We start from the raw sequence: 53,373 nt of genomic DNA on the forward strand, positions 1-53,373 counted from the left end.
CCGCGGAGACCTCGGCCGGTCCGCCCGTGCACGCTGCGGCGTCCTCCGCGGTCCAGATGGCGCCGTGCCGCGCGGCGAGCGCCGCCATGCGCTCGGCCCAGATCGGCTCGGAGTCGATGAGGGTGCCGTCCATGTCGAACAGCAGGGCGGGCGCGCTCACCCCTGCAGCTCGCCGATCGCGAAGCGCGAGAGCGTCTCGGTGGGCGCCGCCTGCCCGCCGTGCTGGCCCTGGAAGGTCTCGGTGGCGTCGGTGCCGCAGATGCTGAGGATGCGGTCGGAGCCGCCCGGGTGCTGCGCGACCCACTCGGTGAGGTCGTACACCTCGCCCTCGATCGCGGCCCAGCAGGAGGCGGAGTCGTCGTGCTGCGCCACGACCGCGAGGGTCAGCGGCTCGTCGGCGGTCGCGGAGGCCGCAGGCGTCGCGGGCTCGCCCGTGGGGGCGCCGGCGTCGCCGCCGAGCCGGTCGCCCCAGACCGCCTCCGCGCCCGAGTGGCCCGTGAGCACCGCGACGACGATCGCGCCGATCGCGAGCGCCCCGAGCACGAGGGCCGCGAGCACGCCCACGACGCCCGTGGGGCGCCGCCGGGCGATCGCGCGCCGCTCCCACAGCCACCAGGCCACGGCCACGAGCAGCAGGACCGAGGAGAGGATGAGCAGCCAGTTGCCGAGCTCCTCGTGCTCCTCGGGCACGCCGACCTGCGCCGCGAGCGCCTCGCCCGAGAGCTTCGCGACGAGCGCGCCGACCGTGGCGATCGCGAGCACCGCGAGCACGGGCCACGCGAGGGCGGCGCGCCAGCGCGGCACGGCGAGGACGAGGATGAGGCCGAGCGCCCCCAGCGGCAGCAGCACGACCGGCACGTGCACCGCGAGCGGGTGGAGGGGCAGGCCGGAGACCGTGGCGGCGAGCGCGTTCTGCATGCGGCAACGGTAGCCGCCGGAGCCATGGGGCCGCTCTGGGCGGGCCGGATGCCTGGGTGGGCCGGACGCGAGGCGGGACGGATGCCTGCGCGGCCCGGATGCGCGCGCGCGTCGTGGCGGGTAGCATGGTGGACGGCTCCCCGCGTGGCGCCATCCAGGCCAAATCCCCCAGGTCGGAGACGAAGCAAGGGCAACCGGGCTCTGGCGGGTGCGCGGGGAGTCCTTCGTGTTCCGGGGCGTCGATGGTCGCCTCGGGCTGGCGCCGCGACGCGATGCGTCGCGGGTGCGCGGGGAGTCCTTCGCATCCCGGAGCATCGTCGGTGGCCCTGCGCGCCGGATCGCGGCAGGGCAGCCGCCGCGGCATCGGCGCGTCAGCGGCGGGAAGTAGCCTGGTGCGCATGGTCGCCGCCCTCTACCGCCGCTATCGGCCGGAGTCGTTCGCCGAGCTCATCGGGCAGGCGCACGTCACCGACCCGCTGCGCACGGCGCTGCGGGCCGACCGCGTCAACCACGCCTACCTCTTCTCCGGCCCGCGCGGCTGCGGCAAGACGACGAGCGCGCGCATCCTCGCCCGCTGCCTCAACTGCGCCGAGGGGCCGACCCCGGAGCCCTGCGGCGTGTGCGACTCGTGCGTCGAGCTCGGCCGCGACGGCGGCGGCTCGCTCGACGTCGTCGAGATCGACGCGGCGAGCCACGGCGGCGTCGACGACGCCCGCGACCTGCGCGAGCGCGCCACCTTCGCGCCGAGCCGGGACCGCTACAAGGTCTTCATCATCGACGAGGCGCACATGGTCACCTCGGGCGGCTTCAACGCGCTGCTGAAGATCGTCGAGGAGCCGCCGGAGCACATCAAGTTCATCTTCGCGACCACGGAGCCCGAGAAGGTCATCGGCACCATCCGCTCGCGCACGCACCACTACCCGTTCCGCCTCATCGCGCCAGCCCCGATGCTCGAGCACGTGCAGGGCGTCTGCGAGGCCGAGGGCGTCCAGGTCGAGCCGGGCGTGCTGCCGCTCGTGGTGCGCGCCGGCGGCGGCTCCGCGCGCGACACCCTGAGCCTGCTCGACCAGCTCATCGCGGGCTCGGAGGGCACCGTCACGTACGGCAGCGCGGTCGCGCTGCTCGGCTTCACGCACGGCGAGCTGCTCGACGCCATCGTGCACGCGCTGCAGGCGCAGGATGCCGCTGGCCTGTTCGCCTCGATCGACCGCGTCGTGCAGTCGGGCCAGGACCCGCGACGCTTCGTCGAGGACCTCCTCGAGCGCCTGCGCGACCTCATCGTCGCGCAGGCCGCGAGCGACCCCGCCGCCATCCTCCACGGCGTGCCGGAGGACGAGCTCGCGACGCTCGTCTCGCAGGCACGGGGCTTCGGCCACGCGGAGCTCTCGCGCGCCGCCGACATCGTCGCCCGCGCGCTCACCGACATGGCGGGCGCCACGAGCCCGCGCCTGCACCTCGAGCTCATGGCGGCGCGCCTGCTCGTGCCGGAGTCCGGCGACCCGCAGGTGGGCACGATCGCGCGCGTCGAGCGCCTGGAGCACCGGCTCGAGCAGGGCGTGGTGATCGGCTCGATCCAGGCGCCGGAGGCCGCGGCGGTCGTGGCGGCGGCGCAGCCGGTCGAGCCGGCGCCCGAGCCCGCCGCGCGGCAGGCCGAGCCGGCGCCCGAGCCCGCACCGCGGCAGGCCGAGCCGGCGCCCGCCGCAGGACCCGCTGCCGCGCCGCCCAGCGCGACGGCTGAGGCAGCGGATGTCGAGGCGGCGCCGCCGGCGCGCACGCCCGCCGCATCGTCGGCCGCCGCGCCCGCGGGCGAGCGCGAGGTCTGGACGTCGACCGGCCCCGCGACCGTGCCCGCGGAGGCCGCGCCGTCCGTCTCCGCCGAGCCCGCCCGTGCGGAGCCGGCGCGCACCGAGCCGGCGGCGGAGCCCGCGCAGGAGGTCGTCGTCGCGGCGCCCGCCGCCGCGGTCGAGTTCGCGCAGCTGCGCGACGCGTGGGACGAGGTGCTGCAGCACCTGGGCACGCAGGACCGGGGCGCGTTCATGCTCGTCTCCAACGTCACGCCCATCGACCTGCGCGACGGCGACGTGCTCGTGGTCGGGTTCACGTCCGACGCCGAGGTCGAGCGGTTCAAGGACCACAAGCCGGGCAGGCCCAGCGCTGCCGAGCTGCTGCGCGGCACCATCAAGGCGCTGCTCGGCATCGAGGTCCGCTACGTCCCCCGCACGCGCCAGGGCGGCTCGCGCCGGGCCGAGCAGGCGGCCTCGCCCGAGCCGGAGGGCTCCCGAGCGGCCGCCGCGCCGGCCGAGCCCGCCCCAGCCCGAGCCTGCCGCCGCAGCGGCGCGCGCGCCGGAGGCGGCCCGCACCGGGGCGCCCGCCGCGGCCGAGGCCGCGCCCGTCGTCGGCTGGGCCGTGGCCAGCATCCCCACCGACGCCGAGGCGCCGCCCGAGGACCTGCCCGAGCAGGCGCTCCCCGACGTGCCCGAGCCCGACCCCTTCTCCTTCGTCTCCGCGCCCGAGGCGCCGGTGATCGAGGCCCGGGCGTCGTCGGCCGCGCCGGAGCCCGAGGCCGCGCCCCAGCCCTCGCCGATGGCGGAGGCGCTCCGCAGCGCCCCGGCGCCCGTCGAGCGGCTCTCGGCCGCGCAGGCGGCGCGCTACGGCGAAGCGGTCGTGCGCGAGGAGCTGGGCGCCGAGCTGATCGAGGAGCGCCCGCGGGTGCGAGGGGAGCGCTGAGCGCGTGTACGACGGCATCGTCCAGGACCTCATCGACGAGCTCGGCCGCCTCCCCGGCGTCGGGCCGAAGTCGGCGCAGCGCATCGCCTTCCACATCATCCAGACCGAGACCTTCGACGTCGAGCGACTCGCGACGATCCTGCAGACCGTGCGCGAGAAGGTGCGCTTCTGCATCGTCTGCGGCAACATCGGCGAGGAGGAGCGGTGCGCCATCTGCCGCGACCCCCGCCGCGTGCCCACCACGATCTGCGTCGTCGAGGAGGCGAAGGACGTCGTGGCGATCGAGCGCACGCGCGAGTACCGCGGGCTCTACCACGTGCTCGGCGGCGCGCTGAACCCCATGCAGGGCATCGGCCCCGACCAGCTCCGCGTCGCGCAGCTCATGACGCGCCTGCAGGACGCCGCGGTCGAGGAGGTCATCATCGCCACCGACCCCAACGTCGAGGGCGAGGCGACCGCCACCTACCTCATCCGCTCGCTGCTCCCGCTCGGCGTCCGCGTCTCGCGCCTCGCGAGCGGCCTGCCCGTCGGCGGCGACCTCGAGTTCGCCGACGAGATGACGCTCGGTCGTGCCTTCGAGGGCCGCAGGCTCATCGAGCGCTGAGCACGGCCGCCGCGTCGCGCGGCGTCGCACGGGCGGCCCGGCATGCGCGCGCCGCCTAGACTGGGCCTCTCCGGGACTCCGAGGAGCGGTGTGAGCCTCATCGTGCAGAAGTTCGGCGGGTCGAGCGTGGCCGACGCCGAGAGCATCAAGCGCGTCGCGAAGCGCATCGTCGAGACGCGCAAGCGCGGCGACGACGTGGTCGTGGTCGTCTCGGCCATGGGCGACACCACCGACGAGCTCCTCGACCTCGCCCGCGCCGTCGTGCCCGGCCTGCCCGCCGGCGGCCGCGAGCTCGACATGCTGCTCACCGCGGGGGAGCGCATCTCGATGGCGCTGCTCGCGATGGCGATCAAGTCGCAGGGCGCCGAGGCCGTCTCGTTCACGGGCAGCCAGGCCGGCATGCTCACCGACGACCGCCACGGCTCGGCCCGCATCGTCTCGGTGACCCCCGGCCGAGTGCGCCAGGCGCTCGACGAGGGCCAGATCGCGATCGTGCAGGGCTTCGCGGGCTTCAACAAGGTCACGGGCGACATCACGACGCTCGGCCGCGGCGGCTCCGACACCTCGGCCGTCGCGCTCGCCGCGGCGCTCGATAGGCCGACGTCTGCGAGATCTACACCGACGTCGACGGAGTCTTCAGCGCCGACCCGCGCATCGTGCCGCGCGCCCGCAAGGTGGGGCGCATCACGAGCGAGGAGATGCTCGAGCTGGCCGCCGCGGGCGCGAAGGTGCTCCACATCCGCAGCGTCGAGTACGCGCGCCGCCACGGCGTGACCCTCCACGTGCGCTCGTCGTTCACGAACGACGAGGGCACGATCGTCTACGACCCAGAGAGAGCGGGAGCCGCGATGGAAGAGCCGATGATCGTGGGCGTGGCCCACGACCTCTCCGAGGCGAAGGTCACGATCGTCGGCGTGCCCGACGTGCCCGGCACGGCCGCGCGCATCTTCACGATCGTCGCCGAGACCGGTGCGAACCTCGACATGATCGTGCAGAACGTCTCGGCGGCGGCGACCGGTCGCACCGACATCTCCTTCACGCTGCCGAAGGAGGAGGCGGGCGCTGTGCTGCAGGCGCTCGAGGCCCACCGCGAGGAGGTCGGCTACCAGCACCTCCAGCACGACGACCAGATCGGCAAGCTCGCGCTCGTGGGCGCGGGGATGCGCACGAACGCGGGCGTCTCGGCGCGGCTGTTCCGCGCGCTCTCGGAGGCCGGCATCAACATCGAGATGATCTCGACCTCCGAGATCCGGATCTCGGTCGTCACGAGCGCCGACCAGCTCGTCGACGCTGTGCGGGTCGTGCATTCGGCCTTCGAGCTCGATGCCGAGCAGGACGCCGTCGTGCACGCAGGGACGGGCCGATGATCCGCCGGCTGGCGGAGGAGGCGGGCGAGCCCCGCGCGCTGCGCCTCGGCGTCGTGGGCGCCACGGGCCAGGTCGGCGGCGTCGTGCTGCGCCTGCTCGCCGAGCGCGGCGTGCCGCTCGAGGAGCTGCGGCTGTTCGCCTCCGCGCGCTCGGCCGGCTCGACGATCGGCTTCCAGGGCCGCGAGATCGTGGTCGAGGACGCCGAGGCGGCCGACCCGACGGGCCTCGACGTCGCCATCTTCTCCGCCGGCGGCGCCACCTCGAGGGCGCTCGCACCCCGGTTCGCCGAGGCCGGCGTCGTCGTCATCGACAACTCCTCTGCCTGGCGCATGGATCCGGAGGTGCCGCTCGTGGTCTCCGAGGTCAACCCGCACGCCATCGCGGGCGCGGTCAAGGGCATCATCGCGAACCCCAACTGCACGACGATGGCCGCCATGCCGGTGCTGAAGCCGCTCGACCGCGAGGCAGGTCTCGTGCGCCTCGTCGTCGCGACCTACCAGGCGGTGTCGGGCTCCGGCCTCAAGGGCGTCGAGGAGCTGCGCGGGCAGCTCGAGCGCACCGCGGACCAGCAGCCGGAGCGCCTCGCGCACGACGGCGCGGCGGTCGACCCGGGCGAGCCGGGCGTCTACGCGCAGCCCATCGCGCACAACGTGCTGCCGCTCGCGGGCTCGATCGTCGACGACGGCTCCGCCGAGACCGACGAGGAGCAGAAGCTGCGCAACGAGTCGCGCAAGATCCTCGAGCGCCCCGAGCTGCGCGTCGCGGGCACGTGCGTGCGCGTGCCCGTGTTCACGGGCCACTCGCTCGCGATCCACGCCGAGTTCGAGCGCGAGCTGAGCCCCGAGGACGCCCGCGCGCTGCTCGAGCACGCGCCCGGCGTCGCGCTCGTCGACGTGCCGACGCCGCTGCGGGCGGCCGGCGCCGACCCCTCGCTCGTGGGCCGCATCCGCGCCGATCAGTCGGCGGAGCCCGGGCACGGCCTCGTGCTCTTCGTCGCCAACGACAACCTCCGGAAGGGCGCGGCGCTCAACGCGGTGCAGCTCGCGGAGCTCGTGGCGCACCGCCTGGGCTGAGCCTGTCGGAGCGCGCAGGCGCGCGCTCCACGTCGATCGTCGTCGGGCTCAGCGCCCCGTCCCCGTCGGCCCCTCGTCCGGGCCCTCCTCCGGTCCGAGCGGCGAGGCCGGATCGGTCGCCCGCGCCGCTTCGGCCTCGAGCCGGGCGCTCGGAGCCCACCACTCGCTGACGACGGAGCTGCCGTCGACCGTCCGCTCCGGCCCCTGCGCGGCGCGGCGACGGCGGTCGGCCAGCCGGTGGCGCAGCGTGGCGGCGGCCTCTCCGAGGGCGATGCCGGCGCGCTCCGAGCCGGCAGCCGCTCGGCCGGCGGCGGCGCGGAGCTTTCGGGCGGCGTCGGTCAGTCGTCTGCGCGCGGCGTCCTGGATGCCCATGGTGCAGCGGCCCCCTTCATGCGGGTCGGCGGAGCCATCATGCTAGGCCCGGACCCTGCGAGTCGCCAGTCGGCTGTCAGACCGTTCGATCGTGGAAGCGTAGGATCGACTGCGTGACCAAGACCATCGACGTGGCCCTGATCGGCGGAGGCATCATGAGCGCGACGCTCGGCGCCCTCCTCAACCGCCTGGAGCCGTCGTGGTCGATCGAAGTCTTCGAGCGCCTGCCCGAGGTGGGGCAGGAGTCGTCGAACCCCTGGAACAACGCGGGCACGGGCCACGCGGCGCTGTGCGAGCTCAACTACATGCCCGAGGGCCCCGAGGGGCAGCTGTCGACCGCGAAGGCCGTCGACATCAACGAGCAGTTCCAGCTCTCGCGCCAGCTCTGGGCCTCGTTCGTCGAGGACGGCACCCTGCCCGACCCGACCGCCTTCATCTCGGCCACGCCGCACATGACGTTCGTGTGGGGCGAGGCGAACGTCGACTACCTGCGCCGTCGCTGGGAGCTCCTCAAGGAGGAGCCGCTCTTCGAGGGCATGGAGTTCTCGGAGGACGCCGAGGTCATCCGCGGCTGGGCGCCGACGCTCATCCCGGGCCGCGCGAAGTCGCAGCCCATCGCGGCGACGCGGGCCACCGAGGGCACCGACGTCGACTTCGGCGCGCTCACGCGCCTGCTGCTGGGACGCATCCAGGAGGCCGGCGCGAAGGTGCACACGAGCGTCGCGGTCACGGGCCTGCGCCGCCAGCAGGACGGCACCTGGCGCCTGAAGCTCAAGCGCGAGATCGGCCAGTCGCGCGCCGAGATCCGCGCGCGCTTCGTCTTCGTGGGCGCCGGCGGCGGCGCGCTCAAGCTGCTGCAGCAGTCGCGCATCCCCGAGGCCAAGGGCTTCGCGGGCTTCCCGATCACGGGCGCGTTCCTGCGCACCGACAACCCCGAGGTCGTGGCGCGCCACACCGCGAAGGTCTACGGCAAGGCGAGCGTCGGCGCCCCGCCCATGTCGGTGCCGCACCTCGACACGCGCGTCGTGGACGGCGAGACGAGCCTGCTCTTCGGCCCCTACGCGGGCTTCAGCCCCAAGTACCTGAAGACCGGCAGCTACACCGACATGTTCGAGACGATCAAGGGGCACAACCTGTACCCGATGATCCGCGCGGGGCTCGCGAACCTCCCGCTCGTCTCGTACCTGGCCGGCGAGGTCTTCGCCTCCCGGCAGCAGCGGCTCGACGCGCTGCGCGAGTTCATGCCCAACGCGCGCGACGAGGACTGGCGCCTCATCACCGCGGGCCAGCGCGTGCAGGTGATGAAGCGCGACGCCGAGAAGGGCGGCGTGCTGCAGTTCGGCACCGAGGTCGTCACGGGCGGCGAGGGCACGATCGCTGGCCTCCTCGGCGCCTCGCCCGGCGCCTCGACCGCCGTCCACATCATGCTCACGATCCTCGAGCGCTGCTTCCCCGAGCACATGCCGCGGTGGCAGGGCACGATCCGCGAGCTGATCCCCAGCTATGGCACGAAGCTCAACGAGGACCGCGCAGCGGCCCGCGAGAGCCTCGCGCGAACCGCCCGAACGCTCCGCCTCAGCGATGAGTCGGCGCCTGAGCTCCACCCTGCGGCTGCGGGCGCCGCGTCCCCCTAGCCCCAGGACCCACCATGTCTGCCACGGAAGCTCCATCGGACCGTGCACCACGCAGCGTCACCGCCGTCGCCACCGGCGCGGTGGGCGATGCCCTCCGCGCCGCCATCGCGGAGGATCCGGGCCTGAGGCTCGACTCGATCGAGGCGCGATTCACCGACCTCGTGACCGCCTCTGGCTTCCCCGGCGACGCCGTCGTGCTCGCGGAGGAGCCGGGTGCCGCGCTCCTCGCGCACGCGCGCACCGCCCTCGCGGCGGGTGCCGTCGTCGTCGTCCACGCCGAGGTCGACGATCAGCTCGCGGCCGAGCTCGACGATGCCGGCGCCGTCGTGGTCGGCTCCGGCGCACCGGTCGCGGAGGTCGTCGCCCAGCCTGGCGAGCGCCCGCAGGCCCGTGCCCTCGCGCGGCCCGCACCCGCCCTCCGAGCCCCGCCGCCCGCGGCTCTCGCCCCGCGAGCGCCGCGCGCTCGCGTACTACGTGCAGGGCCGCACGACCGTGCAGGTGGCGGCCGAGATGCAGGTCGGGTACGAGACGGCGAAGACCTTCCTGCGGCGCGTGCGCGCGAAGTACGCGGCGCTCGACCGGCCCGCGGGCAAGCGCGCCGAGCTCATCGTGCGCGCCGAGGAGGACGGCATCCTCTAGCGTCGCCGCCGTGGACGCTCGCAGCCGCGCGAGCGGGCAGGATGGACGCGTGGCGAAGCTGTACTTCCGATACGGGGCGATGAACTCCGGCAAGTCGACGGGCCTGCTCCAGGCGGCCTTCAACTACGAGGAGCGCGGTCAGCGCGTGCTGCTGGCGAAGCCTGCGACCGACACCAAGGGCGAGCGGGACGTCGTCTCGCGCCTCGGCGTCACCCGCGAGGTCGACGTGCTCATCGGCGCCGGGGACTCCGTGGAGGCGCTGTTCGAGGAGGCCGCGGCGACGGCGCCGGAGCCCGTGGCGTGCCTCCTCGTCGACGAGGCGCAGTTCCTGCAGCCGCTGCAGGTCGACGAGCTGCTGCGGCTCGCGGTCGAGCACGGCGTGCCGGTGCTCGCGTACGGCATCCGCACCGACTTCCGCACCCACGCGTTCCCGGGCTCGCGCCGCCTGCTCGAGATCGCGCACTCGCTCGAGGAGCTGAAGACCATCTGCCGGTGCGGGAGGAAGGCGCTCTTCAACGGCCGGCGCATCGGCGACACCTTCGTCTTCGACGGCGACCAGGTCGCGATCGACGGCGTCGAGGTGCACTACGAGTCGCTGTGCGCCGCGTGCTACCTGCAGGAGTCGGGCGGGCGGCTCGCCTGAGCTGGCTCGCCTGGGCCGACTCGCCTGAGCCGCATCAGCGCGCGGGGCCGATGGGCCCGGACGCGGGGCCCGGACATGGAAGAGGCCCCCGCCGGATGGCGGGGGCCTCTGCGGTCGGGGTGACAGGATTTGAACCTGCGACCTCGTCGTCCCGAACGACGCGCGCTACCAAGCTGCGCCACACCCCGTCGCACCTGTCGGGGCGGGCCCCGTCCGTGCAACCTGGCCAGTCTACCCGATCGCGCGGGGCACGAGCGACACGACCACGGCCTCCGGGGGCGTGCCCAGCCGGAACGGCGCGAAGATCGACGCGCCGATGCCCTGCGACACCGTGAGCGGCGCCGAGCGGCCCTCGTGCGACCAGCGCGAGAGGCCGGATGCCTGGGCGCGCGGGACGTCGCAGTTCGTGACGATCGCGTGCCCACCCGGCACCCGCACCTGGCCGCCGTGCGTGTGGCCGGCGAGGATCGCGTCGGCGCCGAGGTCGACGAACGCGTCGAGGATGCGGCGGTAGGGGGAGTGCGTGACGCCGAGCGTCACCCGCGGCGCGTCGCCGAGCGACTTGCGCATCCGCGAGAGCGCGGCCTCGGTCTCGTCGAGGCGGTCCCAGCCCCGGTGGGCGTCGGAGACGCCGAAGCCCGCGACGGTGGTGCCGCGCACCTCGACCGCGCGCGCGGCGTTGTTGAGGTCGAGCCAGCCGAGGTCCTCGAACGCGCGCTCGAGGCCGGCGGTGTCGAGCCGCTCGGCGGGGGCGTCCCTGCCGAGCTGCGACGGCCCGCCGAAGTAGCGGAGCGGGTTCTTCATCTCGGGGCCGTAGACGTCGTTCGAGCCGTGCACGAAGAACCCGGGCACGCCGCGGAAGACCTCGAGCGCGTCGGCCAGCACCGGCAGCGCGTCGCGGTGCCCGAGACTGTCGCCGGTGTTGACGACGAGGTCGGGCTCGACCGTCGCGAGGCCCTGGAGCCAGTCGAGCTTCGCCTCCTGCCACGGCGCGAGGTGGATGTCGGCGAGGTGCAGCACCGTGATCGGCCGAGCGCCCGCGGGCAGGATCGGCAGGGTCTCGGTGCGGATGCGGAAGGCGCGCGGCTCGATCGCGGTCGCGTAGGCGGCCACGGCGGCGCCGGCGGCGAGGACCCCGCCGACGACCGCCCCGAGCGCCCTGCTAGCAGCCAGGATCGCCGCCGCTCGCGTTCGTGCCCACGACCACCGAGATCGGGTCGGCCGCGGCGCCGGGCGAGCCCGGCAGCGGGTTCTGCGCGAGCACGGTGCAGAGGTTCGCCTCGCCGTGGTCCTGCCACGTCACCTGGATGCTCGCGGGGTCGAAGCCTGCCCCCTCGACGGTGCCGCGGGCGTCGGCGAGCGCCTGGCCCACGAGGTCGGGCCATGTCTGGTCGCTCTCGCCGGAGGGCGGGGACGAGGGCTGCGCGGCGAGGCCGCCGTTCGACGGGTACAGGATGATCGGCGTCGAGGGCGAGACGAGGGTGCCCGCGCCGGGAGCCGTGTACTCGACGGCGCCCTGCGCCTGGATGCCCTCGATCGGGTCCGCGACCTGCACCGTGTAGCCGGCGGCCTCGAGCGTCGCCTGCGCATCGGCCACGGGCTCTCCCGCGACGTCCGGCAGCGCGCTCGCGTCGCCGTCGCCGTCGACCGTGTCCTGGTCGGGGTCGAGGAACTGCCCGCCGGGGTAGCGCGCGATCGCCTCGGCCATCGCGCCGCGGAAGACCGTCGAGCGCACGTTCCAGCGATCCTGCAGCGAGACGTTGCCGACGATGTTGCCGACCCAGACGGACGTCGCGACCGCGGGGCTCGCCCCGTTGACCCAAGTCTGCACGACGCCGTTCGTCGTGCCGGTCTTCGAGATGACGGGCGTGGAGCCGGCAGGGTTGTTCAGCGGGTTGCGCTCCGTCACCTCCTCGAGCACGAGCTGCATGACGGACGCCACCTCGGGGCTCAGCGCCTCCTGGCACTGCTGCCCGGGCGGCTGGATCTCGCTGCCGTCGCGCGCGATGATGCGGTCGATGGCGCGCGGCTCGCAGTGCACGCCGCCGTTCGCGATCGTCGCGAACGCCTCGGCCATGCCCATGGGCGTCACGTTGCCCGCGCCGCCGATGATGCCGGAGGGCTGGTACTCCCAGTCGCCGCCGTTCGCGGGCGACGCGCCCATGGCGCGCGCCGTGTTCACGATGTCGCAGTAGTCGAGCTCGCTCGCCATCCGCATGGTGCCCGTGTTGACCGAGTTCACCATGATCTGCGTCGGCGTCATGCGCCGGTACTCGTTGCCCTCGTTGTTCTGCGGGTCGTACTCGTTGAAGCGCAGCACGCCGCCCTCGACGCAGCTCGCGCGGAAGTCGCCCGTGTTCCACTGCTCGCGGGTCGCGTCGACCTGCTCGTTGACCGAGTGGCCGTCGATGATCCACTGCGCGAGCGTGAAGATCTTGAACCCCGAGCCCGGCTGGAATCCGCCGGAGCGGCCGAGGGCGTAGTCGGCGTTGAAGTTCACGCTCGTCGCGGTGTACGGCGCGCCCTCGCCGTTGAAGTAGTCCTTGTTCTGGACCATCGTGAGGATGCGGCCGGTGCTGACCTCGAGCTGCGTGACCGCGCCGCCCGAGCGCCAGCGCTCCTCGGTGTTCGGGACGTTCGTGTCGACGAGCTCCTGCACGGCGTCGTTGAGGTCGACGTCGATGGAGGTGTAGACGCGCAGGCCACCCTGGAAGAGCGCGGCCGCGTTGTCCTCCTTCGATGCGCCGAGGATGTAGCTGCCGTCCTCCTGCTCCTGCTGCAGCGTGCGCTGCACGTAGTCGCAGAAGAAGCGCGTCGAGTCGTAGCCCGAGATGCAGCCGTTGTTCGGCGGCTGCACGTTGACGAAGGCGTCGTCGACCGGGATCGCGAGCGCCGCATCGCGCTCCTCGGCGGTGATGTAGCCCTCGGAGGCCATCCCGCGCAGGATGAAGTCGCGGCGCTCCTGGTTGCGCGGCCAGTTGTCGGCGTTGAACAGGTTCCGGGTCGACGGGTTCTGCACCGTCGCGATGAGCGACGCGGCCTCGGCCGCCGAGAGCTGCGCGGCCGGCTTGCCGAAGATGCGCTGCGCGCCCGACTCGATGCCGTAGACGTTGCCGCCGAAGTTCGCGATGTTGAGGTACGCGAGCACGATCTCGTTCTTCGTGTACCGCTGCTCGAGGCCGATCGCGAGGCGCATCTCGGCGAGCTTGCGCTGGTAGCTCTGCTCGTACTGCTGCGCGTAGGTCTCGTCGTCGCCGCGGATGTACGCGTCCATCGCGATCTGCTGCCGCACGAGCTGCATCGTGAGCGTGGAGGCGCCCGAGTCGCCGCCGAAGCCGAGCTGCGAGAGGCCGGCCCGCACGACCGAGGGCGCGTCGACGCCCCCGTGCGTGTAGAAGCGGCGGTCCTCGCCCGCGACGAGCGCGTCGACGGCCGTCCTCGGCACCTGCTCCCACGTGAGGATCTGACGATCCTGGTTGTAGAACTGCGCGATCTCGACCGGCTGGCCGTCGCGCACGCCGTAGATGCGGTTGCGCTCCGCCTGCTGGGTGATCTGCGCGTACGAGGGCAGGCTCTCGAACAGGTCGAGCCCCGAGGTCGTCGCGCTCGATGCGACAGCGAGCGCGGGCGTCAGGGTCGCCGAGACCAGGACGCCGGCGACGGCGCTGAACCCGATGAGCCCGAGGAGCGACCCGAGGAGGCTTCCTGGCTTGTGCTTGGTGGCGGCCATAGCATACGAGGGTACGGCACCGACCTATGAGAGCTGAGGCCCCCGACGATGGCGAAGACGACCTGGGAGTACGCGACGACGCCGCTGCTCATCCACCGCGAGACGGCGATCCTGAACACCTGGGGCGCCGACGGCTGGGAGCTCGTGCACGTCGCGAACGGTCCCGAGGGTGGCCTCGTCGCGTTCCTCAAGCGACCGATCGAGGTGGACGCGTGAGCGCGGTCGCCCGCATGGCGGAGCTCGGCCTCGTGCTCCCGCCGGTCGCGAAGCCCGTCGCGGCCTACGTGCCGGCCGTGGCATCCGGCCACCTCGTGCACACCTCCGGCCAGCTGCCGATGGTGGACGGCGCGCTGCGCCGCACGGGCCTCGTGGGCGCCGAGGTCTCGGCCGACGAGGCGCACGACGACGCCCGCCGGTGCGTGCTCAACGCGCTCGCGGCGATCGACGCCGAGATCGGCTCGCTCGACCGCATCACCCGCATCGTGAAGGTGACGGGCTTCGTCGCCTCCGCCCCGGGCTTCACCGGGCAGCCCGGCGTCGTCAACGGCGCGAGCGAGCTGCTGGGCGAGATCTTCGGCGAGGCGGGCGCCCACGCCCGCTCCGCGGTGGGCGTCGCGGCGCTGCCGCTCGGCGCGCCCGTCGAGGTCGAGGTCATCGCCGAGTTCGCCTGACCCGCCGCGCACGACGGAAGGTCCGGGATCGCTCCCGGGCCCTCCGTCGTCTCCTGGGTCAGCGCAGCTGCGAGCGGATGGCGTCAACGACGCCCTGGTCGGCGAGCGTCGTCGTGTCGCCGAGCTCGCGGCCCTCGGCGAGGTCGCGCAGCAGGCGCCGCATGATCTTGCCGGAGCGCGTCTTCGGGAGGTCGGGCACGATGAAGACCTGCCGCGGGCGGGCGATCGCGCCGATGTCGCCGGCGACGTGCTTCCGCAGCACGTCCTCCGACTCCTCGACGCTCAGCGCGTCGGCGAACCGCGACTTCAGGATCACGAAGGCGACGACGGCCTGGCCCGTCGTCTCGTCGCTGGCGCCCACGACTGCGGCCTCCGCCGTCGTTTCGTGCGCGACGAGCGACGACTCGATCTCGGCCGTCGAGAGGCGGTGGCCCGAGACGTTCATGACGTCGTCGACTCGGCCGAGCAGCCAGATCTCGCCGTCGTCGTCCTTGCGGGCGCCGTCGCCCGCGAAGTACCGGTCGCCGAACTTCTCCCAGTAGGTCTCGCGGTAGCGGTCGTCGTCGCCCCAGATGGTGCGCAGCATCGACGGCCACGGCGAGGTCGCCACGAGCAGGCCGCCGTCGCCGTCGCCGACCGGCGTGCCGGACTCGTCGACGACGTCGATGTCGATGCCGGGGGTCGGCACCTGCGCGCTGCCGGGCTTCAGCGACGTGACCGAGGCGAGGCCGGAGATCATGATGGCGCCGGTCTCGGTCTGCCACCACGTGTCCATGACGGGGGTCGTGCCGCCGCCGATCACGTCGCGGTACCACATCCATGCCTCCGGGTTGATGGGCTCGCCCACCGTGCCGAGCACGCGCAGGCTCGACAGATCGCTCGACTGCGTGTGCTGGCGGCCGAGCTTCATGAAGGTGCGGATGGCCGTGGGCGCCGTATAGAAGATCGTCACGCCGTAGCGCTCGATGATCTGCCACGGGCGCTCGGGGGTGGGGGTGTCGAACGTGCCCTCGTGCATCACCTGCGTCGTGCCGTTCGCCATCGGCCCGTAGACGATGTAGCTGTGGCCGGTGACCCAGCCGATGTCGGCGGTGCACCAGTAGACGTCGGTCTCGGGCTTGAGGTCGAACACGTGGCGGTGCGTGAATGAGGTCTGCGTGAGGTAGCCGGCGCTCGTGTGGAGGATGCCCTTCGGCTTCCCCGTGGTGCCGGAGGTGTAGAGGATGAAGAGCGGGTGCTCGGCGGGGAAGGCCTCGGCCACGTGCTCGGCCTCGGCCTCGGCCATGGCCTCGTGGTACCAGACGTCGCGGCTCTCGTCCCAGTCGATCTCGTTCTCGCCGCGCTGCACGACGAGCACCTTCGTCACCCCGTGGCCGGGCTCGCGGAGCGCCTCGTCGACCGTGGGCTTCAGCGGGAAGACCTTGCCCTTGCGCCACGCGCCGTCGGTCGTGATGACGAGCGACGCGCCCGCGTCGTCGATGCGGCTGCGGAGGTTCGAGGGCGAGAAGCCGCCGAAGACGGCGGTGTGCACGGCGCCGATGCGGGCGCACGCGAGCATCGCCGCCACGGCCTCCGGCAGCATCGGCAGGTAGATCGCGACGCGGTCGCCCGCGCGCACCCCGAGGCCGGTGAGCACGTTCGCGAGGCGCTTGACCTCGGCGGTCATCTCGGCGTAAGTGATCGTGCGGCGGTCGCCCGGCTCGCCCTCCCAGTGCAGCGCGACGCGCTCGCCGTCGCCGGCCTCCACGTGGCGGTCGAGGCAGTTGACGGCCACGTTGAGGGTGCCGTCGTGGAACCAGCGCGCGTGGGGCGGCTGCCAGTCGAGCACCTCGGTGAACGGCGTCGCCCACTGGAGCTCGCGGGCCTGTTCGGCCCAGAAGCCGAGGCGGTCGGCGCCCGCCCGCTCGTAGAGCTCGCTCGTCGTGGCCGAGTCGCGCGCGAGCGCCTCGGGCGGCGCGAAGCGGCGGGACTCGGTGAGCAGGTGGTCGATGCGGTCGGACAAGGGCTCCTCCTGACGTCGTCGTCGGTCTGGAGCCTAGCCGGGAGGCCTGCGCGCGAGGTTGCGCCGCGTTGCGCGCCTGTGGAGCGCGCTCAGCGACCGACCGAGGCACGGCGCGCCGCGGCGGCCGGTCCGGCCAGGACGACCATCGCCTGCAGCGCGGCGAGGTCGGCGCGGCGGACGCGCGCGGCGGTGAGGGCCCGGGCGCGACCGGCGTAGAAGAGCAGCCGGGTGACGCCGCCGTGCCCGACGGGTCCGAGCCGCCGGACGACGTGCACGGCGCCGGCGTCGAGCGCCCGGCGCCGTTCGCCGGCGAGCCGGGTCGTGCCCGAGATCACGCCGTCCGTCTGCGCGGCCTCGATCCGGGTGCCGAGGATGCTGCCCGCGAGCCAGGTGAGGCCCAGCGCGATGAGCGCGATGAGCGCGACGAGCCACGGGCGCGCGCCGAGGCTCGCCCCGGCGACGGCGCCGCCGCCCGCGACGGCCGCGAGCACGAGGAGCCTGCAGGAGCGCGAGGCCCACGGCCGGCCGATCCGGGACGCGCAGCCCCGCCCAGCGCCGATCCGGGAGCCGACCGAGGACGTCGCGGACCGTCGCGAGCGGGAGCGAGGGCAGCAGGAGGTTCGTGCCGAGCTGGCTCGCGCTGTCGGTCGTGAGCAGGCCCAGCCGAGCCCTGCCCAGCAGCATCTCGACGACGTTGCGACGCACCTCGACGCCGACGATCGCGCCCGGATCGACCCGTCGGACGCGGTGGGCGAGCAGGCCGTAGGACAGCCGGAGCCCGCCGCCCGGCAGCGCGCGGACCTCGAGGTCCCAGTAGCGGAGGACCGTCGCAGGGATCCCGAGCAGCAGCACGACCGCGGCGACGGCGAGCACGATCGGCAGGGACCCCGTCCGGACCGCGGCTTCGGTCAGGCCGAGGGTGCCCAGGAGCTCCCATCCGGCGTACGCAAGACCGGCGCCGGCGAGGACGAAGCGCCCGAGCACGAGGCTCGCGACCGCGAGCTCGCCGACGCTCGCGCGATGCACGGGCACGCCGTCCGCGGGGCTCGCCGCGTCGCCGCCCGCTGGACGGTCTGCCTCCTCGGGCGTCGAGGTCGGTGCGACGTCGTCGACGCGCGACCCGTCGCGCGCCGCGAGGTAGGCCTCCAGCGCTGCGCGCCGCTCGACCGTGACGGCCGGCAGCTCGAGGCGGGTCTCGTCGCTGCCGCCCTGCGCCACGGTCATCCGTGCAAGCCCGAGCAGCCGCAGGTTCCACGGCGTGTCCACCGTGACGGTCCTGGCGTCCGCCCAGCGGATCGAGCGCGTCCGGTGCTGCAGGAGGCCGGTGCGGACCGTCAGCCGCTCAGCATCGGCGGACGCGCGGAAGGAGGCGATCTCGTACCAGGGGTCGAGGAGCCGGAGGAGCAGGAGCGGCCCGAGCACCCACCATGCGGCGGTGCCGGGCCAGACGCCGGGGTTCGCGGTCGCGACGACACCTGCGGCGGTCAGGCCGACGATGCTCGGCAGGTGGCCCAGGCAGCTCGCGAGGATCCAGCTGGGCGGGAGGCGCTCCTCATGCATCGGCGACGCCCCGCTGCCCGAGCACCGTCCCGCGGATCGAGGCGGCCTGCTCGGCCGTGACGGCGGAGATCTCGACGCCGTCGCCGATCGTGACGAAGCGCACGCGCACGAGTCCGGCGCGGCGCAGGAGCGGCCCCACCGCGACCTCGACGCCCAGCACCTGCGGCACGGGCACGAGCACCGAGCGGCGCACGAGCCGACCGGAGGCGATGTAGACGAAGTCCTCGGTCGCGGTCCAGCTGGTCGAGCGGACGCGGATGCGGTCGAGGACCAGCAGGTCGACGGCTCCGCCGACGGCCGCGAGCGCAGCGACCGCGGCCAGCAGCGGCGGCCTCGCGGGCTCGGGCGCCAGGAGCAGGACGGCGGCGGCCGCGACGACGGCCGCGGCGCCGATCGCGATCGCGCTGCGCGCGATCTCGTAGCCGAGCGCGGCAGGGGGGAGCGCGTGGGCCCCGGGCTCCCCGGCAGTCGGCGGCGCGATCGGCTGTGGGATGACGACCGCCTCCTGGATCCGCGCGCCGGTCGCCGCTCGGCCGCGGCTGGCGCTGTCAGTGGGGATTGTACGCATCGAGCTCCCTGCGGGGCGCGTCCTGCCGGTCCCATCGCGCGGCGACGGGACCGGCAGGACGAGGATCACGTGATCGCGTTCCAGATCCAGCCGGCGATGGTGCCGTAGGTGACACCGATCTCCAGCCAGCGGGTGATGGTGCTGCGGTGGCTCCAGGCCCATCGCACCATCGCGGGGATCTTCTTGCCGTACTTCCATGCCTGCTTGCCCAGCCAGGCGACGAAGCGAAGGAATGCCATCGGTGGCTCCTCTCTCCTCTTGGTGCGACCCGACCGGTCGGCCGGGCCATGTCGAGGACGCTAGGAGCGGGCCTGCGGCGCGCGGATCGACCGTTCGGGTCCGTCGCGCGCGCCGACCGTCTCGACGTCGCTGACCGAAGGTCGATCCCGAGCACGACGTTCGGAGGGCGGCTGCGCGGGGCGATCCGCGTAGCGTCGTGGGCATGAGCACTCCCAAGCAGCGCGCGGACACCGTCGCCACGGCCGTCATGCTCGCCGTCATCACCATCGCGACGATCGCGCTCGGCGCGGCCGAGGGCATCGCGCTGCCCGGGCGGATCGCGATCGCCGTGGGGCTCGGGCTCCTCGCGGCGATCGTCACCCGTGCCGTGCTCGCTCGCCGGGCCTCGGCCCGCGATCGCGTCAGTGGAAGCGGACCAGATCGGCCTTCGCCGCACGGATGAGCGTCTGCACGCGATCGCGCACGCCCCACTTCGCCATGACGCGGCCCAGATGGGTCTTGACGGTGGCCTCCGAGACGTGGAGCTCCCCGGCGATCTCGGCGTTCGAGAGCCCCCGCGCGAGCAGCCGCACGATGTCCAGCTCGCGCTCCGACAGCTGCTCGGAGCTGTGCAGCGGCTCGGGGACGCGCGCCGCCGGCCCCTGCGAGACGGTCTCGACGAGCTCGCGCGTCACCTGCGGCGAGATGACGTAGGAGCCCTCGTGCACGTCGCGGATCGCCGCGACGAGCTCGTCCGGCTCCGTGTCCTTCACGAGGTATGCGGTGGCGCCGGCGCGCAGCGCGGGGATCAGGAAGCGCTCGGAGGTGAAGGTCGTGAGCGCGATCACCCTCGTCCCGGGGTGCGCCTCGAGGACGGCGCGGGTCGCGTCGGCGCCGTTCATGACCGGCATCTGCATGTCCATGAGGACCACGTCGGGCCTGAGCGTCCCGCACGCGCGGACCGCCGCGGCGCCGTCCGCCGCCTCGCCCGCCACGACCATGTCGTCGGCGCTGCTCACGAACACGCCGAGCGCATGGCGCATCAGCGCCTCGTCGTCGACGATCAGCACGCGGATGGGCGACATGGGGGAGAGTGTACGGCGCGACTGGCCGAACGTCGCGGGTCGATCGAGACGTTCGGAGGGCGTGCGCTCGGCTCCTGACGACGAGACTGGGCCCACCATCCACGAACGAGGAGCCCCGATGTCCAAGAGGACCATGGGCGGCGCAGCCGCCGCAGCCGTGATCGCCCTGCTGGTGACGACGGGCGGTGCGCTCGCGCCCTCGCCCGCGGCGATGGAGCAGGCGCCGCGCGCCGCGTCGTCCGTGCCCTCCCCGAAGGCCGTGCCGGTCTCGCAGGAGGTGTTCTGGGAGCGCATCTGCCGCATGCTGAGGCTCTGCGGCTGAGCGACCGCGGCCGAACGGCCTCGGCGACGGTCGGCGAGACGATGGGACGGGGGCGATGAGCCGGCGCGCGAGCCTCTCGATCGACCGGATCCGCGAGCGCCTCAGGCAGGGCGGCGAAGGCCGCCCCCTGGGTCGCGTGGCTCGAGCGCTGCTGCTCGTCGTCGTCGGCGTCATCGCCGCGACCGAGCTCGCATGGCTGCTGCTCGGCGGCGACGCGGGCCCGATCGGGAGCGCGCTGGCGGAGCTCGCGCTGACCCTCTCCTTCGCGGTGTTCGCGTGGCGACCGCCCGCCGGTGCGCTCGTGCTCGTGGCCAGCGCCGGGGCGACGGTGCTCGTGGGCACCGGCATGCTCGGCGCGCTGGTGCTCGTGGTCGGCGCCGGCCTCGTCGTCGCGACGTGCAGCTCCGCCGTGATCGTCGGGTACGCGCTCTCGGCGGGGGTGGTCTGCGGCGCCGTCATCATGCTGGCGCCCGCGAGCGGCGCGTCGGAGGACGCAGCGACGCTCGCCGTCGTCGCGACGCTCAGCTCGGCCGCAGGCCTCTACCTCCGGTGGCTGCGCGGCCGCGCGAGCGCCCTCGAGAGCGCGCTCGTCGAGCAGGACCGCGCCCGGGAGATCGCGACGCAGATCGAGCGCGACCGGATCGCCGACGAGCTCCACGACCTGATCGCGCACGAGCTCACGATCATCGCGATGCACGCGCAGGTCCTCCGTCGCACGGACGAGCCCGCGTCCCGACAGCTGGCCGAGGGTGCGATCGCCGACGCTGCGCGCAAGGCGCTCGCCGACATCCGCCGCGTCCTGCGCGTCGCCGCGATGTCGCGGTCGGACGAGCCGGACGTCGACAGCATCCGGAACCAGCTCGGCGTGAGCCTCGAGGACGTGCGCTCCCAGATCGAGACGGCGGGCGGCGAGCTGCTGGTCGAGGGATCGGCCGGGACGCTGCCGCCCAGCATCGACACCGCGCTCGGCCGGATCGTGCGAGAGGCGACCTCCAACGTCCTGAAGCACGGCGGGGCCGGAGCCCCCGTGACGATCTCGCTCGGGCGCGCCGACGGTCGCGTGCGGCTCCGCGTCCGCAACGGCAGGGGCGGCAGTCCCCGTGCGCTCGAGCTGCCGACCGGCGGCTACGGGATCGCCCGCATGCGCGCGCGTGCCGAGGCGCTCGGCGGTGCGTTCGAAGCAGGCCCCGCTGGGGAGGGCTGGACGATCGAGGTGTCGCTGCCAGCGGGATGATCCGACGCGTCGATCCCCGCATCCGGTCGCAGGCGTCATACCATGGAGGCGTCGGCCCAGCCGACGACGAGCAGGATCGACGTGGATCCCCCATCCCGTCCGCCTGCGGCGGCGCCCCCTCCCCCCAGGCGGGCGCCGCCCCTCGTCGTCGTGGGGCCCTCTCCACACCGGCGCCCCCTCGGGCCGCGCCCTCGGCCCTCCGCCGCCTACCGTGCCGCCATGCCAGGCACCGCACCCGTGCGCGGGATCCCCTTCGTCGCCGGAGCGGCGCGCGCCGCCGCCCCGGCATCCTCGGCGCGGACGGCGGCCGACGGCTCGGCGCTGCGCGAGTTCGCCGAGCTCGCGCCGCTCGTCGCCGACCCCGCCGTCACCGACGTCTTCGTCACCGGCGGGCAGGTGTGGGCGGATCGGGGCAGCGGCGCCGAGGCCCTCGGCCGCATCGCGCCCGAGCGGGCTCGCGCGCTCGCCGTCGCGCTCGTCGCTGCGGGCGGCAGGCACGTCGACGAGGCGACGCCCTGCGCCGACGTGCGGCTGCACGACGGCATCCGCGTGCACGCCGTGCTGCCGCCCGTCGCGGTCGCCGGCGCGCAGGCTCTCGATCCGGCTGCCGCGCGTCGAGGCGCTCTCGCTCGATGAGCTCGAGGGCGCGGGTGCGTTCGCGCGCGTGCCGCTCGCGGCGGTGCGGGCGCTCGTGGCGAGCCGCGCGAACGTGCTCGTCACGGGCGCGGGCGGCTCCGGCAAGACGACGCTGCTGGGCGCGATGCTCGCCGAGGCCGCGCCCGCCGACCGCATCGTCACGATCGAGGACGTCGCCGAGCTGCGCATCCGCCACCCGCACGTCGTCGCGCTCGAGGCGCGGCAGGCGAACGCCGAGGGCGCGGGCGAGGTGGGGCTCGAGCGGCTCGTGCGCGAGGCGCTGCGAATGCGTCCGGACCGGCTCGTGCTGGGGGAGTGCCGCGGCGCCGAGGTGCGCGAGCTGCTCGCGGCGCTCAACACGGGCCACGACGGCGGGGCGGGCACGCTCCACGCCAACTCGCTCGACGACGTCCCGGCTCGACTGGAGGCGCTCGGTGCCCTCGCGGGCCTGACGCCCGCTGCGCTCGCGCGGCAGGCGGTGAGCGCCATCGGGGCGGTGCTGCACGTGGAGCGCGATGCCGAGGGCAGGCGCGTGGTCGCGATCGGGCGGCTGGGGCTCGAGGGCGAGCGGTTGACCGTGCTGCCGCGGGAGTCCGGGTCGCCCGTGCGCGCGACGGGATCGCTGGCCGCGTCGCCGCGCACGCCTGCGCCGTCGCCGCCGGAGCCGCGATGAGCGGCGCCGCCCAGGCGTCGGCGCTCGAGGGCGCCGCGGCCACCGTGCACCGGGTGGCGGCGCTCGCGGCCGGCGGCCTGCCGCTCGAGCGCGCGTGGGTCCTCGCGGGCTCGACCCCGGAGGCCGCGGACGACTCGGCGGGCGGTGCGGTCTCCTCGGTGCTCGCGGTCGCAGAGGCATCCGGCGCCCCCACCGCGGCGACGCTGGAGCGGCTCGCCGGGCTGCTCCGCGAGCAGGCGGCGCAGCGCCGCGGGCTCGAGGCCGCGCTCGCCGGCCCGCGCGCCACCGCGCGGCTCGTCGCGCTGCTCCCGCTCGTGGGGCTCGGCTTCGGCGCGGCCCTCGGCCTCGACATCGCCGCGGCGGTGCTCGGCGGCGGTCTCGGCACGTGGTCGATGCTCGCCGGCGCGCTGCTGCTCTGCGCGGCCTGGTGGTGGTCGCGGCGCATCGTCGCGGCCGCCGCACGGGGCCCCTCGGCGCCCGGCCTGCCGCTCGACCTCGTCGCGGTGGCGCTCGCCGGCGGCGGCTCGGCGGCCGCCGCTCGGCGGAGCGCGGCAGCCGCGCTCGAGGGTGCCGAGATCGATCCGGCCGACTGGACGGCCGTCGACGAGGCGCTCGCGCTCGCCGAGCGCGCGGGCGTGCCCGTGCGCGGGCTCCTCGTGGCCGAGGCGACCGCGGCGCGCACCCGCGCGCGGCTCGAGGCGGAGGCGCGGGCGCAGCGCGCGGGTGTGCGGCTCGCGCTGCCGCTCGGGGTCTGCGTGCTCCCCGCGTTCACGCTGCTCGCGATCGTGCCGCTCGTGATCTCGATGCTGCGGTCCTCGCTCGCGCCGCTCGGCTGACGCGTCGCTCGCGCAGCTCGTGCGGCCCGGCTCGTGCCGCGTTCGATCGGGCTGAGCGGAGCACCGGCCGCACAGTGCGGCTCGCGATGCGCTCCGACCGATCGAGCGCGCCGTCCGCGCGATGCGCTCCGGGCTCCGTGTGCGACCACCGCCAGGGGCGGGTCCCGCCGTCCTCCACAGGCGGTCGCGGGGGCCGCGCGGGCCGCGCGGCGGCGGGCGCATGCTGGCGCCTCCACCCACGAGAGAGAGGAGGCGAGCATGCGGATGCTCGACAGGCTGGTGCACGAGGAGGACGGCGCGGCGACCGCCGAGTACGTCATCGCGACGATGGCGGCGGTGGGCTTCGCCGGGCTGCTGGTGGTGATCCTGCGCTCCGACGAGGTGCGCGGCATCCTCACCGACATGGTGCAGCGTGCCCTCACGGTGCAGTAGCAGCCCGCGCGCGGGCAGGAGGGCCCTCACGGCCCTCCGCGGCGAGCTCGGCGCGGTGACCGCCGAGGCTCGCCGCAGCGCTGCCCGCCGCCGTGCTCGCGCTCGCCATCGCGGTGGGCGCGGTCGCGGCGGCGGCCGCGCAGGTGGGGCTCGAGCAGTCGGCGGGCGCAGCCGCCCGAGCGGCCGGTCGCGGCGACGACCCCGCCGCCTACGCGCGCGGCGCGACGCTGCGGATCGAGGCCCACGGCGGGCTCGTCTGCGCGGTGCTCGAGCGACCGGGCCTCGGCGGGGCGCTCACGCTCCGGGCTCGCTCGTGCGCGAGCGCCGAGGGCCGATGATGCGGCTCGCCGACGACCGCGGCTCCGGCACCGTGCTCGTGCTCGGCATCGCGGCGGCGGTCCTCGCGCTCGCCCTGCTCGTCGTCGGCGCCGGCACCGCCAGCATCGCCCAGGCGCGGGCCGCCGCTGCCGCGGACGCCGCGGCGCTCGCGGCGGCCGACGCGCTGAGCGGCTACGCGACGGGAGACCCGTGCGGCCTCGCGAGCCGCGTGGCGGCGGCGAGCGGCGCGCGTCTCGACGCCTGTGAGGTGACGGGCCTCGACGTGCGGATCGCGGCCTCCGTGCCCGTCGGGCCGCTCGTCGCGAGCGGCGTCGCGCGCGCCGGGCCGCCGCGATGATGGCCGCACCGGCGCCCGCAGGACGTGCTGCGAGCCGCGCCTGCGCCGTCGGCGAACGGCCATGCCCGGGCTGTGAGCGCGCAATGGCGCCATGTGTATTGTGTCGAGTCGTGGCCCGCTCGGGCCGGATCCCCTACGAAGAGCAGTGAGCGTGAGCATGGGCAAGAAGCTCGTGATCGTCGAGTCCCCCGCGAAGGGCAAGACCATCGAGCAGTACCTCGGGGAGGGGTACCAGGTGCTGGCATCGGTCGGACACATCCGCGACCTCGTGAGCCCGCGCGACCTGCCCGCCGACCTCAAGAAGGGCGCCTACGGCAAGTTCGCCGTCGACGTCGAGAACGGCTTCGCCCCGTACTACGTCGTCTCCGACGAGAAGAAGAAGACCGTCACCGAGCTGAAGCGCGCGCTCAAGGACGCCGACGAGCTCATCCTCGCCACAGATGAGGACCGCGAGGGCGAGGCCATCGCGTGGCACCTGCTCGAGGTGCTGAAGCCCAAGGTGCCCGTGCAGCGCATGGTGTTCCACGAGATCACCAAGGACGCCATCGAGCAGGCGAAGGACTCGATGCGCGAGCTCAACATGCCGCTCGTCGACGCGCAGGAGACCCGCCGCATCCTCGACCGCCTCTACGGCTACGAGGTGAGCCCCGTGCTGTGGCGCAAGGTGCGGCAGGGCCTCAGCGCCGGGCGCGTGCAGTCGCCCACCGCGCGCCTCATCGTCGACCGCGAGCGTGAGCGCATGGCGTTCGTCTCGGCCGGCTACTGGAGCCTCAGCGCCCAGTTCGAGGCCGAGGGCAGCCGCTTCGGGGCGCGCCTCGTGCGCCTCGACGGCGCCCGCATCGCCACGGGCTCCGACTTCGACGACCGCGGCGAGATCAAGGGCGTCCGCACCGTGCTCGACCAGGCGGGCGCGCAGGCGCTCGCGAGCGAGCTCGAGTCGACCTCGTTCCGCGTCGCCGGCGTCGAGTCGAAGCCGTACCGCCGCCGTCCCTCAGCGCCCTTCACCACCTCCACGCTGCAGCAGGAGGCGGGCCGCAAGCTCAAGCTCTCGGCGAAGCAGACCATGTCGGTCGCGCAGTCGCTCTACGAGCAGGGCTACATCACCTACATGCGCACCGACTCGCCCTCGCTCTCGGCGCAGGCGATCCAGGCCGCGCGCAAGCAGGCCACCTCGCTCTACGGCGGCGCATCGATCCCGCAGACCCCGCGCCACTACTCGGGCAAGTCGAAGTCGGCCCAGGAGGCGCACGAGGCCATCCGCCCCTCGGGCGAGACCTTCCGCACGCCCTCCGAGGTCAAGGGCTCGCTCACGCCCAACGAGCAGCGCCTCTACGAGCTCATCTGGAAGCGCACGGTCGCGAGCCAGATGATCGACGCCACCGGTCAGACGGCGACGATCACGATCGCCTCCGAGCGCACGAGCCGCGGCGTCGCCGAGTTCACCGCCTCCGGCACGGTCATCACCGAGCCCGGCTTCCTCCAGGCCTACGAGGAGTCGAAGGAGGACGCGCGCTACGCCGACGAGGCGCCCGCCGAGGGCGGCCAGGGCGAGGCGCGCCTGCCCGACGTCGCCGAGGGCGCCCCGGTCGGCCTCGCGGAGCTCGAGCGCAAGGACCACCAGACGACGCCGCCGCCGCGCTACACCGAGGCGAGCCTCGTGAAGGCGCTCGAGGAGCTCGAGATCGGCCGACCGTCGACCTACGCCTCGATCATCGACACGATCGTGCGCCGCGGCTTCGTCACCGTGCGCGGCGGCGCGCTCGTGCCGGAGTGGATCGCGTTCTCGACGATGAACCTGCTCGAGGAGCACCTGGGCGACTACGTCGACTACGACTTCACCGCCGAGATGCTCGCCGACCTCGACCGCATCGCCGACGGCGAGCTCGACCGCCAGGCGTGGCTGCAGGGCTTCTACTACGGCAAGGGCGACCGCCCCGGCCTGCACGCGACGGTCTCCGAGCTCGGCGAGATCGACGCGCGCGCCGTCAACTCGATCCCCGTCGCCGACGGCATCACGCTGCGCGTGGGCCAGTACGGCCCCTACCTCGAGGGCACCGGCCCCGACGGCGAGGTCAAGCGCGCCAACATCCCCGAGGACCTCACCCCCGACCAGCTCACGCCCGAGAAGGCGCAGGAGCTCTTCGAGGCGGAGCCCGTCAAGGACCGCGTGCTCGGCCCGCACCCCGAGACCGGCCTCGACGTGGTCGTGAAGGATGGCCGCTTCGGGCCCTACATCGAGGAGGCCCTCCCGGTCGAGCTCGACGACGAGGGGAAGCCGGTCGCGCCGAAGAAGGGCAAGGCCGCGCCCAAGCCGCGCCGCGCGTCGATCTTCAAGTCGATGGAGCCGGAGTCGATCGACCTCGAGACCGCGCTCAAGCTGCTCGCGCTGCCGCGCGTCGTCGGCGTCGACCCGGAGTCGGGCATCGAGATCACCGCGCGGCCCGGCCGCTACGGCCCGTTCCTCTCGAAGGGCGACGACACCCGCTCGCTCGACGCGGAGGACCAGATCTTCTCGATCACGGTCGAGGAGGCGGTGGAGCGGTTCGCCCAGCCGAAGTACGGCGCGCGCCGCCAGGCGAGCGCGCTCAAGGAGTTCGACGCCGACCCCGTGAGCGGCAAGCCCGTGAAGGTGCGCGACGGCCGCTTCGGGCCCTACGTCACCGACGGCGAGACGAACGCGACCATCCCGCGCGGCGAGGACGTCGAGGCGATCACCTTCGAGCGCGCGATCGAGCTGCTGCAGATCAAGCGCGAGAAGGGCCCCGCGAAGAAGCCCGCGCGCAAGGCTCCCGCGAAGAAGGCGCCCGCGAAGAAGCCGGCGGCCAAGAAGGCGCCCGCCAAGAAGCCGGCGGCCACGAAGGCGCCCGCGAAGAAGCCGGCCGCCGACTCGTGAGCGGCTCCGGCTCCGGCGCCTTCATCACCCTCGAGGGCGGCGACGGCTCCGGCAAGTCGACGCAGGCGGCGCTGCTGCAGGCCTGGCTCGAGGCGGAGGGCCGCACGGTCGTGCGCACGCGCGAGCCCGGCGGCACGACCCTGGGCGTCGAGATCCGCCGGCTCGTGCAGCACACGGAGGGGCACGTGGCGCCGCGCGCCGAGGCGCTGCTCTACGCCGCCGACCGCGCGCACCACGTCGCGACGCTCGTGCGCCCCGCGCTCGAGCGCGGCGAGGTGGTGCTGCAGGACCGCTACCTCGACTCCTCCGTGGCCTACCAGGGGGCCGGGCGCGAGCTGGAGCCGGGCGAGGTCCGCGAGCTGTCGCTGTGGGCCGCCGACGGCCTGCTGCCCGACCTCACGATCCTGCTCGACCTCGACCCGGCCGCCGGCCGCGAGCGCATGGCGGGCCGCGCCGACGCCGTCTACGACCGCCTCGAGGAGGCGGGGGAGGCGTTCGCCGACCGCGTGCGCGCCGCGTACCTCGCGCTCGCCGAGGCCGAGCCCGAGCGCTTCGTCGTCGTCGACGCCTCGGGCGAGCCGGAGGCCGTGCACGCGCGCGTGGTGTCGGCCGTGCGTGCGATGCTCGACGCGCGCGGCTGACGCGCGGGACGGGAACGGGCGAGCGGGGCGCATGGGCGGCTGGAGCGAGATCGTCGGCCAGGGCGAGGCCGTGGCGCAGCTGCGCCGCGCCGCCGCCGACGAGCCGGGCGCCATGACCCACGCCTGGCTGCTCACGGGCCCGCCGGGATCCGGGCGCTCGAACCTGGCCTACGCCTTCGCGGCCGCGCTGCTCTCCGGCCCCGCCGGCATCGAGCCGGAGGTCGAGACGCTCGTCGAGGCGCGCACGCACCCCGACCTCGTCACGCTCGCGACCGAGGGGGTCCTCATCACGATCGCGCAGGCGCGCGCCGTCGTGCAGCGCGCAGCGCTCGCGCCCTCCACGGCCAGGCACCGAGTCATCGTCGTCGAGGACGCCGACCGGATGGCGGAGCGCACCTCGAACGCGCTCCTCAAGGCGCTCGAGGAGCCGCCGCCCGAGACCGTGTGGATCCTCTGCGCGCCCTCCGAGGCCGACCTGCTGCCCACCATCCGCTCGCGCGTGCGCACGGTCACCCTCCAGGTGCCCGCGCCCGAGGCGGTCGCGCGGCTGCTCGTCGAGCGCGACGGCGTCGACCCGGCGCTCGCCGAGCGCGCCGCGCGCGAGGCGCAGAGCCACATCGGCATGGCGCGCAGGCTCGCGACGAGCGAGGAGGCGCGCACCCGCCGCGAGGAGACGCTGCAGATCGCGATGCGCGTCTCGACCGCGTCGTCGGCGGTGCTCGCCGCCGCGCGCTACGTCGAGATCGCGACCGCCGACGCCGACGCGCTCTCCGCCGAGCGCGACGAGGCCGAGCGCGCGCAGGCGCTCCACCAGCTCGGCATCGAGCCGGGCGGCACCGTGCCGCCGCAGCTGCGGCGCCAGCTGAAGGAGCTCGAGGACGCGCAGAGGGCTCGCGCGAAGCGCGGCATGCGCGACGGCGTCGACCGCATCCTCGTCGACCTGCTCTCGCTCTACCGCGACATCCTCGTCACGCAGCTGGGCGCCGGGCGCGAGCTCGTCAACGAGGCGATGCGGCCGACCGTGCAGGCGGCGGCCGACTACCTGCGCCGCGCCGACGTCATCGAGGTGCTCGACGCCCTCCGGCTCGCGCGCGAGCGCATCGAGGGCAACGTGCCGCCCCTGCTCGCCCTCGAGGCGATGCTCGTGCGCGCCGCCCGTGCGGCGCAGCGCCGCTGAGCGCGGCGTCCTCGGGCCGCGTCCCCGCGCATCCATAGGCCGCGGGCGTAGCGTGGTCGTCATGCATCGCCCCCGCCGCGGCACGGCCGCCCTCGCCGTCCTCGCCGCGTCCGCGATCGCCCTCACCGGCTGCATCCCGCTGCCGCCCGCGCTGCCCACCGCGCCCGCGGCAACGTCCTCGACCGACCCGGGCCAGCCGCCGTGGGAGCCGACGGGCGAGCAGGTCGCGCCCGGCCTCGAGCAGTACTACGGGCAGGACGTCGACTGGACGGACTGCGGCGCCAACTGGTGCGGCACGATCACGGCGCCGATGGACTGGTTCGGGCAGGGCGAGGAGACGATCGAGCTCGCCGTCACCGTCGCGCCCGCGACGGGCGAGCGCGAGGGCGCGATCCTCTACAACCCGGGCGGCCCCGGCGCCTCCGGCGTCGAGTACGTGCAGCAGTACGCCGACTACCTCATCCGGCCGGAGGTGCGCGAGCACTACGACCTCGTGGGCTTCGACCCCCGAGGCGTCGGGCAGTCGACGCCCATCTCCTGCTACGACGACCCGAAGGAGCTCTACGACTGGCTCTGGGAGATCCCGGAGGGCCCCGCGCCCGAGCCGCTCAGCGACGAGGACCTCGAGCAGCAGCTCGCGTCGGCCCAGTGGTTCGCCGACTCGTGCCTCGAGCACACGGGCGACTACTTGCAGCACATCGGCACCGAGCAGGTCGCGAGCGACATGGACCTCATGCGCGCGCTGCTCGGCGAGGACCGCCTCGACTACCTGGGGGTCTCGTACGGCACGCTCATCGGCTCGACCTACGCCGACCTCTTCCCCGAGAACGTCGGCCGGATGGTGCTCGACGCGGCGGTCGCGCCGGACTCCACCGACTTCGACGGCACGCTCTACCAGGCTGCCGGCTTCGAGCTCGCCTACGGCAACTTCGCGGCCGACTGCCTGCAGCAGGCCGACTGTCCGTTCGAGGCCGACACCGAGGAGGGCGTCCTGGCCGAGACGCGAGCCCTGATCGACGACCTCGACGCGAGCCCCATCCCCGTCGCCGACGGGCGCGAGCTCGGCTCGAGCGCCTTCTTCGTGGCGATCGCCGCGAACCTCTACGCCGACTTCCAGTGGCAGGCGCTGCGGGCGATCATCGGCGACGTGCTCGAGGGGTCCGGCGAGAGCGCGTTCCAGGCCGCCGACGAGTACTACGGCGTGAACCCCGACGGCAGCTTCGCCGACAACTCGCTCGAGGCGCTCATCGCGGTCAACTGCCTCGACTACCCGGCGGTGACCGACTGGGACGAGGTCCGCGCGAACGCCGAGCGGATCCTCGCCGCGGCGCCGACCCTCGGCCCCGACTTCATCGGCCTCGGCTCGTGCGCCGCCTGGCCCTTCGAGGCCACGCGCGAGCCGCACGAGATCACCGCGCCCGGCGCGGAGCCGATCATCGTGATCGGCGGCCGCAACGACCCCGCGACGCCGTACCAGCAGGCCGTCGACCTCGCCGACATGCTCGAGTCGGGCGTGCTGATCTCGGTCGACGCCGAGGGCCACGGGCAGTACGGCCAGGGCGACGCGTGCGTCGACGAGCCCGTGGACGAGTACTTCCTCACCGGTGTCGCGCCGATGGGCCCGATCGACTGCTAAGCGGCGCGCCGGCCCTGTGCCGTCGGGTCGTCGGCGGCGTCCAGATGCGCTAGGATCGTTGTTCGTGCCCACGGCACGCCGCCTTAGCTCAGTCGGCAGAGCGATTCACTCGTAATGAATAGGTCGGGAGTTCGATTCTCCCAGGCGGCACCAGCACCCGAAACGGCCCCTGACCGGGACTTCTTCAAGAAGACCAGGTCAGGGGCCGTTTCGTCGTTCCAGGGGCGGTGGCACCCTATCCGGCACCCTACGAGCCGAGCAGCGCGTCCATCTGCCCCGCAAGCGCCTTCTCGGCGTCCTCGAGCGGGTGGATGTAGGTGCGCATCGTGAACGCGGGATCGGTGTGGCCGAGGTTCTTGGCGACGACGGCGACGTCCTGCCCTGACTGCTTGAGCTGCAGCGTCGCCGCGGTGTGGCGCGCCTGGTACCGCTTGACGTAGGGGAGGCCCGCGACATCGAGGAGCCGCCGCCACGCCTTCGTGTCCACGCCGTCGCCGATGGGCGTGCCCTTGACGGACGAGAAGACGAGGTCGTGCTCCCAGCCCTTCCAGTCGGAGTCGAGGCGCTCGAGCAGCTGCCGTGCACGGTGCTCGCGCATGGCCTCGATCACGCGGCCGGAGGCGCGGATCGTGCGGTGGCCGGCGTGCGTCTTCGGGAACGGCTGCAGCGCGAACCCTCCGCCCTTCACGGCGCGCATCTGCTGCTTGACGGTGACGAGGCCGGCGTCGAGGTCGACGGCGTCCCAGGTGAGGCCGAGCGCCTCGGAGGGGCGGATGCCGAGCATGAGGGCGACCAGCCAGCGCGCCTCCATGCGGGACCCGCGGGCGGCCTCGAGGATCGCGCGCGTGTCCGCGACCGAGTAGGAGGTCGTCTGCGGCTTCGCGGCCTTCGGGAGGTCGACGAGCGCGGCGGCGTTGCGGACGATGTGGCCGCGCTTCTCCGCGACCTTGAGCGCGCCGCTGAGGGTGGAGTGGTAGCGGCGCACCGTCGCGGCGCTGAGGGGCTTGGCGCCGCGCTCGGTCGGGTTGAGCATCGCGTCGATCCACTGCTCGACGTGCTCGGGGCGGAGCTCGGCGAGGGGGATGCGGCCGAGGGCCGGCGCGAGGACGGAGCGCACGATGAGCGTCTGCGTGTCGCGGTAGCGGGGCGCCCAGTGGAGGCCCGTGGTGAGCCAGTGCTCGAGCCAGGCGTCGACGGTGTACTTCGCGTTGACGTCGAGGCCGGCGTCGCGGAGGGCGATGAGCGCCTTGCGCTTCACGTTGGCGGCGTTCTTCGTGACGGCGGAGAAGTAGCGGCGCTGCCCGTGGACGGTGATGTAGCCGCGCCATCGGTCGCCGGACTTCACGATCGAGCCGTCGCCCTTGATGTTCCTAGCCACTGAGCCCCCTGGCGATCGCGTTGGTGAATCGGCCGCGCGCCTGCCGGCCGTAGGTGCGGCGCCCGAGGCGCTGCATGCAGTGCGTCCGGTAGTGGACGACGAGGTCCTCGGTGACCTCAAGCGCGTCGGCGAGGTCGTGCACGGAGTGCGAGTGGCGTTCGGCTTCGGCGTAGGCGGTGGCGTCGATGAGCAGCTGCGCCGCCCAGGTGTCCGCCTCGCGCTCGTTGCGGTCGTTGCCGCACTCGTGGCCGTGGACGACGTGGCCGAGCTCGTGGGCGATGACGGCGCGCTCCTCGACGGGCGTGAGGCCGAAGGTGAAGTAGACGCGCGCCTCGGTCGGCTCGTAGTAGCCGAGCACGCCGTCCTCGAGGTGCGCGAGGTGGAGCGTGACGTCGTGCTGCGAGGCGATCACGGCCAGGTCACTCAGCGTGGGGCTGGTCGGCCTTCCGCCGTCCGCGCTTCGCTGCCAGTCCATATGCGCTCTTCGTCCCCTCGTCTCGACCATGCACCGCAGTAGCGACATCCGTTCCGTTTCCGCTGACGCTAGGTGCGGCCTCCGACAACGGCTTCCGCGGGACGCCGTGGAGCAGCGATGCCGGGTCGATTTCGAGGGCGTGGCCGATCGCGTCTAGGTCGGCCAGCGATAGCGGGGACTCGCAGCGCAGCCGGATCGAGACGTAGTTCTGCGAGCGGCCGATCATGCGGGCGAGTTCGCGGTCGCTGATTCCGCGGTTGTCGAGCACTCGCGCGATCGCGCGCGCGATGTCGCACGCCCACTCGGTCATCGGGGCTGGGGTCCTTGCCATGGGTTCGAGAGTACACGCCATGAACCGAATACGGAACAGAAGTGGCCATTTGCCGACTCGGAAGCGACACGCCGAACCGAGATAGGTTTGGCGATGAACCGAAACGGGTTCATACTCGACGCCATGACCACCCCCACCACCACCCTCGGAGACCGCGTCGCCGCCGCCGTCCGAGCCCACATGGGCTGGCAGCGCAAGAGCGTTGCCGACCTCGCCAAGGTGCTGGGCCTCGGGGCGAAGGCCGCCAGGCGCCGCTACAACGGCGCCCAGGAGTTCTCGCTCTACGAGGTCGAGCGCCTCGCCGACTGGCTCGAGGTCGACAAGTACGACCTCGCCGCCGGCCGCCTCCCGGAGCACGCCGCATGAGCGCCGCGCCCGCCCCCACCCCGGCCCGCGTCGACCGGCAGCTGTCGGTCCTCGCCGTCGCGGACCTCCTCGGCGTCGGCAAGAACTACGTCCTCGCCCGGATCGCCGACGGCTCCCTCAAGGCGACGAACCTCGCCGACAACCGGAAGAAGTACCGCATCGCCGAGTCCGACGTGCAGCGCTTCCTCGACTCCCGCACCGTCACCACCGAAGGGGCCCGCGCATGACCCTCGAGACCCTCCCCGCCCGCCTCCCCATCGCTGAGCGCCGCATCAGCGAGCTCGAGGCGATCGCCGAGGCGTGCAAGCGCGCGCTCGCCGCCACCGACGAGGACGGCTCCGCCGAGCGCGAGGTCGTCCGGCAGGCCCGCGACGTCGCCGAGGCCACCGCCGACCTCATCACCTGGACCGGCCTCGCCGACGACATCGACCGCACCCGCACCACGCTCGCTGCCCTCGATGCCGCCCACGTGATCGCCATGCTGCACCCGCCGCTCGACGCGCTCGGCGTGAAGGTGCCCCGATGAACGCCGACCGCATCCTCGAGCGCCTCGTCGGCCCCGCTCTCGGCTACCTCACCCTCGTCGGACTCGTCGCCGCAGGACTGGTGACCGCATGAGCCGCTACGGCATCCGCTACAGCATCCGTCGCACCATCGCCGGCTGGCTCGTCACCACCCCCAACGACGGCTACACGTTCGCGCCGTCGCACGCGGCCGCGATCGAGCAGGTCGCCGCCTACGAGGTGTCGCGCCTCGGCGGCTGGGACTGGTGGCCTCGCCCCGTCCCCGGCGCCGTCTACCTCGTCAACGCCCACACCGGCGCCACCCACCGCTTCCACAACCACCAGCAGGCCGCGCTGTTCCTCACCGCCCTGCAGCACCGGAAGGCCGCCGCATGAGCCCCCGCACCCGCGCGTCCGCGAAGGCCGCCGGCACGCGCTTCGAGCGGCTCATCGCCGACACCCTCGCCGCCCACGTCGACGACCGCATCGACCGGCGCGTGAAGACCGGCGCCGCCGACAAGGGCGACATCGCTGGCGTCCGCCACCTCGGGCAGCGCGTGACCGTCGAGTGCAAGGACACCACCCGCGCCGAGCTCGGCGCGTGGGTGGGGGAGGCGGAGACCGAGCGCGGCAACGACGACGGCCTGGCCGGCCTCGTCATCCACAAGCGCCGCGGCCACGGCGACGGCCTCGACCAGTACGTCACCTGCACCGTCCGCGACCTCGTCGCCCTCCTCACGGGGGAGCGGCCATGAACGACTACCAGCCGACCGAAGAGCAGATCGAAGCGCTCGCGCGGCTCGACTTCGAGCGGATGAACCCGGACTTCAAGTTCGACCTGATGTCGGCTCGCACGAAGGAGCGAGGCACGGCCAAGTACCGCGAACTCGTGGCGACGCCTGAGTTCCAGTCGCTCGTCCGGGCGGCGCAGGCAGAAGCGGTGCGGGAAGCGGGGACGACCGAGTTCCAACCGAGCTTCGGCATCTCCTATAGCGGCCTGGACGCCCAACAGCGCCTGCACCGTCGCGCGGACCGGATCGAGGCGCCCGATGCATGACCTCGACGAGCGTGCGGACGACCGCGCCGACCACGACCACATCAACGACGACCACTGGAACGCCATGAAGGAGGACTCCCGATGAAGCATTGCCCGCGCTGCGGTCTCGACTCCGTCCGCACCATCGACCACGCCGAGACCTGCACGGACCCGTCGTGCGAGTGGCCGAAGGTGGCCCGCGCATGAGCGGCGACCGCTTCGTCTGCCCCGACGACCACAAGCACGACGAGACGCGCACTTGCTACGCGCGCCACGGCTGCCGCTGCGACGCCTGCCGCGCCCGTACCGCTGGCGAGTCCCGGGCTCACCGGCGAGCGAACGGCGCGAAGCCGCGCGGCGAGCTCGCACCGTGCGGCACCACGGCCGCGTACCGCCGCCACGAGCGCAACGGCGAGCAGCCTTGCCAGGCCTGCCGCACCGCCCACGCTGACGCCCGCCGCCAGCGCGAGCAGGACCGCCGCGTCGCCAGCATCACCTCGGTCGCCGGCACCCCGGCCGTCCACTACGACGGCGACGCGATCGTGCTCGCCTGCAGCGCTGACGAGGCGCGCATGATCGCGGCCGCCGTGCTCGACCGGGCCATCGCCTACGAGCGGCAGCCCGTCCACACCAGGCAGACCGCAGAGCAGCGCGGCAAGGCCGACGCGCTCCGCGACCTCCACAAGCGCATCACCACCATCACCCGATCCGCCGCCGCCTGAGCGGCCCACCACCAGGAGACCCGATGAACGACCAGACCCCCCGCCCCGACTTCGACGCGATCGTCGCCGAGCGCACCCAGCTCAAGGCGATCGCCGACGACGCCGCCACCCGCATCAAGCAGATCGACGACCAGCTGCGCGACCTCGGCTACGGCTCCCACCCGTACGCCGGCGTCCGCGTGTCGATCGAGCACAACCGGCGCCTCGACGCCGACCGCTTCCAGCGGGCCTACCCGCCCGCGACGCACGCCGCCCTCTACAAGGTCACCGTCGCCCCCGACCTCACCGCGATCAAGGAGCAGATCGCCCCCGCCGACCTCGACGCCTTCTACAACGAGGGCACGCCCAAGGTCGTCGTCCGATGAGCGGCACCATCGAGCCCTGGATCGGCCGCACGCTCCGCGATCGCAACCGCGGGTGGGAGAAGCGCACCATCCGAGTCATCGGCGTCGCCGCCATCCAGGTCTCCTCGGTCGGCGTGCGGACGAAGTCGACCATCTACGAGGTCGAGCAGATCACGAACATGCACGGCCAGCCCGAGGTGAAGCGCGCCCGCATCCAGGAGCACATCCTCAAGGCGAAGTGGCGCGACGCATGACTCTCACCATGACCGACCTCTTCTGCGGCGCGGGCGGCAGCTCGACCGGCGCAACGACCATCCCCGGCATCACAGTGCGCCTCGCGGCGAACCACTGGGACCTCGCGATCGAGACGCACAACGCGAACCACCCCGACACCGACCACCTGCAGGCCGACATCTCGAACACCGACCCGCGGTACGTCCCGGGCACCGACATCCTGTGGGCGTCGCCCGAATGCACGAACCACTCGCGCGCGAAGGGCCGCAAGGTCGCCCGCCAGCCCGACCTCTTCGGCGACGTCCTCCCCGACGCGGCCGCCGAGCGCTCGCGCGCCACCATGTGGGACGTCGTCCGCTTCACCGAGGTGCACGGCTACAAGGCGATCCTCGTCGAGAACGTCGTCGAGGTCGCCGACTGGTCGGCCGAGTGGGGCGAGCGCGGCGGCCTCTTCAAGGCGTGGCTGGCCGCCATGCACTCGATGGGCTACGAGCACCGCGTCATCTCCCTCAACTCGATGCACGCCCAGGCCTACGGCCTCCCCGCGCCGCAGTCGCGCGACCGCGTCTACATCGCGTTCTGGCGCCGCGGCGACAAGGCGCCCGACTTCGAGCGCATGCAGCGGCCGCGCGCCTACTGCCCCTCGTGCGACGAGGTCGTCGAGGCGATGCAGTCGTTCAAGAACGGCGACGGCTCCCGTCCCGGCCGCTACCGCTCGCAGTACGTCTACCGCTGCCCGAAGGTCACCTGCCGCTACCAGATCGTCGAGCCCGGCTGGCTGCCCGCCGCGTCGATCATCGACTGGTCGAACCCTGGCATCCGCATCGGCGACCGCGCCGAGCTCGGCATGAAGGCCCTCGCCGACAAGACGCTCGCGCGCATCCGCGCCGGCATCGAGCGCTACTGGTCGCCGATCCACCTCGAGGCCGCCGGCAACGCCTACGACGCCACCGACCCGAAGCACACCGCCCACGGCCGCGGCGACGGCTACGTGCGCGCCTGGCCGACCGACGACGTGCTCCGCACCCTGCACACGACCATGTCGAAGGGCGTCGCCTGGCACCCGTTCCTCACGCAGTTCCGCGAGCGGGTGCGCGACCTCGACCCGAGCGCCGAGGTGCTGCCGACGGTCGTCGCCGACGGCGCCAACCACGGCCTCGTCGCCCCGCCCTTCATGCTCGAGCGCACCTTCGAGTACCGCACGCGCGATGTCGATGGCCCGCTCTCGACGGTCACGGCGAACGACACGAGCAAGGCGCTCGCGTTCCCGCCGCTGATCGCTGAGCTCCGCGGTGGCGGATCCTTCGCGCGCCGCGCCGACGACGCGCTCGCGACGGTCACGGCCTCGGGCAACCACCACGCGCTCGTGATGACGAACACGCACGGCAACCGCGCGCGGCCGGACTCCGAGCCGATGCCGACCATGACGACGGCGGGTGGCGGCGGCCACGGCCTGCTCATGCGCATGAACAACAACCGTGGCGACCAGTCGAGCCTCACAACGCCCGTCCGCGAGCCCGCGCGCACGGTCACCACCGCCGGCCATCAGGCGCTCCTGCGATCGCAGCAGCGGACGATCGACGTGCATGACGTCTACTTCCGGATGCTCGAGCCTGGCGAGATCAAGCAGGCGATGGCGTTCCCCGCCGACTACGAGATGCGCGGCAACCGCCGCGAGCAGGTGAAGCTCTCGGGCAACGCCGTCACGCCGCCCGCCGCGCGCGACCTCGTCGCGACGGTCGCCGAGGCCTACGGAGTCGCTGCATGATCGCCTCCAGCCAGGATCTTCTCTCGCGCGCTGGTCCGATGTCACCTTCGCTACGGATCTCGTCTTCCTCCTCGGGGTCAGGCTCCCAGTACCCATGTCCGCCGACGCCGTCCACTGCGTTCTCAGCCCAGTTCGCCCAGACGCCGACCCAAGCCGGCATCGAGGCGAGGATCTCCGCCAATGCAGCAGGGTCGTTCGCCAACGCTTCGGCGACTGCCGTCACCTGCCCGCGGCACTGCGGACGGATGACGCTCCACGTGAAGTCGGTCAACTGCCCGAACGGGGCTCGCTTGATCTTGGACAGGATCTCGAGCGCAGTGTGCGCGCCTTCCGCTGGCGACGTTCTGAGCAGCGCTTCGAGCGATGCCCAGCTCTCGATGGACGACTGCCGGCCGTCGGGTCCGTACTCGGCTTCACCCCAGCTCAGGATCGCCTGGAGGAGACGGAGCTTCTCCTCGCGTCTGGCCACGCCCTCGGCCCGTTCGTTCGACCGCGTCTCGAGAGCCAGCGCCGCCTCCGACAGATTCTTGGCGCTGGAAGCGATCACCAAGCTCACGATCGTCGCGAGCAAGGCAGCAAGGCCGAGCCCTCCAGGCACCGCCACGTCCGCGAGCCATTGGAAGGGCTCAGCTTCAAAGAGCGGTGCGGGATCGGGCGGCAGCGGCTTCATGCGCCGAATGCTAACGGGGGTGCGGGCATGAGCCGATTCGAGCCGATCCGCAGCGGGACACGCAGCCAGTTCGACCACGCGGTCGTCGTCGGCCGCGACCTGACCGCCGTCGTCGCCGACGCGATCCGGCAGCAGCCCCGCACCCTGCAGAAGTCGATCGGCCCGTCCGAGATCGGGAACCCGTGCGCCCGCGCGATCCTCTCGAAGCTCGCCGGCGCCACCGACCCGCGCGCGGGCGAGGCCGCGTGGCGGCCCGCCGTCGGCACCGCCATCCACGCGCAGCTCGAAGGCTGGTTCCGGCCCCTCCACGACCGCTACCTCGTCGAGCAGCGCGTCCACCTCGGCCAGTGGGCCGGGCAGGACATCGCCGGCACCTGCGACCTCTACGACCTCCACACGCGCACCGTCATCGACTGGAAGTCGGGCTCCCAGACCCGCATCAAGGCGTACCGCGCCAACGGCCCCAACGACACCTACCGCATCCAGGCGCACCTGTACGGGCTCGGCCTCCTCCGGTCGACCGCGCACGTTCCCGAGCACGTCGCCCTCGTCTGGGTCCCCCGCGACGGCGACCTCACCGACATGCACGTCTGGTCCGAGCCGTTCGACCCGGGCGTCGCCCTCGACGCCCTCACCCGCCTCGACGGCCTCGCCGCCGAACTCCGCCTCCTCGGACTCGAGGCGGCCCTCAACGAGCACCCCACCTGCACCGACCACTGGTGCGGATGGTGCCGGGCCACGACACGGCCCACCACCCTCGCCGAGGCCTTCGCCGCGGCAACCCGATGATCCACGACAGAACAGGAACCCCCACCATGTCCCTCGCAGACGCGATCGCCGCCTCCGGCGGCATCCCCTCCGCCTTCGCCAAGGACGACACGATCGGCGCCACCATCACCGGCGTCGTCGAGTCCGCCGACCTCCGCCAGACCACCCACTACGAGACCGGCGAGCCCGAGACGTGGCAGGACGGCAACCCGAAGCAGCAGGTCGTCGTCACCCTGCAGACCGACCAGCGCGACCCCGCCCTCCCCGACGACGACGGCAAGCGCCGCGTCTACATCAAGTGGTGGGGCGACCAGAAGAAGCAGCTGCTCGCCGCCATCAAGGCGGCCGGCGTCGGCGACCTCCTCCCCGGCGGCACCTTCACCGCCACCTTCACCGGCCTCGGCGAGGCGCCCAACCCGCGCCTCAACCAGCCCAAGCTGTTCACCTACCGCTACCAGGCGCCCCCCACCGGGCTCGCCCAGGCGGTCGCCGAGCAGCCCCAGCGGGCCGCCCCCACCGCGCCGGCCGCGCCCGCCGAGGTGTGGGGCCCGCCCACGCCGACCGCCGACCAGCCCGACAAGGAGCTGCAGGCGAAGGTGACCCAGATGCGCGGCCTCGGCCTCGCCGACCCGCAGATCGCCGCCGCCCTCGGCGTCGACATCGCCCTCATCGCCGAGACCCCCTTCTAGACCCTCGGCCGGGCCAGCCGACCCAGCGGCGCGCGCAGGTGCAAGCCCTGCAGGCCCACGAACCCCACGACGCACCCCCACGACGCAAGGAGCCCACGGTGACGATGACCGCGGAGACCCCCGCCAACCCGATCCTCGACGCGGCCCTCGACCTGCTCGCGCACGGGTACTCGATCGTCCCCATCCGCGCCGACGCGTCCAAGGCGCCCGCGCTCGCCTCCTGGCGGCACTACACCGCCCAGCGCGCCACCCCCGACACCGTCCGGGCCTGGTTCGCCGACGGCGGCCACGACCTCGGCGTCGTCCAGGGCGCCATCAGCGGCGGGGCGGAACTCACCGAACTCGAGGGCCGCGCCGCCCACCGCCTCCCCGAACTCCGCGAACTCGCCTACGCGTCCGGCCTCGGCGACGTGTGGGACGCCATCACCCGCGGCTGGGTCGAGATGTCCCCGTCCGGCGGCTGGCACTTCCACTACCGCGTCACCGGCATCGACGTGCCCGGCAACCTCAAGCTCGCTCGCAACGCCGACCGCGAGGTCCTCGCCGAGACCCGCGGCGAAGGCGGCCAGGTCGTCGTCGCACCCTCCACCCGCCACGCCACCGGGCAGCCGTGGCGGCGCATCGTCGGCAGCCCCGCCACCGCCCCCACCATCACCGCCGAGGAGCGCGCCGCCCTCCACGAGCTCCTCCGCACCCTCGACGAGCAGCCCGAACAGCCCGCCCCCGCGCCGCGGCCCGCGTCGACGGCCGACCGGCAGGGGAGCGGCGACCGCCTCAAGCCCGGCGACGACTACGAGGCCCGCACCGACTGGGCCGACATCCTCGAGCCCCACGGCTGGACCCTCGTGTACACGCAGGGCCGCACCCGCTACTGGCGCCGCCCCGGCAAGAACATCGGCATCTCCGCCACCACCGGCCACGCCGAAGACCGCGACCGCCTCTACGTCTTCACCAGCAGCACCGAGTTCCAGACGGAGACGCCGTACACGAAGTTCGGCGCCTACGCCGTCCTCGACCACCACGGCGACCACGCCGCCGCCGCCCGCGAACTCGGCCGCACCGGCTACGGCGACAAGCCCCAGCTCGCCGAAGTCATCCACCTCACCCACGCGAACCTCGCCGACGCCGTCGCCGCCGAGACGCCCGCCGACGTCGACGAGCCGCAGCAGACGCAGCCCGTGGCCGAGGCCCCGGGGCCCGCCGCGCCCGTCGACCCGCTCGAGCAGCGCATCAGCGAGGAAGCCGCCCGCCTCCTCATCCAGCGCGAAGCCCGCAAGCGCGTCGAGCAGCTCGACGCCGCCGCCACCCCGCCCACACCCGCCTGGATCGACCCCACCGACCACCTCGACGGCACCTACGCGCCCCCGCAACCCACCATCGGCACCCACCTCCCCGGCGGCCTCCCGATCCTCTACCCGTCCGCCGTCAACGGCCTCGTCGGCGACCCCGAAGCAGCCAAGACGCTCCTCGCCACCGCCATCGCCATCGACACCCTCCACGGCGGCGGCACCGTCGCCTGGATCGACCTCGACCACAACGGCGCCCCCGCCACCATCGCCCGCTTCCGCCGCTTCGGCGCCACCAAGACCCAGCTCGGCAACCCCGACACGTTCCGCCTCGGCCTCCCCGAAGACGCGGCCGCAGCCGACGCGATCGTCGCCGACCTCGTCGCCCGGCCCGCCTCCCTCGTCGTCCTCGACTCCATCGGCGAGCTCCTGCCCCTCTACGGCGCCAGCAGCAACGACGCCGACGAGTACACGCGCGTCCACCAGCAGGTCATGGCGCGCATCGCGACCGCCGGCGCCGCCGTCCTCACCATCGACCACCTCTCCAAAGGCACCGACTCCCGCACCTACGGAGCATCCGGCACCATCGCCAAGAAGCGCGCCTACGACGGCGCCCTCATCCGCGTCACCGTCGAGACCTCCTTCGCGCCCGGCAAGGGCGGCCAGTCCGAGCTGCGCATCATCAAGGACCGCCACGGCGCCCTCCGCGCCCTCGCCGACGGCGGCCGCGAACCCATGCTCGCCCGCTTCGTCCTCGACGAACGCGAGAACTCCGCCACCCGCTGGCACCTCGCCGGCCCCGGCCTCACCATCGGCGACGCGATCGCCGACGTCGACGCCGTCGCCGCACTCGACCCGCCCGCCCGCTCCTACCGCGACATCAAGCACCGCCTCGGCTGGGCCGACCGCCGCAGCCAGGACGCCTGGCGCTCCTACAAGGCACTGTCCGAGGGTGGCGAGTCGTGAACGCCCTACGAGCCCAGGTGGCCCTTGATCGCCGTCTCGATCGCCTCGCGCGGACTGAACGCGTGACGGTCGCCGAGTGCCTCCGACCACACGTTCCAGTCGTCGCCGTCGAGCTCGATCGTCGCGACGTCACGCGTCGAGCCATCCGGAAGCACCAGCCACCGGTTGGTGCCACCCGCCGGGCCCAGCCGCCAGTCCCGCCCGTACAGCGAGAACTCCTTCTCGAAGGGCACGTTCACCTCGTGCAGGGGTCGGAATCGCGTTGCCATGACGCCACCGTAACCCGCCCCGTTCGCACCCCTCCTGCACCTCTGCACCTCAGTGAGGTGCATGCACCTCAGGTGCAGGTGCTTGGCATGCACCTCTGCACCTCCCCCCTAAGGGGAGGTGCAGGTGCAGCAGGTCGATCGGGTGCATCGAACACGAAGACTCCGAGGTGCACCGAGGTGCGCTCCACCGCCACCCCTCGAACCACCGGAGCCCACATGCCGAAGCCCCGCAAGAAGCACCTCCCCACCCGCGCCACCATCCCCGCACGCCACGCCCGCCCCACCACCTGCCCCCGCTGCCAGGCACCCATCCACCGCTTCGACCACGACGACAACCACGGCATCTGGCACCACCCCAAGCACGCCGACCCCCACACCCTCACCGAAGCCGAAGCCATCGCCTGCATCCTCGCCGGCCGACCCATCTACACCTGGCGCACCGACCGCAGCGGACACCACCACCACGGCCACCCCAGCCGCTGGCACCCCGCCACCCGCCACGCACCCGAACACCGCTGCGGGCACGCCTTCCCCGCCCCGCAGATGTACCTGGCGGCGGGGGAGCCCGAACCGTTCGAGCTCGTCGCCGAGCACGACCCCACCAACCGCACCTACCCGTTCTAGGAGAACCTCATGAAGCGCCACCCGAAGCCCACGTACTGCCCGCCGCCCGCGGCCGTCCTCGCCGCCCACCAGGAGCCGACCCCCACGCTCGCCCACGACGAGCAGCACGACATGCACCTGGTCCTCAACGAGATCGCCGACGAGCGCGAGCGCCAGAACGCGAAGTGGGGCCAGCAGAACCACCCCGACCGCAGGTTCGGTGATCGCCCGCTGCTCGCGATCGCGAACTGCCTCCGCTCGGGTGATCCGGCGACCGTGTCGTCGGCGGCGCTCGCCGGCGCGGCGAAGCGCGCGACGAACGAAGAAGCCCGGCGCGGCTCGATCACGTGGCAGGACATCCTGCTCGAGGAGGTCTTCGAAGCGTTCGCCGAGCTCGACGATGAGGCGCTGCGCACCGAGCTCGTGCAGGTCGCCGCCGTCGCCACCCAGTGGGTCGAAGCCATCGACCGCCGCAACCACAACACCGAGGAGCCCTCCCGATGACCACCGACCTCGCCACCGCCGTCCACGAGCTCACCAACGACCGCCTCGCCCACCTCCGCGCCGCCATCACCAGCAGCGCATCCATCGGCGGCGGACGCAGCCTCCCCAACGAGCGCATCCCCCTCGACCCCCGCGCGCTCGAGACCGACCGCGACATCGCCACCACCATCGCCCGCGAGTACCGGCACCTCGGCGGCACCGCCGAGCACGCCACCACCGAGGCCACCCTCAACGCCTGGCACGCGATCGCCAAGGACCTCGACCTCGACTACACCGACGACTGGACCCGCCGCCTCACCGCGTGGGCCGCCGACATCGACCGCATCCTCGACCCGCCCCGCACCGTCGAGCTCCTCGACACCCCCTGCATCACCTGCGGCAAGGCCGAGACCCTCACCCCCGAGGGGACGCTGCAGTCGGCCGTCATCATCGAGTACCGGCGCGACCCCACCGAGCAGGTCCGCGACGTCCGCACCATCTGCCGCGCCTGCCGCGCAGTCTGGGAGGGCAAGCACGGGGTTGAGTCGTTCAGCAGGTACGCCGACGAGCAGGCCGCCCACACGCAGCCCTACGAAGTCGACGTGCCCGCCTCCCGCGGCCTCCGCCACGACGCAGCCCGCGACATCGCCCGCGCCTCCTTCGAAGACATCGCCCCCATCCACGGCCGCATCCGCACCACTCGCACCCCCACCCGCGAGCACCACGCCTGGACGTTCACCGCGCACCTCGCCACCGGCGCTGTGTCAACGGATGTGGTCGCCTAGCCCTAATCTGGTCCCGCACCGGACAACCATGTCCACACGAAGGCCCCACGATGATCCGCTCTCGTGGGGCCTTCGCCCTGCAACTTCCCCGGGCCCGCGATCACCCCACCATCACGCGCGCCGAGCCCGGGGCACCCTTCAAGGCGCGGGAAGCGCCTTCACCGGCTGCAGCGCCTCCCAAGCCAGGTACAGGTCGCCCGCCGCGACCACGCCTGCAGGCACGGCGAACAGCAACGCCGCGATCGCCACGCCGAGCGCCCACCACGCCATGCCGCGCGTGAACCGCTCCGTCTTCTCGTTCCGCTTCTCGGAGGCTCGAGCGAGCTCCAGCTGCTCCGCGATCGCGTTCGAGGTCGCCTGCTGGGCCAGCACCGAAGCGGCCTGGTACTCGGCGACGGACTCCATCACCTCGATCAGCCGCTCGTGCCGTGCATCGTCAGCCTCACGCTGCGCGACGATCGCCCCAGTCACGTCCACCATCGGGCTCCGCACGTTGATGGGGCTGATGGACGGAACGCGCGGCGTCGTCCATCCGAGGTCCGGCAGGTTGCGCGTGACGGCGTCGCGGAACTGGCCCCCCACCATCTTCTCGATGTTCTCGATCTGCGGTCGCAGCTGGTCCATCATGCGGCGGCCTATGACGTCCGCAGGCGCCTCCGGGTCCTCGTCCCGGAGAGCTTCGAACCGGAGTCGCGCACGCTCACGAGCCTTCGGATGCCGCGGTGCATCCCCGGCTTCATCTTCCACGGTCGGCTCGACCTCGAGACCGTCTTCCGAGCCCGCGTCCTCGCCGGGCGCGCTGCTCAGCGGGTCACCGCCCTCTGCTGCGTCGTTCTGGTCTGTCATGGATGCATCATCGCGGGCGAGGCGCCGCCGGATGCGGCGAGTTCGCCGTCGGCGCAGATCGACTCAGCACGGCCCCACCAGCGCGCTCAGGGAGGCGACGTGTCCGTCAGCCGATCCGACCGCATCTACATCGACTTCGTCGCCACCATGAAGGCCGAGTACGCCGCCATCGACGCGCCCTGCTGGATGGACGGGCAACCCATCGACTACGCGGGCGACCCCGGCCAGCCCAACAGCTTCGATCTCGACCACGTCAAGGGCTTCAAAGCCCACCCCGACCTGCGCCTCGAGCGATCCAACGTGCGCCCCAGCCACGCCCGCTGCAACCGCTCCCGTCAAGACGGCGACCCCCGCCCGCCCCTCGGACAGACCAGCGAAGCCTGGTGAAGGAGAACCCCATGGACAGCATGCAGCGCACCATCACCTGCCACGGCGGCCCCGCCAACGGCAAGCGCTACACCGTGCACACCAGCGCCGAGCGCCTCGACCTGCCCGTCAAGGGCGGCCACTACAGCGTCGGCGAGAAGCGCGCCACCTGGGTGCCCGACACCCCCCAGAAGCGCGCCCCCCAGAACGCCACCCCCCAGGAGCAGACCCCCACCCCCGAGCAGCAGTGACCGCCATGCGCCCCAACAGCGACCCCCGCCGCGCCGACGAAGCCGCCGCCCGCCGCGACCGCTCGCAAGCGAATGCCCGCACCTACCGGGCCCGCCTCGCCCGCGCCCAGACCAGCCCCGCCTACCGCTGCGGCCAAGCCATCGGCATCCTCGTCACCGGCGCCGCCGCCGTCGCCCTCGTGCTCCTCATCGTCGCTGGCCTCGTCGGCATCGTCCGACTCATCACGCACTGAGGTTCGCGCGGCCCGGGGGAGGGGCGTCGGAATCTCTGCAGGCTGACGGCCAGAAGCCCCCGCCGGCAGTCTTCCCTCTCCCCCCGAACCGCGAGGCAGGGGTCGCGCACGCGCGCACGCGAGTAAGGAGTGCCCGATGGCACCGATGGCACCGATGGCCCCGCGCGGAAGCCTCGTCGGGGACACGCTCGCATCGTTCGATGCCGCGAAGCACCTCGACGACCCGCAGTACGACGGCGTCAAGCGGGCCATGCTCGACCTCGCCCGGAAGATCGACGCCTGGGACGTGATCGTCGACTGGGCGCTCGAGGACGTCGCGGCCGCCGAGGGCAAGACGCGCCCCGCGGTCCCCGCCAACGACAACGTCAGCCTCTCCGCCTACCTCAAGTTCTGCGACCAGCTCGGCCTGTCGCCTGCCGGCGCCAAGGCGCTCGAGCTCAGCCAGGAGGGCAAGAGTGGCAAGTCCGCGAAGCTCACAGCCATGCGAGGCGGGCGCGCGCCGGCCGCGGCTGCTGGGTAACGAGCAGCCCCGCATCTTCACCCCGCCGCTGCGCGACCTCACGCCCGAGACCACCGACGGCTACGCCTGCATCGAGTTCGCCGAGGCGATCCTCGAGGTGAACCTCTGGCCGTGGCAGAAGTGGGTGCTCCTCCACGCGCTCGAGCTCAACCCCGACGGCACCTACCGGTTCCGCACCGTCGTGCTCCTCGTCGCCCGCCAGCAGGGCAAGTCGACCCTCATGCTCGTGCTGTCCCTCTGGGCCATGTACGTCCAGGGCGCGCCGCTTGTCATCGGCACCGCCCAGAACCTCGACATCGCCGAGGAGCAGTGGGCGGCCGCGACCGACATGGCCGAGGCCGTCCCCGAGCTCGCGTCGCTCATCAAGTCCGTCGACCGCACGAACGGCAAGAAGGCCCTCGTGCTCGAGTCCGGCGAGCGCTACAAGGTCGCCGCCGCCTCGCGCCGTGGCGGCCGCGGACTCTCGGGCGACCTCGTCCTCCTCGACGAGCTGCGCGAGCACCAGAACTGGCAGGCGTGGGGCGCCGTCACGAAGACCACCATGGCGCGTCCCCGCGCGCAGGTGTGGGCCGCATCGAACGCCGGCGACCTCACCTCCGTCGTCCTCCGCCACCTGCGCTCCCTCGCGCATCGCGCGCTCGGCTGGCCCGACGGCCAGGAGGGCATGGCCGACATCGGCGAAGTGCCCGAGGCCACCGACCTCGAGGGCGGCGCCGACCAGTCGCTCGGCCTGTTCGAGTACAGCGCCGCGCCCGGCCGGGGCATCTGGGACCGCGACGGATGGGCCGAGGCCAACCCTTCGCTCGGCTACATGGTGCCCGAGGCGGCGATCGCGTCCGCCGCCGGCACCGACCCCGAGCACGTCTTCCGCACCGAGGTCCTCTGCCAGTTCGTGAACCACGCCGCCACCGGCCCGTTCCCGACCGGCTCGTGGAAGGCCTCGACCGTAGACCGCGTCACGCGCGACACGAAGCGGCCCGTCGAGTACGCCGTCGACCTCGACCACGACCGCGTCATGGCGTACATCGCCATCGCGTTCTGGGACACCCTCGGCCGCCGCCGAGTGGAGGTCGCCGCGCAGCGCGTCGGCACCGACTGGATCATCCCCTGGCTCACGAGCCCGAAGCGCAAGGTGCCCGTCAACCGCATCACCCTGCAGACCCGCGGCGCGCCCATCACGTCGATGCTCCCCGCCTTCGAGGAGGCCGGCATCGAGGTCGCGCCCTGGGAGGGCGTCTCCCTCGCTGGCTGGCACGGCACCTTCTACGACTTCATCCGCGCGGCCGCGGCCGACGACGCCGACGGCGACGAGGTCGACGTGACGAAGCTGCCCCTCACGCACGGCGCCCAGCCGGCCCTCGACGTGCACGCCCAGTCGGCCGTCATCAAGCCGCTCGGCGACGGCTGGGCCATCGACCGCAAGAACAGCCCGAACGGCGCGGCCGCGCTCGTCGCGGCCATCGCCGCCGTCGGGCAGCTCGAGACCGCACCCGCGGTCGTCGCATCCGCCTACGAGGACAACGACCTCATGGTCGTCTAGCAGGAAGGGGCACGCCATGTGGGGAGCGTTCCGCCGAGTCGTCACGCGACGGCGCGTCATCGTCAACCTCGCCGACGGCAGCAGCCTCGACGGCGTCCTGTTCAAGCAGGACGGCCCGCTCCTCGTCCTCAAGAACGCCACCTACCTGGCCGCCGACTCGGCGCCGCTCCCGCTCGACGGCGACATCGTCATCGAGCGGGACCGCGTGCTGTTCATCCAGGCCCCCTGAGGAGGCACGCATGGTCTACGCCGTCACCGACGGGAAGCTCGGCCGCCTCCACAAGCCGACCTACCAGGCCCCGTCCGCGCTCCGCCTCGCCGACCGCACCCAGGACTACGCCGCGCTCTACCGCGAGCAGAACGCCGTCCGCACCGTCGTCGACTTCCTCGCCCGGAACATCGCGCAGCTGTCGCTGCACACCTTCCGCCGCCTCGACGACAACGACCGCGAGCGGGTCCGCGACCACCCCGTGGCGCGCCTGCTCGCCCGACCGAACCCGTACACGACCCCGTACCGGTTCATGCGAGCGCTCGTCAGCGACCGTGGCATCTACGACCGCGCGCTGCTCGTCAAGGTCACCACGAAGGACGGCGAGCCCACGCTCGTGCGCATCCCGCCGCGCCTGTGGACCATCCCCGACGACGAGTCGTGGCTGCACCCCTCCGGCTTCATCGTCGAGGGCAGCCGCGGCAAGGCGTTCGTCAAGGCCGAGGACACCGTCTACTTCCGCGGCTACAACCCCGAGGACGAGCGCTGGGGCCTCTCCACCATCGAGTCGCTCCGCCGCGCGCTCGCCGAGGAGTACGCCGCCGGCCAGATGCGCGAGCAGGTGCTCCGCAACGGCGCCCGCGCGTCCGGCTACCTCGAGCGCCCGGTCGGCGCCCCGACCTGGTCGCCGCAGGCGCGCGAGCGCTTCCGCACCGGCTGGCGATCGCAGTACAGCGGCCAGTCCGCGACCGAGGGCGGCGGCACGCCGATCCTCGAGGACGGCATGAAGTTCGTGCAGGCGTCGCAGACCGCCGAGGACCTGCAGTACGTCCAGGCGCGGAAGCTCACCCGCGAGGAAGTCGCCTCCGCCTTCCACATCCCGCCGCCCATGCTCGGCATGCTCGAGAACGCCACGTTCTCCAACATCACCGAGCAGCACAAGATGCTCTACCAGGACACCCTGGGCCCGATGCTCCGCGAGCTCGAGCAGGAGTTCGCGCTGCAGGTGCTGCCCGACTTCGACGACGTCGACGGCGTCTACGTCGAGTTCAACCTCGCCGAGAAGATGCGCGGCTCTTTCGAGGAGCAGGCAGCGCAGCTGCAGACGTCGGTGGGCGGGCCGTACATGACCCGCAATGAGGCGCGCGGTCGTGCGAACCTTCCCGCGATCGAGGGCGGCGACGAGCTCATCGTCCCGCTCAACGTGCTCGTCGGCGGGCAGGCGTCGCCGACGGACTCGACCGGCGCAGCCGCTGGCGCTCCCGCAGGGGCTCTCGCAGCCCTCTCGGGCGGCGACCTCAAGGAGCGCGTCGAGGCGGCCACGGCCCTCATCCGCGCCGGCTTCGACCCGTCGGAGTCGCTCGTCGCTGTGGGGCTTGACCCGATCAAGCACCTTGGCCTGCTGCCCGTGACGATCCAGAAGCCGATCGAGCCGGAGGGCGAAGTCGACGACGAGCTCGTCAGCGACATCACGAAGCAGGGGCTCGCGCCGAGCGTGAAGGCTCGCCCGAGCGACGACGAGACCGGCGCCGCACGCGACGTGCTCGCCGCGTTCTTCGACCGCCAGGCACGAGCCGTCCAGCCCGCGATTCGCAGCGGCGGCGACTGGTGGGACGAGCAGCGGTGGGTCGACGAACTCGCCGACGACCTGACGCCCGCGCTCGCGGCCATCACCGTCGGCGTCGCCGCCCGCCAGCTGCGCCGCCTCGGCCTCGACGAGGGCAACTTCAACGAGGAGCAGACGGTCAACTACCTCGCGGCCGTCGCCCGCTCCACGTCGGAGTCCATCAACACCGTCACCAAGGACCAGCTCGATGCCGCCCTCGAGGCGGACGACGCGCTCGAGCAAGTCGCGCACGTCTTCGACGTCGCGGCCACCGCGCGCGCCGACCAAGGCGGACTCACCCTCGCTACCGGCCTCGCCGGCTGGGCGACCGTCGAGGCCGTCGAGCAGGCCCGCGGCAGCCGCGGCGCGACGAAGACCTGGACCGTCAACTCCGGCAACCCCCGCCCCTCGCACGCCGCCATGGCAGGCGAGACCGTCCCCCTCGACGACACCTTCTCGAACGGCGCCCGCTGGCCGGGCGACTCCTCCGCGCTCGACGTGGACGAAGTCGCCGGCTGCTCCTGCGACGTCGTCATCAACCTCGACTAGGAGGCCCGCTCATGCAGATCAAGCAGACGCCGGTCAGCTTCAAGGCTGGCCCAGACGACGGGCTCGCCGAGGGCGAGTTCCTCGTCTACCCGTCCACCTTCACCCGCACGCCCGACGCCTACGGCGACGTCATCGCCAAGGGCGCCTTCCTCGACACCATCGAGCAGTGGAAGACGTCGGGCAACACCCTGCCCGGCCTGTTCGGCCACCGCATGGACGACCCCGACTTCTACGTCGCCGGCGCCATCGACATGGGCGAGGACGACCACGGCTGGTGGGTGAAGGGCGCGTTCGACCTCGACTCGCCCAAGGGCCCCCAGGTGTATCGGCTCGTGAAGGGCAAGCGGCTCACGCAGCTGTCCTTCGCGTTCGACACGCTCGAGGACGGCACCGTCACCCTCGACAACGGCGACCAGGCGCGCGAGCTCCGCAAGGTGCACGTCCACGAGTTCTCCTTCGTGCCGATCGGCGCGAACCAGGACACGTCCGTCGTCGCCATCAAGGCGCTCGTCGAGCAGGTCGTCGCCGAGGCTGAGGTCAAGGCCGGCCGCGCGATCAGCGCCAAGAACGAGTCCACGCTCCGCGAGGCGGTCGACAAGATCGCCGCCGCCGCGGGCGACATCAAGAACGTGCTCTCCGTCCTCGACGACGGAGAGCCGACCGACGCTGGAAAGGCCAGCGGAACGACCAACGCCAACGCCGAGGAGCCCAGCCGGGCCAACGCCGAGGAGCCGAAGTCGCACCCGTCCGCCCGCACACGTCTGCAGATCGAGCTGGCGACCGCCGAGCTCGACATCCTCAACGGAAAGGGGTAGCTCGACATGAGCACCGCACTGAAGGAGCGGATGACCGCGGCGCTGAAGGCAGCCCGCGACATCGCCGCGAAGGCCGAGGCCGAGGGCCGCGACCTCACCGACGACGAGGCGGCCGACGCGGCCAAGCACCTCGGCGCCTACACCGAGGCCAAGACCGCGTTCGAGCGCAGCTCGAAGTCGGACGAGGTCAAGTCCGCCCTCGACGCCATCGGCCTCGACCTGGGCCTCGAGCGCACGGACCCGGAGGTCAAGCAGACCCCGCAGGGCTTCATGCACCTCGGCAAGCAGAAGTCCGTGGGCGCCATGTTCGTCGAGTCGGACGAGTACAAGGGCCTCATGGCCCAGTTCCCGGGCGGCCGCATCGCGGAGAAGGCCCGGGTCCAGGGCTCGCCGTTCGGCATCAAGTCGCTCGTCACCGGCGCCTCCGACACGTCGGGCGGCGCGTTCGTCAACACGGACGTCACCGGCATCTACGAGACGCTCGGCCGCCGCCCGCTCACCATCCGCGACCTCATCTCGGTCCGCCAGACCCAGTCGGACACGGTCGAGTACGTCCGCCAGACGGCCGGCTCGTCCGCCGCGGCGCCCGTCCCCGAGGCGACGTCGTCGGCCACCGACGGCACCGCCACGACCGTCACGGGCGGCTACAAGCCCGAGGGCTCCATGGCCTTCCAGAAGGTCACCGAGTCCGTCAAGACGATCGCCGTCTGGGTGCCCGCCACCAAGCGGTCGCTCTCCGACGCCTCGCAGCTGCGCGGCCTCATCGACGACGAGCTCCGCGCCGACCTGGCGGAGGAGGAGGAGAACCAGATCCTCAACGGCGACGGCGAGGGCGAGAACTTCGAGGGCATCCTCAACACGTCTGGCATCCAGACGCAGGCCTACTCGGCCACCGTCGAGGGCCTCGACCCGCTCCTCGAGACCACGCTCAAGGCGAAGACGAAGGTCCGCACCGTCGGCCGCTCGATCGCCAACGGCTACCTCCTCAACCCGGCGGACTGGGAGGCCATCCAGCTCGCCCGCCTCGCGAAGAACCCGCAGAACGAGGCGCTCGCCGCCGGCGTCCCCACGCTCCACGGCCTCCCGGTCGTCGAGTCGGAGGGCATCGCCCAGGGCCGCGGCCTCGTCGCGGACTTCCGCAAGGCGATCCTCTGGGACCGCGAGCAGGCGTCGATCACGGCGACGGACTCGCACGCGGACTTCTTCATCCGCAACCTGGTCGCCGTCCTCGGCGAGCAGCGCGGCGCGTTCGGCATGACGCGCCCGTCGGCCGCGGTGGAGATCGACCTCTCCGCAGCCTGACCCGAGAGCGAGGGGCCACTGCAGCAGCCGCTGCGGTGGCCCCTCGCTACGCCCGGACCCCCGTAGGGAAGGAGCCAGCCATGGCCCTGCAGAAGTACGAGGTCGCGGTCGGCAACCGCCGCGGCCAGACCACCGCCGTCCTCAAGCTCAACGAGAAGGACGCTGAGCGCCTCGGCGCGAAGCCCCTCGAGGAGAAGGCCGCCAAGGCCCCCGCGAACAAGGCCCGCCGCGCGCCCGCCAACAAGGCCGCCAAGCCCAAGACGGCCGCCAAGCCCGTCCCCGAGCCCGAGCAGAAGACCGCCGGCGACGCCGGCACCGACTAGAAGGGGAGGTGGCCGCCATGGCCTACGCCGACTTCGCGACGCCCGACCAGATGGAGAAGCGCTCGCAGGGCGCCATCACGGCGGCCACCCACCCCTTCCTCGAGCAGGAGCTCGCCGCGGCCTCCCGCGCCATCCGCGACCACTGCGGCTGGCACATCGCCGAGCGCGAG

The 53,373-nt window shown here is 73.1% G+C and carries 63 protein-coding genes, 2 tRNA genes, 1 other RNA gene and 3 pseudogenes (1 of these 69 only partly in view); 52 read left to right on the top strand and 17 right to left on the bottom strand.

Translation table 11 applies throughout. From position 1 onward, the window contains the following. Positions 1-156: 156 nt before the first annotated feature. Positions 157-918, bottom strand: a complete 762-nt coding sequence (locus OVA14_RS06870) for a cytochrome b5-like heme/steroid binding domain-containing protein (RefSeq protein WP_267503195.1) — start codon at positions 916-918, stop codon at positions 157-159. A 131-nt stretch (positions 919-1,049) separates the two neighbouring features. On the opposite strand from OVA14_RS06870, the gene ffs reads away from it, so the two are divergent. The 7 genes and pseudogenes from ffs (at position 1,050) to OVA14_RS06905 (ending at position 8,695) form a co-directional block, all read left to right on the top strand. Then, an RNA gene (ffs, locus tag OVA14_RS06875) (signal recognition particle sRNA small type) lies at positions 1,050-1,146 on the top strand. A 170-nt stretch (positions 1,147-1,316) separates the two neighbouring features. Beyond that, a pseudogene (locus tag OVA14_RS06880) lies at positions 1,317-3,080 on the top strand (DNA polymerase III subunit gamma and tau); the annotation flags it as partial. A 244-nt stretch (positions 3,081-3,324) separates the two neighbouring features. Then, positions 3,325-3,645 carry a hypothetical protein gene (locus OVA14_RS06885; protein ID WP_267503196.1) on the top strand — a complete coding sequence of 107 codons (321 nt, stop codon included), beginning with the start codon at positions 3,325-3,327 and terminating at the stop codon, positions 3,643-3,645. Positions 3,646-3,649: 4 nt separating this feature from the next. Beyond that, on the top strand, positions 3,650-4,249 hold the full coding sequence (recR, locus tag OVA14_RS06890; protein ID WP_267503197.1) for a recombination mediator RecR: 600 nt from the start codon (positions 3,650-3,652) through the stop codon (positions 4,247-4,249). Between the two features lie 90 nt (positions 4,250-4,339). Beyond that, positions 4,340-5,616, top strand: a pseudogene (locus OVA14_RS06895) (aspartate kinase). Then, positions 5,613-6,689: an aspartate-semialdehyde dehydrogenase gene (locus OVA14_RS06900; RefSeq protein ID WP_267503198.1), complete on the top strand. Its 1,077-nt coding sequence runs from the start codon at positions 5,613-5,615 to the stop codon at positions 6,687-6,689. The pseudogene OVA14_RS06895 and the gene OVA14_RS06900 overlap by 4 nt, the downstream one beginning before the upstream one ends. A 485-nt stretch (positions 6,690-7,174) precedes the next feature. After that, positions 7,175-8,695: a malate:quinone oxidoreductase gene (locus tag OVA14_RS06905; protein ID WP_267503199.1), complete on the top strand. Its 1,521-nt coding sequence runs from the start codon at positions 7,175-7,177 to the stop codon at positions 8,693-8,695. Here OVA14_RS06905 and OVA14_RS06910 read toward each other — a convergent pair. Beyond that, a complete protein-coding gene (locus OVA14_RS06910) occupies positions 8,692-8,970 on the bottom strand; it encodes a hypothetical protein (protein ID WP_267503200.1) in 279 nt (92 codons plus the stop codon). The genes OVA14_RS06905 and OVA14_RS06910 overlap by 4 nt on opposite strands. Before the next feature lie 115 nt (positions 8,971-9,085). Here OVA14_RS06910 and OVA14_RS06915 point away from each other — a divergent pair, with 115 nt between their 5' ends. Both OVA14_RS06915 and OVA14_RS06920 read left to right on the top strand, forming a co-directional pair. Beyond that, on the top strand, positions 9,086-9,334 hold the full coding sequence (locus OVA14_RS06915; RefSeq protein WP_267503201.1) for a LuxR C-terminal-related transcriptional regulator: 249 nt from the start codon (positions 9,086-9,088) through the stop codon (positions 9,332-9,334). Positions 9,335-9,383: 49 nt separating this feature from the next. Next, entirely contained in the window at positions 9,384-9,977 is a 594-nt protein-coding gene (locus OVA14_RS06920) for a thymidine kinase (protein WP_267503202.1), read from the top strand. A 114-nt stretch (positions 9,978-10,091) separates the two neighbouring features. Here the strand turns inward: OVA14_RS06920 and OVA14_RS06925 are convergent. From OVA14_RS06925 to OVA14_RS06935, 3 genes are all read right to left on the bottom strand, one after another. Further along, positions 10,092-10,165 (bottom strand) — tRNA-Pro (locus tag OVA14_RS06925). A gap of 43 nt (positions 10,166-10,208) precedes the next feature. Beyond that, positions 10,209-11,153: a metallophosphoesterase gene (locus OVA14_RS06930; protein WP_420710645.1), complete on the bottom strand. Its 945-nt coding sequence runs from the start codon at positions 11,151-11,153 to the stop codon at positions 10,209-10,211. After that, positions 11,140-13,707, bottom strand: a complete 2,568-nt coding sequence (locus OVA14_RS06935; protein ID WP_267503204.1) for a transglycosylase domain-containing protein — start codon at positions 13,705-13,707, stop codon at positions 11,140-11,142. The genes OVA14_RS06930 and OVA14_RS06935 overlap by 14 nt, the downstream gene beginning before the upstream one ends. A 48-nt stretch (positions 13,708-13,755) precedes the next feature. Between OVA14_RS06935 and OVA14_RS06940 the strand changes: the two genes are divergently transcribed. Together OVA14_RS06940 and OVA14_RS06945 are read left to right on the top strand one after the other, a co-directional pair. Beyond that, complete coding sequence (locus OVA14_RS06940) at positions 13,756-13,923, top strand: hypothetical protein (RefSeq protein WP_267503205.1); 168 nt, start codon at positions 13,756-13,758, stop codon at positions 13,921-13,923. 14 nt (positions 13,924-13,937) lie between these two features. Continuing rightward, entirely contained in the window at positions 13,938-14,378 is a 441-nt protein-coding gene (locus tag OVA14_RS06945; RefSeq protein WP_420710646.1) for a RidA family protein, read from the top strand. Positions 14,379-14,436: 58 nt separating this feature from the next. Here OVA14_RS06945 and acs read toward each other — a convergent pair whose 3' ends face one another. From acs to OVA14_RS06965, 5 genes and pseudogenes are all read right to left on the bottom strand, one after another. Beyond that, entirely contained in the window at positions 14,437-16,380 is a 1,944-nt protein-coding gene (acs, locus tag OVA14_RS06950; protein ID WP_267503207.1) for an acetate--CoA ligase, read from the bottom strand. Between the two features lie 89 nt (positions 16,381-16,469). Further along, a complete protein-coding gene (locus OVA14_RS06955) occupies positions 16,470-16,871 on the bottom strand; it encodes a hypothetical protein (protein ID WP_267503208.1) in 402 nt (133 codons plus the stop codon). A gap of 658 nt (positions 16,872-17,529) precedes the next feature. After that, positions 17,530-17,940 (bottom strand): annotated as a pseudogene (locus OVA14_RS13820) (PH domain-containing protein); the annotation flags it as partial. Next, a complete protein-coding gene (locus OVA14_RS06960) occupies positions 17,933-18,508 on the bottom strand; it encodes a PH domain-containing protein (protein WP_267503209.1) in 576 nt (191 codons plus the stop codon). The gene OVA14_RS06960 and the pseudogene OVA14_RS13820, both read right to left, overlap by 8 nt. 65 nt (positions 18,509-18,573) lie before the next feature. Continuing rightward, the gene (locus OVA14_RS06965; protein ID WP_267503210.1) at positions 18,574-18,747 is read right to left on the bottom strand and encodes a hypothetical protein; all 174 of its coding nucleotides are present in this window, start codon (positions 18,745-18,747) and stop codon (positions 18,574-18,576) included. A 203-nt stretch (positions 18,748-18,950) separates the two neighbouring features. Here OVA14_RS06965 and OVA14_RS06970 point away from each other — a divergent pair, with 203 nt between their 5' ends. After that, the gene (locus tag OVA14_RS06970) at positions 18,951-19,190 is read left to right on the top strand and encodes a hypothetical protein (protein WP_267503211.1); all 240 of its coding nucleotides are present in this window, start codon (positions 18,951-18,953) and stop codon (positions 19,188-19,190) included. Here the strand turns inward: OVA14_RS06970 and OVA14_RS06975 are convergent. Beyond that, positions 19,150-19,812 carry a response regulator gene (locus OVA14_RS06975; RefSeq protein WP_267503212.1) on the bottom strand — a complete coding sequence of 221 codons (663 nt, stop codon included), beginning with the start codon at positions 19,810-19,812 and terminating at the stop codon, positions 19,150-19,152. The two genes, OVA14_RS06970 and OVA14_RS06975, sit on opposite strands and share 41 nt — an antisense overlap. A 118-nt stretch (positions 19,813-19,930) precedes the next feature. Between OVA14_RS06975 and OVA14_RS06980 the strand changes: the two genes are divergently transcribed. The 13 genes from OVA14_RS06980 (at position 19,931) to OVA14_RS07035 (ending at position 31,121) form a co-directional block, all read left to right on the top strand. After that, positions 19,931-20,134, top strand: coding sequence for a hypothetical protein (locus OVA14_RS06980; protein WP_267503213.1), 204 nt, complete (start codon positions 19,931-19,933; stop codon positions 20,132-20,134). A 136-nt stretch (positions 20,135-20,270) separates the two neighbouring features. After that, complete coding sequence (locus OVA14_RS06985; protein WP_267503214.1) at positions 20,271-21,368, top strand: sensor histidine kinase; 1,098 nt, start codon at positions 20,271-20,273, stop codon at positions 21,366-21,368. 219 nt (positions 21,369-21,587) lie between these two features. Further along, positions 21,588-22,004, top strand: coding sequence for a hypothetical protein (locus OVA14_RS13825; RefSeq protein WP_420710667.1), 417 nt, complete (start codon positions 21,588-21,590; stop codon positions 22,002-22,004). Beyond that, positions 21,973-22,677, top strand: coding sequence for a CpaF family protein (locus OVA14_RS13830; RefSeq protein WP_420710648.1), 705 nt, complete (start codon positions 21,973-21,975; stop codon positions 22,675-22,677). Before OVA14_RS13825 ends, OVA14_RS13830 begins: the two co-directional genes overlap by 32 nt. After that, positions 22,674-23,513 (top strand): type II secretion system F family protein, encoded by an 840-nt coding sequence (locus tag OVA14_RS06995; RefSeq protein WP_267503215.1) that lies wholly within the window; start codon positions 22,674-22,676, stop codon positions 23,511-23,513. The genes OVA14_RS13830 and OVA14_RS06995 overlap by 4 nt, the downstream gene beginning before the upstream one ends. 258 nt (positions 23,514-23,771) lie before the next feature. Beyond that, on the top strand, positions 23,772-23,945 hold the full coding sequence (locus OVA14_RS07000) for a DUF4244 domain-containing protein (RefSeq protein ID WP_267503216.1): 174 nt from the start codon (positions 23,772-23,774) through the stop codon (positions 23,943-23,945). A 92-nt stretch (positions 23,946-24,037) separates the two neighbouring features. Continuing rightward, positions 24,038-24,283 (top strand): hypothetical protein, encoded by a 246-nt coding sequence (locus OVA14_RS07005; RefSeq protein ID WP_267503217.1) that lies wholly within the window; start codon positions 24,038-24,040, stop codon positions 24,281-24,283. Continuing rightward, positions 24,283-24,621 (top strand): Rv3654c family TadE-like protein, encoded by a 339-nt coding sequence (locus tag OVA14_RS07010; RefSeq protein ID WP_267503218.1) that lies wholly within the window; start codon positions 24,283-24,285, stop codon positions 24,619-24,621. The genes OVA14_RS07005 and OVA14_RS07010 overlap by 1 nt, the downstream gene beginning before the upstream one ends. 157 nt (positions 24,622-24,778) lie before the next feature. Further along, positions 24,779-27,514, top strand: a complete 2,736-nt coding sequence (gene topA / locus OVA14_RS07015) for a type I DNA topoisomerase (protein ID WP_420710649.1) — start codon at positions 24,779-24,781, stop codon at positions 27,512-27,514. Beyond that, on the top strand, positions 27,511-28,155 hold the full coding sequence (gene tmk / locus OVA14_RS07020; RefSeq protein ID WP_267503219.1) for a dTMP kinase: 645 nt from the start codon (positions 27,511-27,513) through the stop codon (positions 28,153-28,155). Before topA ends, tmk begins: the two co-directional genes overlap by 4 nt. Positions 28,156-28,186: 31 nt before the next feature. After that, positions 28,187-29,332 carry a DNA polymerase III subunit delta' gene (locus tag OVA14_RS07025; protein WP_267503220.1) on the top strand — a complete coding sequence of 382 codons (1,146 nt, stop codon included), beginning with the start codon at positions 28,187-28,189 and terminating at the stop codon, positions 29,330-29,332. A gap of 61 nt (positions 29,333-29,393) precedes the next feature. Then, positions 29,394-30,968 (top strand): alpha/beta hydrolase, encoded by a 1,575-nt coding sequence (locus OVA14_RS07030; protein WP_267503221.1) that lies wholly within the window; start codon positions 29,394-29,396, stop codon positions 30,966-30,968. Between the two features lie 77 nt (positions 30,969-31,045). Next, positions 31,046-31,121: transfer RNA gene (locus OVA14_RS07035), tRNA-Thr, on the top strand. Positions 31,122-31,215: 94 nt separating this feature from the next. Here OVA14_RS07035 and OVA14_RS07040 read toward each other — a convergent pair. From OVA14_RS07040 to OVA14_RS07050, 3 genes are read right to left on the bottom strand one after another with little or no spacing between them, the layout of a single operon-like run. Continuing rightward, complete coding sequence (locus OVA14_RS07040) at positions 31,216-32,346, bottom strand: tyrosine-type recombinase/integrase (RefSeq protein WP_267503222.1); 1,131 nt, start codon at positions 32,344-32,346, stop codon at positions 31,216-31,218. Then, positions 32,339-32,758 carry an ImmA/IrrE family metallo-endopeptidase gene (locus tag OVA14_RS07045; RefSeq protein ID WP_267503223.1) on the bottom strand — a complete coding sequence of 140 codons (420 nt, stop codon included), beginning with the start codon at positions 32,756-32,758 and terminating at the stop codon, positions 32,339-32,341. The genes OVA14_RS07040 and OVA14_RS07045 overlap by 8 nt, the downstream gene beginning before the upstream one ends. A 7-nt stretch (positions 32,759-32,765) precedes the next feature. After that, positions 32,766-33,131, bottom strand: a complete 366-nt coding sequence (locus OVA14_RS07050) for a helix-turn-helix domain-containing protein (protein WP_267503224.1) — start codon at positions 33,129-33,131, stop codon at positions 32,766-32,768. Positions 33,132-33,275: 144 nt separating this feature from the next. Between OVA14_RS07050 and OVA14_RS07055 the strand changes: the two genes are divergently transcribed. The 10 genes from OVA14_RS07055 (at position 33,276) to OVA14_RS07100 (ending at position 38,125) form a co-directional block, all read left to right on the top strand. Next, entirely contained in the window at positions 33,276-33,518 is a 243-nt protein-coding gene (locus tag OVA14_RS07055; protein WP_267503225.1) for a hypothetical protein, read from the top strand. Continuing rightward, a complete protein-coding gene (locus OVA14_RS07060) occupies positions 33,515-33,745 on the top strand; it encodes a helix-turn-helix domain-containing protein (protein ID WP_267503226.1) in 231 nt (76 codons plus the stop codon). The genes OVA14_RS07055 and OVA14_RS07060 overlap by 4 nt, the downstream gene beginning before the upstream one ends. Further along, positions 33,742-34,044: a hypothetical protein gene (locus OVA14_RS07065; protein WP_267503227.1), complete on the top strand. Its 303-nt coding sequence runs from the start codon at positions 33,742-33,744 to the stop codon at positions 34,042-34,044. The genes OVA14_RS07060 and OVA14_RS07065 overlap by 4 nt, the downstream gene beginning before the upstream one ends. Positions 34,045-34,132: 88 nt before the next feature. Then, positions 34,133-34,417, top strand: a complete 285-nt coding sequence (locus OVA14_RS07070) for a hypothetical protein (protein ID WP_267503228.1) — start codon at positions 34,133-34,135, stop codon at positions 34,415-34,417. After that, positions 34,414-34,776, top strand: coding sequence for a hypothetical protein (locus OVA14_RS07075; RefSeq protein ID WP_267503229.1), 363 nt, complete (start codon positions 34,414-34,416; stop codon positions 34,774-34,776). The genes OVA14_RS07070 and OVA14_RS07075 overlap by 4 nt, the downstream gene beginning before the upstream one ends. Beyond that, a complete protein-coding gene (locus OVA14_RS07080) occupies positions 34,773-35,078 on the top strand; it encodes a hypothetical protein (RefSeq protein ID WP_267503230.1) in 306 nt (101 codons plus the stop codon). The genes OVA14_RS07075 and OVA14_RS07080 overlap by 4 nt, the downstream gene beginning before the upstream one ends. Positions 35,079-35,260: 182 nt before the next feature. After that, entirely contained in the window at positions 35,261-35,779 is a 519-nt protein-coding gene (locus OVA14_RS07085) for a hypothetical protein (RefSeq protein ID WP_267503231.1), read from the top strand. Between the two features lie 23 nt (positions 35,780-35,802). Beyond that, positions 35,803-36,144: a hypothetical protein gene (locus OVA14_RS07090; RefSeq protein WP_267503232.1), complete on the top strand. Its 342-nt coding sequence runs from the start codon at positions 35,803-35,805 to the stop codon at positions 36,142-36,144. Further along, on the top strand, positions 36,141-36,377 hold the full coding sequence (locus OVA14_RS07095) for a hypothetical protein (protein ID WP_267503233.1): 237 nt from the start codon (positions 36,141-36,143) through the stop codon (positions 36,375-36,377). The genes OVA14_RS07090 and OVA14_RS07095 overlap by 4 nt, the downstream gene beginning before the upstream one ends. Next, positions 36,374-38,125: a DNA cytosine methyltransferase gene (locus tag OVA14_RS07100; protein WP_267503234.1), complete on the top strand. Its 1,752-nt coding sequence runs from the start codon at positions 36,374-36,376 to the stop codon at positions 38,123-38,125. Before OVA14_RS07095 ends, OVA14_RS07100 begins: the two co-directional genes overlap by 4 nt. Here OVA14_RS07100 and OVA14_RS07105 read toward each other — a convergent pair. Continuing rightward, positions 38,061-38,795, bottom strand: a complete 735-nt coding sequence (locus tag OVA14_RS07105) for a hypothetical protein (protein WP_267503235.1) — start codon at positions 38,793-38,795, stop codon at positions 38,061-38,063. The two genes, OVA14_RS07100 and OVA14_RS07105, sit on opposite strands and share 65 nt — an antisense overlap. A 27-nt stretch (positions 38,796-38,822) precedes the next feature. On the opposite strand from OVA14_RS07105, the gene OVA14_RS07110 reads away from it, so the two are divergent. From OVA14_RS07110 to OVA14_RS07120, 3 genes are all read left to right on the top strand, one after another. Beyond that, positions 38,823-39,584, top strand: coding sequence for a PD-(D/E)XK nuclease family protein (locus OVA14_RS07110; protein ID WP_267503236.1), 762 nt, complete (start codon positions 38,823-38,825; stop codon positions 39,582-39,584). Between the two features lie 26 nt (positions 39,585-39,610). Continuing rightward, on the top strand, positions 39,611-40,252 hold the full coding sequence (locus OVA14_RS07115) for a hypothetical protein (RefSeq protein ID WP_267503237.1): 642 nt from the start codon (positions 39,611-39,613) through the stop codon (positions 40,250-40,252). 104 nt (positions 40,253-40,356) lie between these two features. Continuing rightward, a complete protein-coding gene (locus OVA14_RS07120; RefSeq protein WP_267505521.1) occupies positions 40,357-42,504 on the top strand; it encodes a bifunctional DNA primase/polymerase in 2,148 nt (715 codons plus the stop codon). Between the two features lie 5 nt (positions 42,505-42,509). Here the strand turns inward: OVA14_RS07120 and OVA14_RS07125 are convergent, their stop codons facing one another. Beyond that, complete coding sequence (locus OVA14_RS07125; RefSeq protein WP_267503238.1) at positions 42,510-42,773, bottom strand: hypothetical protein; 264 nt, start codon at positions 42,771-42,773, stop codon at positions 42,510-42,512. A gap of 216 nt (positions 42,774-42,989) precedes the next feature. Here OVA14_RS07125 and OVA14_RS07130 point away from each other — a divergent pair, with 216 nt between their 5' ends. From OVA14_RS07130 to OVA14_RS07140, 3 genes are read left to right on the top strand one after another with little or no spacing between them, the layout of a single operon-like run. Then, positions 42,990-43,397 carry a hypothetical protein gene (locus OVA14_RS07130; protein WP_267503239.1) on the top strand — a complete coding sequence of 136 codons (408 nt, stop codon included), beginning with the start codon at positions 42,990-42,992 and terminating at the stop codon, positions 43,395-43,397. A 9-nt stretch (positions 43,398-43,406) separates the two neighbouring features. After that, a complete protein-coding gene (locus OVA14_RS07135; RefSeq protein ID WP_267503240.1) occupies positions 43,407-43,880 on the top strand; it encodes a hypothetical protein in 474 nt (157 codons plus the stop codon). Then, entirely contained in the window at positions 43,877-44,644 is a 768-nt protein-coding gene (locus OVA14_RS07140) for a hypothetical protein (protein WP_267503241.1), read from the top strand. Before OVA14_RS07135 ends, OVA14_RS07140 begins: the two co-directional genes overlap by 4 nt. A gap of 138 nt (positions 44,645-44,782) precedes the next feature. Here OVA14_RS07140 and OVA14_RS07145 read toward each other — a convergent pair whose 3' ends face one another. After that, positions 44,783-45,490 (bottom strand): hypothetical protein, encoded by a 708-nt coding sequence (locus OVA14_RS07145; protein ID WP_267503242.1) that lies wholly within the window; start codon positions 45,488-45,490, stop codon positions 44,783-44,785. A 99-nt stretch (positions 45,491-45,589) separates the two neighbouring features. Here OVA14_RS07145 and OVA14_RS07150 point away from each other — a divergent pair, with 99 nt between their 5' ends. From OVA14_RS07150 to OVA14_RS07200, 11 genes are all read left to right on the top strand, one after another. Next, on the top strand, positions 45,590-45,877 hold the full coding sequence (locus OVA14_RS07150) for a hypothetical protein (RefSeq protein WP_267503243.1): 288 nt from the start codon (positions 45,590-45,592) through the stop codon (positions 45,875-45,877). An 11-nt stretch (positions 45,878-45,888) separates the two neighbouring features. Then, positions 45,889-46,107: a hypothetical protein gene (locus OVA14_RS07155; RefSeq protein WP_267503244.1), complete on the top strand. Its 219-nt coding sequence runs from the start codon at positions 45,889-45,891 to the stop codon at positions 46,105-46,107. 5 nt (positions 46,108-46,112) lie between these two features. Then, positions 46,113-46,340, top strand: coding sequence for a hypothetical protein (locus OVA14_RS07160; protein WP_267503245.1), 228 nt, complete (start codon positions 46,113-46,115; stop codon positions 46,338-46,340). A gap of 136 nt (positions 46,341-46,476) precedes the next feature. Continuing rightward, the gene (locus tag OVA14_RS07165) at positions 46,477-46,860 is read left to right on the top strand and encodes a terminase small subunit (protein ID WP_267503246.1); all 384 of its coding nucleotides are present in this window, start codon (positions 46,477-46,479) and stop codon (positions 46,858-46,860) included. Further along, a complete protein-coding gene (locus OVA14_RS07170; protein ID WP_267503247.1) occupies positions 46,796-48,400 on the top strand; it encodes a hypothetical protein in 1,605 nt (534 codons plus the stop codon). The genes OVA14_RS07165 and OVA14_RS07170 overlap by 65 nt, the downstream gene beginning before the upstream one ends. A 16-nt stretch (positions 48,401-48,416) precedes the next feature. Continuing rightward, positions 48,417-48,629, top strand: coding sequence for a hypothetical protein (locus OVA14_RS07175; protein ID WP_267503248.1), 213 nt, complete (start codon positions 48,417-48,419; stop codon positions 48,627-48,629). Positions 48,630-48,639: 10 nt separating this feature from the next. Further along, positions 48,640-50,763, top strand: coding sequence for a phage portal protein (locus OVA14_RS07180; RefSeq protein ID WP_267503249.1), 2,124 nt, complete (start codon positions 48,640-48,642; stop codon positions 50,761-50,763). A gap of 11 nt (positions 50,764-50,774) precedes the next feature. Beyond that, on the top strand, positions 50,775-51,578 hold the full coding sequence (locus tag OVA14_RS07185) for an HK97 family phage prohead protease (protein ID WP_267503250.1): 804 nt from the start codon (positions 50,775-50,777) through the stop codon (positions 51,576-51,578). 6 nt (positions 51,579-51,584) lie between these two features. Next, the gene (locus OVA14_RS07190) at positions 51,585-52,880 is read left to right on the top strand and encodes a phage major capsid protein (protein WP_267503251.1); all 1,296 of its coding nucleotides are present in this window, start codon (positions 51,585-51,587) and stop codon (positions 52,878-52,880) included. A gap of 80 nt (positions 52,881-52,960) precedes the next feature. Then, positions 52,961-53,203, top strand: a complete 243-nt coding sequence (locus OVA14_RS07195; RefSeq protein WP_267503252.1) for a hypothetical protein — start codon at positions 52,961-52,963, stop codon at positions 53,201-53,203. Positions 53,204-53,211: 8 nt separating this feature from the next. After that, a protein-coding gene (locus OVA14_RS07200) for a hypothetical protein (RefSeq protein WP_267503253.1) crosses the window boundary here: on the top strand, positions 53,212-53,373 show its 5' end (the start). 393 nt of this gene lie beyond the right edge of the window; 162 of the gene's 555 nt are visible here — the first part of the coding sequence; the start codon lies at positions 53,212-53,214; the stop codon falls past the right edge of the window.

The organism is Agrococcus sp. SL85, from assembly GCF_026625845.1.
Lineage (GTDB): Bacteria > Actinomycetota > Actinomycetes > Actinomycetales > Microbacteriaceae > Agrococcus.

Bases quoted from the DNA above. Each gene is read 5' to 3' on its own strand.
- OVA14_RS06870 (WP_267503195.1), bottom strand. From the start codon at position 918: ATGCAGAACGCGCTCGCCGCCACGGTCTCCGGCCTGCCCCTCCACCCG.
- OVA14_RS06900 (WP_267503198.1), top strand. From the start codon at position 5,613: ATGATCCGCCGGCTGGCGGAGGAGGCGGGCGAGCCCCGCGCGCTGCGC.
- OVA14_RS06935 (WP_267503204.1), bottom strand. From the start codon at position 13,707: ATGGCCGCCACCAAGCACAAGCCAGGAAGCCTCCTCGGGTCGCTCCTC.
- OVA14_RS06940 (WP_267503205.1), top strand. From the start codon at position 13,756: ATGGCGAAGACGACCTGGGAGTACGCGACGACGCCGCTGCTCATCCAC.
- OVA14_RS06945 (WP_420710646.1), top strand. From the start codon at position 13,938: ATGGCGGAGCTCGGCCTCGTGCTCCCGCCGGTCGCGAAGCCCGTCGCG.
- OVA14_RS06960 (WP_267503209.1), bottom strand. From the start codon at position 18,508: ATGCGTACAATCCCCACTGACAGCGCCAGCCGCGGCCGAGCGGCGACC.
- OVA14_RS06965 (WP_267503210.1), bottom strand. From the start codon at position 18,747: ATGGCATTCCTTCGCTTCGTCGCCTGGCTGGGCAAGCAGGCATGGAAG.
- OVA14_RS06970 (WP_267503211.1), top strand. From the start codon at position 18,951: ATGAGCACTCCCAAGCAGCGCGCGGACACCGTCGCCACGGCCGTCATG.
- OVA14_RS06975 (WP_267503212.1), bottom strand. From the start codon at position 19,812: ATGTCGCCCATCCGCGTGCTGATCGTCGACGACGAGGCGCTGATGCGC.
- OVA14_RS06980 (WP_267503213.1), top strand. From the start codon at position 19,931: ATGTCCAAGAGGACCATGGGCGGCGCAGCCGCCGCAGCCGTGATCGCC.
- OVA14_RS13825 (WP_420710667.1), top strand. From the start codon at position 21,588: ATGCCAGGCACCGCACCCGTGCGCGGGATCCCCTTCGTCGCCGGAGCG.
- OVA14_RS06995 (WP_267503215.1), top strand. From the start codon at position 22,674: ATGAGCGGCGCCGCCCAGGCGTCGGCGCTCGAGGGCGCCGCGGCCACC.
- OVA14_RS07000 (WP_267503216.1), top strand. From the start codon at position 23,772: ATGCGGATGCTCGACAGGCTGGTGCACGAGGAGGACGGCGCGGCGACC.
- OVA14_RS07010 (WP_267503218.1), top strand. From the start codon at position 24,283: ATGCGGCTCGCCGACGACCGCGGCTCCGGCACCGTGCTCGTGCTCGGC.
- topA (WP_420710649.1), top strand. From the start codon at position 24,779: ATGGGCAAGAAGCTCGTGATCGTCGAGTCCCCCGCGAAGGGCAAGACC.
- OVA14_RS07025 (WP_267503220.1), top strand. From the start codon at position 28,187: ATGGGCGGCTGGAGCGAGATCGTCGGCCAGGGCGAGGCCGTGGCGCAG.
- OVA14_RS07030 (WP_267503221.1), top strand. From the start codon at position 29,394: ATGCATCGCCCCCGCCGCGGCACGGCCGCCCTCGCCGTCCTCGCCGCG.
- OVA14_RS07050 (WP_267503224.1), bottom strand. From the start codon at position 33,131: ATGACCGAGTGGGCGTGCGACATCGCGCGCGCGATCGCGCGAGTGCTC.
- OVA14_RS07055 (WP_267503225.1), top strand. From the start codon at position 33,276: ATGACCACCCCCACCACCACCCTCGGAGACCGCGTCGCCGCCGCCGTC.
- OVA14_RS07060 (WP_267503226.1), top strand. From the start codon at position 33,515: ATGAGCGCCGCGCCCGCCCCCACCCCGGCCCGCGTCGACCGGCAGCTG.
- OVA14_RS07065 (WP_267503227.1), top strand. From the start codon at position 33,742: ATGACCCTCGAGACCCTCCCCGCCCGCCTCCCCATCGCTGAGCGCCGC.
- OVA14_RS07070 (WP_267503228.1), top strand. From the start codon at position 34,133: ATGAGCCGCTACGGCATCCGCTACAGCATCCGTCGCACCATCGCCGGC.
- OVA14_RS07075 (WP_267503229.1), top strand. From the start codon at position 34,414: ATGAGCCCCCGCACCCGCGCGTCCGCGAAGGCCGCCGGCACGCGCTTC.
- OVA14_RS07080 (WP_267503230.1), top strand. From the start codon at position 34,773: ATGAACGACTACCAGCCGACCGAAGAGCAGATCGAAGCGCTCGCGCGG.
- OVA14_RS07085 (WP_267503231.1), top strand. From the start codon at position 35,261: ATGAGCGGCGACCGCTTCGTCTGCCCCGACGACCACAAGCACGACGAG.
- OVA14_RS07090 (WP_267503232.1), top strand. From the start codon at position 35,803: ATGAACGACCAGACCCCCCGCCCCGACTTCGACGCGATCGTCGCCGAG.
- OVA14_RS07095 (WP_267503233.1), top strand. From the start codon at position 36,141: ATGAGCGGCACCATCGAGCCCTGGATCGGCCGCACGCTCCGCGATCGC.
- OVA14_RS07100 (WP_267503234.1), top strand. From the start codon at position 36,374: ATGACTCTCACCATGACCGACCTCTTCTGCGGCGCGGGCGGCAGCTCG.
- OVA14_RS07105 (WP_267503235.1), bottom strand. From the start codon at position 38,795: ATGAAGCCGCTGCCGCCCGATCCCGCACCGCTCTTTGAAGCTGAGCCC.
- OVA14_RS07110 (WP_267503236.1), top strand. From the start codon at position 38,823: ATGAGCCGATTCGAGCCGATCCGCAGCGGGACACGCAGCCAGTTCGAC.
- OVA14_RS07115 (WP_267503237.1), top strand. From the start codon at position 39,611: ATGTCCCTCGCAGACGCGATCGCCGCCTCCGGCGGCATCCCCTCCGCC.
- OVA14_RS07120 (WP_267505521.1), top strand. From the start codon at position 40,357: ATGACCGCGGAGACCCCCGCCAACCCGATCCTCGACGCGGCCCTCGAC.
- OVA14_RS07125 (WP_267503238.1), bottom strand. From the start codon at position 42,773: ATGGCAACGCGATTCCGACCCCTGCACGAGGTGAACGTGCCCTTCGAG.
- OVA14_RS07130 (WP_267503239.1), top strand. From the start codon at position 42,990: ATGCCGAAGCCCCGCAAGAAGCACCTCCCCACCCGCGCCACCATCCCC.
- OVA14_RS07135 (WP_267503240.1), top strand. From the start codon at position 43,407: ATGAAGCGCCACCCGAAGCCCACGTACTGCCCGCCGCCCGCGGCCGTC.
- OVA14_RS07140 (WP_267503241.1), top strand. From the start codon at position 43,877: ATGACCACCGACCTCGCCACCGCCGTCCACGAGCTCACCAACGACCGC.
- OVA14_RS07145 (WP_267503242.1), bottom strand. From the start codon at position 45,490: ATGACAGACCAGAACGACGCAGCAGAGGGCGGTGACCCGCTGAGCAGC.
- OVA14_RS07155 (WP_267503244.1), top strand. From the start codon at position 45,889: ATGGACAGCATGCAGCGCACCATCACCTGCCACGGCGGCCCCGCCAAC.
- OVA14_RS07160 (WP_267503245.1), top strand. From the start codon at position 46,113: ATGCGCCCCAACAGCGACCCCCGCCGCGCCGACGAAGCCGCCGCCCGC.
- OVA14_RS07165 (WP_267503246.1), top strand. From the start codon at position 46,477: ATGGCACCGATGGCACCGATGGCCCCGCGCGGAAGCCTCGTCGGGGAC.
- OVA14_RS07175 (WP_267503248.1), top strand. From the start codon at position 48,417: ATGTGGGGAGCGTTCCGCCGAGTCGTCACGCGACGGCGCGTCATCGTC.
- OVA14_RS07180 (WP_267503249.1), top strand. From the start codon at position 48,640: ATGGTCTACGCCGTCACCGACGGGAAGCTCGGCCGCCTCCACAAGCCG.
- OVA14_RS07185 (WP_267503250.1), top strand. From the start codon at position 50,775: ATGCAGATCAAGCAGACGCCGGTCAGCTTCAAGGCTGGCCCAGACGAC.
- OVA14_RS07190 (WP_267503251.1), top strand. From the start codon at position 51,585: ATGAGCACCGCACTGAAGGAGCGGATGACCGCGGCGCTGAAGGCAGCC.
- OVA14_RS07195 (WP_267503252.1), top strand. From the start codon at position 52,961: ATGGCCCTGCAGAAGTACGAGGTCGCGGTCGGCAACCGCCGCGGCCAG.